Origin of the sequence: Rhizobium glycinendophyticum, assembly GCF_006443685.1 — a bacterium.
GTDB lineage: Bacteria > Pseudomonadota > Alphaproteobacteria > Rhizobiales > Rhizobiaceae > Allorhizobium > Allorhizobium glycinendophyticum.
Window position 1 is genome coordinate 340,080 of sequence record NZ_VFYP01000003.1, and the last position, 56,376, is coordinate 396,455.

A 56,376-nucleotide genomic window follows, 5' to 3' on the forward strand; every position below is an offset into this window, starting at 1 on the left:
ATCATGTCGCTCCTGACCACCGCTGGCTTCAGGGAAACCCGGGTTGGGACCACGACTAATCCTCTGATTGCGACCTTGGTCACCGCCAGCCGGTAGCAGCGCCTTGTGTCTAAGTGTAAATTTTAATTGACACTATAAATCGTAAAACTAAGATGACATGTGGAGGCAGGGGAGTCTCCGTGTCCGGGGAGGGCACATCAATGCAGACATCAGCCATCGTCTTCGAACAGCCCGGTGCACTCGCGCTGAAGCGGCTGTCGTTGCGTGCGCCTTCGCCGGCTGACGTGGTGGTTGAGTCGATGTTCAGCGGGATTTCGACCGGCACCGAGAAGATGCTGTTTCAGGGCACCATGCCCAACTTCCCCGGCATGCGTTACCCCCTGGTTCCGGGCTATGAGACGGTTGCAAGGGTTGTCGAAGCAGGCAGTGCCTCGGGCCGCGTGGTAGGTGACGCAGTCTTCGTACCGGGGGCCAGCTGTTTCGAAGAAGCGGCGGGCCTGTTTGGGGCCAATGCATCTCGGCTTGTCGTACCGGGCGCGCGCACCATTAAGCTTGACTTCGACAACGCGGAAGAAGGGGCTCTGCTGGCGCTTGCCGCAACCGCCCATCATGCTGTTCGCCGCGCCATCCAGCCGGCGTCCCTGGTCATCGGTCACGGTGTTCTCGGCCGCCTCATCGCCCGCATCATACTCGCAATCGGCAATCCGCCGCCGACGGTCTGGGAAACCGCAAACCAGCGCAGACAGGATGGTGACGGCTACGCGGTTGTTGATCCGTCTGCGGAAGGGGCAACCATGCCACCCATGGGTGCCGTCATCGACGCAAGTGGAAATGTCTCAGTCATCGACCGCGCCATATCCATGCTGCAAAAACGCGGGGAGTTGATCCTTGCCGGTTTCTATCCCGGTCGCGTCAGCTTTGATTTTGCGCCCGCTTTCATGCGCGAGGCGACGCTTGCAATCGCTGCGGAATTCAGCGCGCAAGACGTGGAAGCCGTGCTCGCCCTCATCGCCGCAGGCGCCCTGTCACTCGACGGCCTCATTACGCATCACGCCGCCCCTACAGATGCCGAGTCTGCCTACCGCACCGCGTTTGAAGACCCCGACTGCCTGAAAATGATCATAGACTGGAGGAACGCCGCATGAGCCTGGACCTTGCCCCCGACGGCCTGGAACGACTGCAGGAAAACCTGCGCGACGAAGCCGCCATCGAGCCCGATGCGCCGGCAACCGGCGAAGTCACCAAGGAAACGCAGATCATCGCGATCTACGGCAAGGGCGGCATCGGTAAGAGTTTCACGCTCGCCAATCTCTCCTACATGCTGGCGCAGCTCGGTAAAAAAGTGCTGCTCATCGGCTGCGATCCGAAGAGCGACACGACCTCCCTGCTCTTCGGCGGTCGCGCCTGCCCGACCATCATCCAGACCGCCTCGCGGCGCAAGGAAGCCGGCCAGGAAGTCTCCATCTCCGACGTCTGCTTCAAGCGTGACGGTGTCTTCGCCATGGAACTCGGCGGACCCGAAGTCGGCCGCGGCTGCGGCGGGCGCGGCATCATCCACGGCTTCGAGACACTCGAAAAGCTCGGCTTTCACGACTGGGACTTCGATTTCATCCTGCTCGACTTCCTCGGCGACGTGGTCTGCGGCGGCTTCGGCCTGCCGATTGCCCGTGACATGTGCCAGAAGGTCGTCGTCGTCGGTTCGAACGATCTGCAGTCGCTCTACGTGGCCAACAATGTTTGTTCTGCGGTGAAATACTTCCGCAATCTCGGCGGCAATGTCGGCGTCGCCGGCCTCGTCATAAACAAGGACGACGGCACGGGCGAGGCCCAGGCCTTCGCCGAAGCGGTTGGCATCCCCGTCCTGGCCTCGATCCCGCAGGACGACGATATCAGGCGCAAGAGTGCCAATTATCAGATCATCGGCACACATGACTCGCACTGGGGTCCGCTCTTCGAGGCGCTGTCGATCAATCTCGCCGAAGCCCCGCCGATCCTTCCCAAGCCGCTGGACCAGGACGGACTGCTCGGCCTCTTCGATGCCAGTGAGACAGGTGCCGACTACAAGCTTCAGCCGGCCACGCCGGAAGACATGTGTGCGGCCGGCGCTCTCAATAGGCCGTCGCTCGAAGTCGTCTACGACAACGTGTGAGATCGGAACGCCCCATGGATGACCTTCGCAAGGAATTTGAGCCGGACCAGACCAGCGAGATCAATCTCGCCGCAGCAGATCAGGCTATTCTTGCCGAAGCGGTAACGGATACCCCAACAAGCGGCATCGGCTGTCACGGCGGCACCGAACTCTCCAAGGCTGCGGCCCGTGCTGCGGGTCAAGGCGAATTGATGGACCGTTTCGAGGCCGATTATCCCAAAGGCCCGCACGACCAGCCGCAATCCATGTGCCCGGCCTTCGGCTCTCTGCGCGTCGGTCTTCGCATGCGCCGCGTCGGCACCATCCTCTCCGGTTCAGCCTGCTGCGTCTATGGACTCACCTTCACTTCGCATTTCTACGGCGCGAAGCGGTCTGTCGGCTACGTCCCCTTCAACTCCGAGACGCTGGTGACGGGAAAGCTCTACGAGGACATCGTCGAGGCCGTTCACCTGATGGCGGATCCGGACAAGTTCGACGCCTTGATCGTCACCAATCTTTGTGTGCCGACGGCCTCTGGAGTACCGCTTCGCATGTTGCCGCGCGAGATCGATGGCGTGCGCATCGTCGGCATTGATGTGCCAGGCTTCGGCATCCCAACCCATGCAGAGGCGAAGGATGTGCTTTCGGGCGCCATGCTCGCCTATGCGCGCCAGGAAGTGGCGAGCGGCCCGGTCCAGCGGCCGCGCGGCGGCCTCAAGGACAAGCCGACTGTAACCCTAGTCGGCGAAGTGTTCCCGGCGGACCCGGTAGTGATCGGCGGCATGCTCGAACCCATGGGGCTGGCCGTCGGTCCCACGGTTCCGGTTCGCGAATGGCGCGACCTCTATGCCGCTCTCGACTGCGCCGTGGTCGCTGCAATTCATCCCTTCTATACCGCAAGCGTCCGTGAGTTTTCCGCCGCAGGTCGTCCGATCGTCGGGTCAGCTCCGGTCGGGCTGGAGGGCAGCGATGCCTGGCTGAGTGCCATTGGCAACAGCTGCGGTGTTTCCCAGGCCCGCATCGACATCAGCCGCAACGCCATGCGTGGTGCCATTTCAGCCGCCCTTGCGCACAACCGCATCAACGGCCGTATTACGCTCTCGGGTTACGAAGGCTCTGAACTGCTGGTTGCCCGCCTGCTTGTCGAACTCGGCGCTGACCTCCGTTACGTCGGCACCGCCTGTCCGAAGACGCCCTACAATGCGGCCGACGCCGAATGGCTGGAAGCGCGTGGCGTGCAGTTGCGCTTCCGCGCGTCGCTCGAACAGGACCTTGCCGCCTTCGCCGAATACCGGCCCGACCTCGCCATCGGTACGACCCCTGTCGTGCAGAAGGCAAAGGAGGCTGCCACGCCGGCGCTCTATTTCACCAACCTGATCTCTGCGCGCCCGCTGATGGGACCCGCCGGCGTCGCTTCGCTGCCATCAGTCATCAATGCCGCCATTGCCAACAAGGATCGCTTCCTCGCCATGAACGCCTTCTTCGACGGCGTGGGGAAGGGCGACACGGCCGGCATCTGGGAAGAGACGCCTAAGGACCGAAGCGGCTACCGCAAGAAGTTTGCGGCCAAGGTCAAGCAGTCCCGCAACGCCGTCGACAATGGGGAGAGTGTCGGATGCTGATCCTCGACCACGACAGGGCCGGCGGTTATTGGGGCAGCGTTTATGCCTTCACCGCGATCAAGGGCCTGCAGGTGATCATCGACGGCCCGGTGGGCTGCGAAAACCTGCCCGTGACCTCTGTGCTGCACTATACAGACGCTCTTCCGCCGCATGAATTGCCGATCGTCGTCTCCGGCTTGTCGGAAGACGAACTCGGCCAACACGGCACCGAAGGCGCGATGAAACGGGCCCGCCTCGCCCTCGACCCGGACCTCCCGGCGGTCGTCGTAACGGGTTCGATCGCGGAAATGATCGGTGGCGGCGTCACGCCCGAAGGTTCGAATATCGTGCGCTTTCTGCCGCGTACCATCGACGAGGACCAGTGGCAGAGCGCTGACCGCGCGATGAAATGGCTCTGGTCCGAATTCGGACCCAAGGGTGGCAAGGTCCCGGCTCCGCGCCGTCGGCCGGAAGGCGCAAAACCCCGCGTCAACATCATCGGCCCGATCTACGGCACCTACAACATGCCATCCGACCTCGCCGAAATCCGGCGCCTCGTCGAAGGCATCGGCGCCGAGATCAACATGGTCTTCCCGCTCGGCAGCCATCTTGAAGACGTTCGCAAACTGGCCGATGCCGACGCCAATATTTGCCTCTACAGGGAATTCGGCCGCCTGCTCTGCGAGGCGCTTGACCGCCCTTACCTGCAAGCGCCGATCGGCATCCACTCGACAACGGCATTCCTGCGGCAGCTCGGCGAGATGCTCGGCCTCGACCCGGAGCCGTTCATCGTCAGAGAAAAACACACCACGCTCAAGCCGCTCTGGGATCTTTGGCGCTCAGTCACCCAGGATTTCTTCGCCACCGCAAGCTTCGCGATCGTTGCCAACGAGACCTATGTGCGTGGCATCCGTAACTTCCTCGAAGAGGAAATGGGGCTTCCCTGCACGTTCGCTGTCCCACGCAAGCCGGGTACGAAGACCGACAATATTGAGGTCTCGGAACTGACCGCGAGCAAGACACCCATGATCATGTTCGGCTCATTCAACGAGCGCATGTACATGGCCGAGTGCAACGCCCGCGGCAAATTCGTTCAGCTTTCCTACCCAGGCGCCATCGTACGCCGACATACCGGAACGCCAGTCATGGGCTATTCGGGCGCCGCCTGGCTGATCCAGGAAGTCTGCAACGCGCTGTTCGACATCCTCTTCGAAATCCTGCCCCGCGCCGGTGAATTGGACGCAATCGAGCCGACGACGGCCCGCCAGCGCGTCTCCATCGCCTGGAACGCGGATGCTCAGGCCTCGCTCGAGACCTGTCTCAACAACGAACCGATCCTAGTCCGGATTTCGGCTGCGAAGCGCCTGCGCGATGCCGCCGAACGGGAGGCCCGTAGCGCGCAAGCGCCTGAAGTCACTCGCCAGCATGTCGAAACGGCAGCCCGCCTCGCGGGAGCACGCGCATGACCAGCGAGCGAGAAGTCCCGAAGTGGGGAAACCTGGAGGTGAAGGCATGATCACTGCAACGCAACACGAACCGGACGCGCGCCGCAATCAGGCAGACCGCCAATCGGAGCGGGTCAACCTGCGCCGTCTCTATCTGCTGATGTATCCGCTCTGCCTGGTGGCGGCGGTCGCAGCCAGACTGACCGACCATTCCGGAACTGCTGCTGAAAAGCCGGTCCAGTCCATTTTCGCCGAAGCCCGTTCTTCGGCCTATGCCGCTGCCGGTTACGCCTTTCAGGCGTGACCTTCCCTTTGCCGGTGTTCTCGACACCGACAAAACCCCGGCAGTGCTGCAAGGCGGTTCGGCCGGAACCCTGCCGCGGGGGCGCCGCGGTGTTCGAGACTAGGAGGTGAATTTGATGGCTGAAACATCAAATGTTTCACTTTCGGGTCTGACCGAAAGCGAAGCGCGCGAGGTCCATGGATTCTTCATCCAAGGCTTCATGATATTCACGGCGATTGCCATCGTCGCGCATATCTTGGTCTGGATGTGGCGTCCCTGGATTCCGGGCCCCGAAGGTTACAGCTCTCTTGAGGGCATCAACCAGACGGCTCTCTCGCTTCTGTCGATGATGGCTTAGGAGGACGCGATATGTGGAGAATCTGGCTTATGTTCGATCCGCGCAAAGCGCTGGTCGCACTGTCTGTATTCCTGTTTACGCTGGCGATCCTAATCCATTTCATCCTGCTGAGCACGGAGCGCTTCAACTGGCTGGAGGGCAAACCCCTCAAGACCAGTGCGCTGGAGCACTCCCTCTCTGAAGGCGTGGATCTCAAGCTCATCGGCTGAAGAACCAAGACGGCAGCGGGCGGCACCTCGGTCTCGCCCGCCGCCAAACGGCATGACCCGACAACGCCGCCTGGCTGATCACCTCTGGAGGAAACGAACATGGCGCTGCTGAGTTTTGAACGCAAATATCGCGTACGAGGCGGAACGCTGCTCGGAGGCGATCTCTTCGATTTCTGGGTAGGTCCTTTCTACGTCGGCTTCTTCGGCGTAACGACGGCATTCTTTGCGACACTGGGCACCGCTCTCATCATCTACGGCGCGGCCATCGGCCCGACCTGGAACATCTGGCAAATCTCGATCGCCCCGCCCGATCTCTCTTACGGGCTAGCCTTGGCACCGCTGAAGGAGGGTGGCCTCTGGCAGATCATCACCGTCTGCGCGCTGGGTGCCTTCATCTCCTGGGCGCTGCGCGAGGTGGAAATCTGCCGCAAGCTCGGCATCGGCTATCACGTGCCCTTCGCCTTCTCCTTCGCCATTCTCGCCTACGCCACCCTTGTCGTCTTCAGGCCGCTGTTGCTCGGCGCCTGGGGCAACGGCTTCCCCTATGGCATCTTCAGCCATCTGGATTGGGTGTCGAACGTCGGGTACCAGTATCTGCACTTTCATTACAATCCAGCCCACATGCTCGCGGTGACCTTCTTCTTCACCACGACTTTCGCGCTCTCGCTTCACGGCGGCCTAATCCTGTCGGCCGCCAATCCGGGCAGTTCGCTCACCGAACCGGGCAAGCAGGGCGAAGTGAAGACGCCTGAATATGAAGACACGTTTTTCCGCGACATCATCGGCTACTCGATCGGCACGCTCGGCATTCACCGCCTGGGCCTGATCCTGGCGCTGAACGCCGGCTTCTGGAGCGCCGTCTGCATCATCATCAGCGGCCCCTTCTGGAACCAGGGATGGCCGCGCTGGTGGAACTGGTGGCTTGAGCTGCCAATCTGGAACTGAGGGGGACCGGATCATGTTGCTGCAATATCAAAACATCATAACGCCAGTGCAGGTGAGCGGCCCCCTCGAAGAGGGCATGCCGCTTCCGAGAGGCGACAGCCCACGCGTTGGCACACCATTCCACGTCAAGCTGTTCGGCATGATCGGCAATGCACAGATCGGTCCGATCTACCTGGGCTATCTCGGCACGCTCTCATTGGTGTTCGGCTTCATTGCCTTCGAGATCATTGGTCTGAACATGTTCGCCTCGGTTGGCTGGGATCCGATCCAGTTCGTGCGACAGCTCTTCTGGCTGGGCCTCGAGCCTCCACCGGCGAAATATGGCCTGAAGATCCTGCCGCCGCTTGCCGAAGGGGGCTGGTGGCTGATCGCCGGCTTCTTCCTGACCACGTCGGTCCTGTTGTGGTGGGTCCGTGTCTATCGCCGCGCCCGGCAACTGGAGCTCGGCATGCATGTCGCATGGGCCTTTGCCGCCGCGATCTGGCTCTTCCTGGTGCTCGGTTTCATCCGACCGCTCCTGATGGGTAACTTTTCGGAAGCGGTGCCCTTCGGCATCTTCCCGCACCTCGATTGGACCGCCGCATTCTCGATCCGCTACGGCAACCTCTATTACAATCCCTTCCACTGCCTCTCGATCGTCTTCCTCTATGGCTCGGTGCTGCTCTTTGCGATGCATGGCGCAACCATCCTGGCAGTTGGTAAATATGGCGGTGAGCGCGAGCTGGAACAGATCACCGATCGCGGCACTGCATCGGAACGGGCAGCCCTCTTCTGGCGCTGGACCATGGGCTTCAACGCCACGATGGAATCCGTCCACCGCTGGGCCTGGTGGTTCGCCATCCTGACCCCGATCACCGGCGGCATCGGCATCCTGCTCACCGGCACGGTCGTCGACAACTGGTATCTCTGGGGCATCAACCACGGGATCGTGTCCCCGCTGCCGGGTTACCCCGGCGTCGTCGACCCGGCGCTTTGAGGAGAACGACCATGAAACTCTGGATTCCCTTCGCCGTCTCCGCCGGCACGTTGCTGACGATTGCAAGTTTCGTCGGAGCAGGCTGGGATGCGCCCCCGGTCGAAACCACGCAAACCGGTTTTCGCGGCACCGGCATGTACATCCATCGGGATGTCGAGAAGCAGGAGGCGTTGAAGGTCGCCAATGTCGTGCCGCCAGCCCCCTGGCAGGCGGATCCGAGCGGTGACAAGGCGCGCGATCTCTATGAGAACGTCCAGGTCCTCGGCGATCTCTCTGACGACCAGTTCAACCAGTTCATGGCCTCGATCACCGAATGGGTGGCCCCGGAAGCCGGCTGCAACTACTGCCACAACCCCGAGAATCTGGCGTCCGACGAACTCTACCAGAAGGTCGTTGCTCGACGGATGATCCAGATGACCCAGGCAATCAATGTCGACTGGAAGGCGCATGTCGGCGCCACCGGTGCCACCTGCTACACCTGCCATCGCGGCCAGGGCATTCCGACCAATTACTGGTACGAGGACAAGGAGCCGAAGCCGGCCGGCAACATGACGCAAAACCGCCAGGGCCAGAACGTTGTTGCCAAGTTCGGCGGCGGCTCGTCGCTGCCGCAGAATGTGCTGAAGGACTATCTGCTCGACACAAAGCCTATTCGGGTGCATTCGACGACAGCACTGCCGACCGGCACCAACACGGCGACCACGAAGGAGACGGAAGCCACCTGGTCGCTGATGATGCACATGTCGGAATCGCTCGGCGTCAACTGCACCACCTGCCACAACTCCCGCGCCTTCAACGACTGGGACCAGAGCCCGCCGCAGCGCGTGACGGCATGGCACGGCATCCGTATGGTCCGCGATATAAATGCGAACTACGTCCAGGGACTCACACCCGTTTTCCCCGACCACCGCAAGGGGCCGGAAGGCGACGTCTTCAAGGTCGGATGCGCCACCTGCCATGCAGGCGTACAGAAGCCGCTCTACGGGGTCTCCATGCTGCAGGACTACGTCGATGCGCTTGCCAAAAAGGGCCCGACAGCAGTCCCGGACTATACCACCTATCAGCCGGGCACGACGCAGAAGATGGCGCCGGCCGAGCAAAGCAGCGCAATCCTGCCAAAGCCGGCAACGGCTCAGACTGCCGAAGCCGTCCTGCCGACGGCACCGGCAACCAGCGACAACTGACGGCCTCCCAAGGCAGGCCGCAATGGGAAGGGGAGCTTTCGGGCTCCCCTTTTCTGTTGCGCCAGGAAGACGCGTATGTCGCGCACCACCGGCCCTACCGCGCTGGGGATGTCTCGTTGAGATTTTAGATGAATGATGGCTTGTGGAGGAGATCCAGGAATGGCGTAGGAATAAGCCACGATTACCGGGAACAGCACTTTGCAACGCATCTTCCCACCCGGAACAGATCGAGGCGGAAGGGAGGTGCACGACTGCAGGAGAAGGATTGGCTTAAAGCTGATCGAATCCCAGATCCGGAAAGCGTTCCAGGTAGATGCGGAACCAGGGCGTGAAAGAGAAGGGTGTTTCGCGCATCTCCCGCTGCAGCTCATCTGCGCCGATCCAGCGCACTGCCTCGACCTCATCTTCATCCGGAAGGATCGCAAGCTGGCTGCGGTCTGCTTGAGCGCTGAACAGCGTCACACGCTCGTTCTCGTGCAGACCACCGCCGACATCGGCTGAGTAATCCACGGTCTGGTGGCGGGTGAGCGGAAGGGAGAAACCGAGCTCTTCCTCCAGTCGGCGTGCGGCACAGGCCTCGATCGTCTCGTCCCAGTGCGGATGGGTGCAGCAGGTATTCGCCCACAAGCCGCCGCAATGATACTTGGCCTGAGCACGCTTCTGGATGAGCAACTTGTCGCCGTCGAAGACGAAGACGGACACGGCAAGATGCTGAAGACCCTCGACATGGGCCTTCATCTTCTCGACCGGGTAAAGCGACCCATCGGCCGCGATCGCCGGAATGACAATGCTCTCTGGCATCATTGCTCCGCTCTGCTCATTCGCCCCAGAGGCGATAAGCCCTTTGCCCGTCTCAGGCAACTGCCCGCGCCAGCGCGCATTTCGACCAAAGCGAACAGAGGGCCTCGGCCAGGTGAGTGATGTCGGCGTCATTGTGCAGCGGCGTCGGCGTGATACGCAGGCGTTCCTTGCCCACCGGCACCGTCGGATAGTTGATCGGCTGGACATAGATGCCGAAGTCGTCGAGCAGCACGTCGGAGATCCATTTGCACTTGGAGGCATTGCCGACCATCACCGGAACGATATGGCTCGGATTGCGCATATGCGGGATGCCCCGGGCATCGAGCGCGGCGCGCACCTTGGCGACAGCCGCCTGGTGCCGTGCACGCTCGAACTGGCTTTCCTTGAGATGGCGGATCGACGTAGTTGCCGCAGCCGCCAGTGCCGGCGGAATGGCGGTGGTAAAGATGAAGCCCGAAGCGAACGAGCGGACGAAGTCGATGAGCACGGCCGGTCCGGTGATATAGCCCCCCATGACGCCGAAAGCCTTGCCGAGGGTCCCTTCGATCACGGTCAGACGATCCATCAGGCCCTCGCGCTCGGCAACGCCGCCCCCGCGCGGACCATACATGCCGACCGCATGGACCTCATCGAGATAGGTGAGCGCACCGAATTCGTCGGCTACGTCGCATATCTCGCGGATCGGCGAAATGTCGCCATCCATCGAATAGACGCTTTCGAACGCGACGAGCTTGGGTGCCGCCGGATCATCGGCGGCCATCAGTTCCCGGAGATGTTTCGGATCATTGTGGCGGAACTGCCGCTTGATGCAACGCGAGTGGCGGATGCCTTCGATCATGGAGGCATGGTTCAGCGAATCCGAATAGCAGATGATACCCGGGATCTTCGACAGGAGCGTGCCGAGCGCCGCCCAGTTCGACACATAGCCGGAGGTGAAGATCAGGGCGCCTTCCTTGCCATGAAGGTCGGCGAGTTCGTTCTCCAGGAGCACGTGGTAATGGTTCGTGCCCGAGATGTTGCGGGTCCCGCCGGCCCCTGCCCCACACTTGCGGATGACCTCGGTCATCCGGTCCATGACCTTCTCGTTCTGCCCCATGCCGAGATAATCATTGGAGCACCAGACCGTCACTTCGCGGACCGTCTTGTCCTCATTGTAGAAGGTTGCCTTGGGGAAGGCCGAGCAGTGACGCTCAAGCTCTGCGAATACGCGGTAATTGCCGGCCGTGCGGAGATCGGCAAGCGCTGACTCCATGTGCTGCAGAACGTCCATCAGTCTTTCCTCTTCCCGATCTGGTCTTTTCCAAGTGCGCTCCAGGAGGCAACGGGCGGTACCGCCGGGCGGACTCCCTGGAGATGTGATCCGCCATCCAGGGGATGTCCTGCGGCAAGCGGCGCCCCCGGCCGCGCCATCGCCCAGCGCCACAGCGTGGTATCCGAGACGGGCAGCACGAGGATGAGATGTTCGATGATGGCAAGCGCCATGAATGTCGCGAGCAGCGTGTGGCCGACGACCGAATGTTCCTGGGTGGCGCGATTGGCGCCGACCACCAGAATGATGAAAAGACCGGCAGCGACGGCAAGCAGCAGCGGAAAAATCGGCGTGAGCCGGTCTGTCCGGAAATAGCTTTTCAGATGCGCAATTCCCTTCGGCATCAGCTCGCTCACCGCATGCGGCGCTCCGAGGAAGATCAACAGCTTGGCCGAGATCCGCATACCCCAGAGCAGGCCGAAAGCGGCAAGACCGAACCGGTTCGGATTGCCCGAAAGCGTGAACCACAACACCACGGCGGTGATGAGAATGGCGATCTCGTGATCGCTCACGGCCTGCCAGGCGGCCTTGAAGCGGGCCGGGCCGCTCAAGCCCGGCGGGCAATCACCGCTGCGCGGGCCAGTCAGTCGCCCGGTCAGAAAAGCGGCCTCGTGCCAGGCCCAGACGAGCAGTGCCCCGAAGAAGCCGGCATAGGAACCGAGCGGCGTCTGTTCCCGCGCGCCGAAGAGCATCAGTAGGAAACCGCCTGCGCCGACGACGGTCATGACCGGCATCAGGGACAGGATGCGCCATTCCTTCGGCTCGGGTCGACTGACCATGGCCAACACCAGCCCCGTTGACACCCACCAGACGGTGATGGCGATAGCGACGACGGCGAGCGGGTGCGAGAAGCTCATGGATTCCCCTCACCAGACCGGTTGCAGCCGAGAGGTTGCCGGAATGGCATTCGACTTCGTCGGAACCAGATACATTCGGATGAAATTGACGGCAGCCGCTGCCGACCAGAAGCCCTTGGCGATCTTGCCCGACAACCCAACCTTGGCATCCGCCGCAATGGCCTTGCGATTGATCCGCTCCATGCGGCGGAAACCTTCATGCAAGGCCGGATTGTCGAGATCGAGCACCAGCGGGAAGCACTGGCGCGAGATCTCGCTGGTCAGCCGGAAGACCTTCATGTCGTAGTCGTCGATGTCGACGCCGAGCCCCTTGTGGAACGCCGGGCGCATGTGGTCGCGCACATACATCGTCGCAAAGACGGCGAGCAGGAAAAACTTGATCCAATACTTGTTCATGCCCTCCATCAACCGCTTATCCGAGCGGATGATCAGCGAGAAGGCCTCGCCATGCGAGAACTCGTCATTGCACCACTGGCGGAACCACTTGAAAATCGGATGGAAGCGTTGCTCGGGATGCTTTTCGAGGTGGCGGAAGATGGTGATGTAGCGGGCATAGCCGATCTTCTCGGAGAGATAGGTGGCGTAGTAAATGAACTTCGGCTTGAAGAAGGTGTACTTCTTCGCCTTGGCGAGAAAGCCCATGTTCACGCCGATGCCGAAATCTTTCAGCGCATCATTGATAAAGCCGGCATGGCGGGATTCGTCGCGGCTCATATAGCCGAAGAGTTCGCAGATCTCCTGGTTCTTGCCCCGGCGCTTCATCTCCTTGTAGAGGACGCAGCCCGAGAATTCGGAGGTGAGCGACGAGACGAGGAAGTCGATGAACTCCTCGCGCAGGTCGTCCGGCAGGGCATCGATGTCGATATCGTCCCAGTCTTCGTTGCGCTTGAAGTGGCCGCGGTTCGGATCGCTCTTCATCTGGGCGATCAGGACATCCCATTCGGCCCGAACCGGCTCGACATTGATCTTGTCCATCTCGTCGAAATCGGTGGTGTAGAAACGCGGTGTCAGCATGGTGGAGACGAGCGCGCTGCGGGTCGTGTCGTTGACGCCGGCCATGCGCTCCTCAACGGTCGGCTCGTGGTCGGCAAGATCAACAGGGGAAACATGATTGTTCATGACAGTGCCCTCTCGGTGAAGCTGAATTCGCACAATTCCATCATGTCGAGATCGCCGGTGGCGCGGATCCAGGCGCGTTCGAGAAAGCCCGCCCGCGTAATGGTCGCCTTGCGGCGAAAGTTTTGGCTGGAACCATAGGGGATCTGGACCGGCGCACCGTGCACGAGCACCTCGTCACCCGGATGCACCACGATGCCATTGTCGAACCTCAAATGCGCCCCCAGCGCCTCGAAGGTGTTGTTGATCTCGACGGTACAATCGACCGTCTCCTTGTGGCGCATCAGCGCGAAGACCGGGTTCATGGCAGTTTTCCTCCCTGCTCGCCCAGAAGGGCTTCGAATGCGGCCACGTTGTCGCGGCCGAAGGCTGCGAGATAGATGCGTTCTCCCGTACCGGTGTCGGACAGGCTGACGGGTCCCACCTCCCATTTGATCAGGCGGTAGGGCGCATCGAAGGGAACCTTGGCGACTTGGCGCATGCGCTCGAAGGCGCGCAGCGACCCGCGCACGAAGCCACCGGTCTCAGGGCCGTAGCTTGCAATTTCGACGCTCGTTGCGGCGTCTTGAACGACGACACGATCATCCGCAGTCCGCAGGATCACCAGATCACGCACAGCGACTGGCTCGCCAAGCTGCTGCTTGACGAGGCCAAGACCCGTGGTCTGGCCGACGACGACGGCAGTCGCTGTAAAGCCGAGAAGCCCGAGCAATCCGACGAGAAGCGCCGTCGGAAGGCGGTTCGGGGCGCGACCTTTGCGGTTCGAGAGATAGCCGAGGCTGGACGCCGATCCCATGGTTCCCTCCTATTCCGCTGCAACGGCAGCAGGTGCCGATGGCATGGATGGAGCAACGGAGATGCGAGGCTGGTTGGCATGCGAGGCGCGAAACTGCACGAAGGCGGTCGACAAGACGGTTGCGGCCTTCTCGACATCGGGCAGATAGACAAGGCTCGGCTCCGGCCGCGAAAAACGCCAGCCGCGAACATGCGGCCACTGGATCAGCCAGGACAGCCGCGTTTCCGGCGAAACGGCAATCGCGATCATGCCGCCCTTGCCGCCAAGTTTGGCGGTCGACACGGCTGTGATCTGCCGAAAAGGAAGGTTCAGCGTCATCGATAGTGCGACGCCGAAGCGCATGACGACGCGCTCGGTGGTGATGGTGTAAAGCGTGGTCTTCTCGACAGCCCAGGCGAAGAGCTCGATCATGCCGATCAGAACGGCGGCGAGCGCCGCGAGGATCGCGACGGAGAAAAGCATCCCGCCGATCTCGCGCCCGTCATGCAGACCGGACACCACGGCCCAAACCGCCAGCGCCGCAAAATAGCCACCGATCCAGCGAACCTTCAACAGATGCCGGCTGAGCAGCTTCGCACTCGGACGCCCCTGCCAGAGGATGATCTCGCCAGCCGGCGGCAGGCCGGGAAGGCCCGGCACCGGCTCGATCTCATGTTCCCGCGTGACGAACTGGCTCACAGCAGCGGCTCCTGACGGCTCTTGTCCGCATAGAGCAGGCCCGCACCGAAATAGGCGGCGATCTTGTCTTCTTCCAGAAGCGTGACGAGTTCGAGGCGCGCGGTCGCCGGCACATCGGCGAACTGGGCGGCAGAGATGGCGTGAACATAGAGATAGCGACTATTGCCACGACCCGTGCGGTAGACGACGAAGTTGTTGGGTACCAGCACCGTGCGGGCGCCCTCGCCGAGGCTCACTTCGTAATAGCGGATGAGGTGCTCGGAACGATCGACCCAGACATCCTTGACGGTGCCGGCCGTCTTGCCGTCGAAACCCTGAACCGGCAGCCCCCGCGGATCGACCTGCCCGTCCACGATCGAAAAGCCTTCGGCGACGCGGAGCGGCACGATCCGGGCATCGCCATGCGCCGTCATGTCAGGCTTGTCGGCGCGCTCGGCCCAGGAACCGGGGCCGATGCCGGCGAGAAGCGGATTGCCGACCGGCTCGCTCGGATATCCCGGCGCCGGCGCCACCCGGCGGGAAGGGAAGCTGCGCGCGTCTCGCTTGAAATCCGGAACCTGTTTCAGCCCCTGCCCGTGCGGCAGCACAAAGGTCTTCTTCGGCGGAATGAAAAGCCAGGGGCTCTTATTGTAGCGGCCGGAAACATCTTCTTCGAGCGGATATCCCTCCCGCCGGTCTTCCTGGCGCAGATACCAGATGAGGCCCGCGAAAAAGATCCAGAAGGCATAGAGCACCACCTGTGCGACGTCCAAATTGCTTGTAAGCGATCCGGTCATGGTTGACCCTCCAGTTTTAGGTTTCCTGCCGGCAATCAGCCGGGCAGTTCCGCCAATCCAAAACGCATGTCGTGATTTTCGTCCCGCCCGTACCGATGCCTCGTGAGCGGTCCGACGATCGCAAGGCAAAGGAACAGAAGAACGATTTCAGAAAGATAGACGATGACGTATCCCGAGGCGGGGGTCATCATGGTCCCGCCCAGCGAGCCGTTGAGGGCGAGCGCATTGACCGTGTTCTTGACCAGACCGCCCGCCAGCAGACTTGCCCCGATGGCTGTCGCCTGAACGGCACCCCAGGCACCGACCACCAGACCGCTGTCCGATTTCTCCGAGACGCCCATCGCCGCCAGCATGGTGCCGACGGCAAACAAACCGCCACCGAGCCCGATCCCCGCCGCTCCCGTATAGAAAAGCCCGGTCAGGCCGAGCGGCGAGGCGAAGATCACGCAGGAAAAAGCCGCGATTCCGACCAGGATTCCACGCGCGGCCACCCGGAAGACAGGCGCGCCGTGCTGCAGGCTGTGCGCCGCCCAGGCAAAGCCTGCCATGGTGCCGGCGGCCCAGATCCCGGTCAGCCGGGTCGTCTCGCCGACCGTCAGCCCCAGAATTTCCCCGCCGTAAGGCTCGAGCAGAATATCCTGCATGGAGAAAGCGGCAGACCCGATCGCGACCGCGATCAAGAGGCGCAAAACACCAGGATCGCTGCGATACTCGTCCAGAGCGTCGAAGAAGCTCACCAGATCGCGATCGGGCGCACTGCGGGCCGTATCGCGCGCTTCCTGCTTCCAGATGGCAACGAGATTGATGATCATGGTCAAAAGGGCGGTGCCCTGAATGACCTGAATCAGCAGCTTGGGGCTGAAATCGACGAGGAAGTAGCTGTAGAAGGTCGACGCGCCGATCATGCCCAGAAGCAGCATGAAATAGAGGAGCGCGACGACACGCGGCCGTTTTTCCTGCGTCACGAGATCGCTCGCGAGCGCAAGGCCCGCCGTTTGCGCCATATGCATGCCGAAGCCGGTCAGGATGAAGGCAAGACCGACGCCGGCCGCGCCCGCCCATTCGGGACCAACGGTTTGCGACTGCAGGACCAGCAGCGCGAAGGGCATGATGGCGAGCCCGCCGAACTGCAACAGGGAACCGAGCCAGATATACGGTACGCGCCGCCAACCGAGCACGGACTTGTAGGTATCGGAGCGATAGCCGAAGAACAGCCGCAGCGGCGCGACCAGCACCGGAATGGCAACGACGGCAGACACCAGCGCCACGGAGACGCCGAGTTCGACGATCAGCACGCGGTTGAGCGTGCCGGTCAGAAGCACCATGACAAACCCGGCCGAGACCTGGAACAGCGACAGCCGCAGCAGGCGCGACAGGGGCATCTCCACCGAGGCAGCATCGGCGAACGGCATGTAGCGCGTGCCCATCTTCTGCCAGAAGCCGATCAACTTGCGATTGGCGGTGGAGAGCGTGTTCACCGGATTACCTCCATGGCCTGGGAGGTATAGAAGCCGACGCCGACTTTATGGCTCCGGCCGCTCGTCCAACCCGCAAAGCCGGGATTGTGCAGCATCTCCGACACCAGCCGATCCGGCTGCACCGGATAGATGGCCGGCGCCCGATTGCCGCGCGGAAAGATCTTGCCCGTGGCCAGCATCGCCCGCAGCAGGCGGGATCCGGGAGCGAGCGTGAAGATAATGCTGCGCGATGTCCGCTCCGCCAGGCGGTGCAGAACGCGCACCGCATCGGCTGGCCGGTAATGGATCAGGACATCCATGGCGACGACCGCATCGAAATGGCCATGGCGCGGATCGAGCATGTCGCCGCTATGGAAGGTGACGGAGCCGCGGCCGCCTGGGCCGAATGTGGAGAGATCCAGCGCCCGCTGCCGAGCATGGGCGATCATCTGGGCGGAGAGGTCGACGCCGACCACCTCGGCGCCGCGCTCGACGAGTTCAAAGGATAGAACACCCGATCCGCAGCCGGCATCGAGAATGCGCCACCCGGTGAGATCCTGCGGCAGCCAGTTCACCAGCGTCCGGCGCATCTCTTCACGCCCCTTGCGCACGGTGGCCCGTATACCGCTCACCGGCTGGTCGCCGGTCAGCCGCTTCCAGGCATCAAGCGCCGTGCGATCGAAGTAGTGTTCGATCTCGCCGGTTCTGCGGATGTAATCGGCCTGGCTCATGATCCGCCCTCACTCGAACCCGAGAAATTCGAAGATGTCCCGGTCTTTCATCGGCTCGGCTTCGAGCGCCGGGGTACCTGCCCAGAGAACTTCGGCGAGCCGCAGATATTCGTTCTGGATGGCCACGATTTCCGCGCTGTCGCCCATTTCGAACAGTGTCGCCTTCTTCAGCCGGCTCAGCCGCACATGGTCGCTGTCCGGCACATGGGCGAGCCGCTTCAGCCCGATCGCTTCATTGTAGCGATCGATTTGGTCGGTCTCGCGCGAGCGATTGGCGATCACGCCACCGAGGCGAACTTCGTAATTCTTCGACTTCGCCTTGATCGCAGCGACAATGCGGTTCATCGCGAAGATGGAATCGAAGTCGTTGGCTGCGACCACCACGGCCCGTTCGGCATGTTGAAGCGGCGAGGCAAACCCGCCGCAGACGACGTCACCGAGAACATCGAAAATCACCACATCGGTATCGTCGAGCAGGTGATGTTCCTTGAGCAGCTTGACGGTCTGGCCGACGACATATCCGCCACAGCCGGTGCCGGCCGGCGGCCCTCCGGCTTCGATGCATTGCACGCCGTTATAACCCTCGACCATATAGTCCTCGGGCCGCAGTTCCTCGGTGTGGAAGTCGACCTTTTCCAGGACGTCGATGACGGTCGGGATCAGGCTCTTGGTCAGCGTGAAGGTGGAATCGTGCTTGGGATCGCAGCCGATCTGCAGGACCCGCTTGCCGATCATCGAAAAAGCCACTGAGAGGTTGGACGAGGTCGTGGATTTGCCGATCCCGCCCTTACCGTAAACTGCAAAGACCTTAGCCCCTTCGATCTCCATGGTCGGGTCGAGATGGACCTGGACGCTGCCGTCGCCATCGGCGCGCTGCCGAAGTTTTTCCGCCAGCCGCGCCTCGCGTTCCGCCGTCTTGCCGTGCGTGTAGATGTTCATTGGGCAGCCTCCCTGACCAGGCCTTCGAGCCGGTCTTCCAGCTCCTCGCCGGCTTGTTTCAACGCAGCGATGGTTTCCGCATCGGGCTGCCAGTAATTGCGCTCATGCGCTTCGATCAGCCGCGCGGTCACGCGCGCAGCGGAGGCGGGATTGAGGGTCGCCAGCCGCTCGCGCATGGCGGCGTCGAGCACGAAGGTCTCGGTGATCTGCTGATAGACCCAGGGATCGACATCGCCCGTGGTTGCCGACCAGCCGAAGGTGTTGGTCACCTGCGTCTCGATGTTGCGCACGCCTTCATAGCCATGCTTCAGCATGCCCTCGAACCACTTCGGGTTCAGCGTCCGGGTGCGCGTTTCAAGCGCCACCTGCTCCCCGAGCGTGCGGACCCGGCCTTCACCCTGGGTCTGGTCGGAGATGAAGACGGGCAGCGTGCCGCCGCCCTTGGCGCGGGTCACGGCCTTGCTGAGCCCGCCCAGCGTGTCGAAATAGTTCTCGATCGTGGTGACCCCGATCTCGACCGAATCGAGGTTCTGATAGGCCATGTCGACCTGCCCGATCATTGCGTCGAAGACATCGACCTGCTGGCTGGTCTTGCCCCGGCGATTGATCGCGAAGCTCTTCCGGTTGCTGTAGGTCTGGGCAATTTCCTCGTCATCTGTCCACGAGGAGGAGGCGACCAGCATGTTGACGTTCGCGCCATAGACGCCGTCGGCATTGGAGAAAACGCGATAGGCCGAAGCCTCGATGTCGCAGCCATGCGCTTCACAATAGGCTAGCGCATGTTTGCGGATGAAGTTCATTTCGACCGGCTCGTCCGCGATGGCGGCGAGATAGCTGGCTTCCGCCAGCATGCTGGCCTGGATCGGCAGAAGATCGCGGAAGATGCCCGACAGCGTCATCACCGCATCGATGCGCGGACGCTTCAGCTCTTCGAGCGGCACGAGAACGGCCCCGCAGACGCGGTTATAGGTGTCGAGCTTCGGACGGGCACCCATCAGGGCCATGGCCTGGGCGAGCGGCGCACCACCGGTCTTCAGGTTGTCCGTACCCCAGAGGACGACAGCCACCGTCTCGGGAAGCCGTCCATCCGTCAGCAGGTAGCGGTCGAGCACCTTGGCAGCCTGACGCTCGCCATCCTGGATCGCAAAGGCGCTCGGAATGCCGAAGGGATCGAAACCGTGAATGTTGCGGCCGGTCGGCAACAGCTCCGGCGTCCGCAAAAGGTCGCCCGAGGGTGACGGCATGACGAAGCGTGCGTCGAGCGCCTTGACCAGTCCGTCGATCTCGCCGTTCCGCGACAGTTCGAGGTTCATGGTCGAAAGTTTGGCGACGCAGGCCTGCACTTCGGCATCGGCATCCTGCACGATTGCGCTGATCGTGGAGGCATCCATCCGCGCGATCGCCGGCAGGAGACGCGCTTGGCGGCCGTCGCGGGCGATGGCAGGCATGCTTGCCGCGACATGCTCGATCATCTCGATCCGTTCGGCTTCCTCCATGCCACGTCCGGCGATGTGCAGCCCATTGGGGATGAGCGCGTATTCGACCTCGGTAATCTCGGCGACGAGATGACGGATGACGTCGGCTTCGGAGAGCCCCAGTGTATCCTTTCCGAGTTCGAGCTGCTGCGCCTGAACCTGGATCAGTTGGAACAGACGTTCGCGCTCGACCAGCGCTTCGGGGGCAGCGCTGCGATAGCGGTCGAGGCTGCCCTTCAGATCGCTCAAGCCTTTGTAGAGACCGGACTGGGTGATCGGCGGCGTCAGATAGGAGATCAGCGTGGCGGCCGAGCGCCTTTTGGCCATGGTTCCTTCGGACGGGTTATTGGCCGCGTAAAGATAGAAATTGGGCAGAGCGCCCAGAAGACGATCCGGCCAGCAGGTCGCCGAGAGCCCGACCTGTTTGCCAGGCATGAACTCAAGTGCGCCATGGGTGCCGAAATGCAGGACAGCGTCGGCCCGATAGGTCTCGCGCAGGTAGCGGTAGAAGGCCGCAAAGGCATGGTTCGGCGCAAAACCGCCTTCGAACAGCAACCGCATCGGGTCACCTTCGTAACCGAAGGGCGGCTGGATCGCGACGAGCAGCTTGCCGAACTGACGCCCGAGCACGAAGATGCCGCGCCCATTGCTGAGCACCCGCCCCGGCGCCGGGCCCCAGTGCCTCTCGATGTCGGCAAGATGTTGTTCATGCCGCACATGCTGGTCCGCCGGAATGACGGTATGCACATTCGCTTCCGTCCCGTAGAGCGGCGCGTTGCCCACGAGGATCGCATCTTTCAGAGCCTCCGCATCGACGGGCAGCTCGACATCATAACCTTCCGATTTGAGCCGGCGCATGGTCTCGAAGAGGCTCTCGAAGACCGAAAGGTAAGCGGCAGTTCCAATGCTGCCGCTGTTCGGCGGATAGTTGAACATGGCGATCGCGATCCGGCGTTCGGAGCGCATTTTGCGGCGGAGGTCAACCATGGCGGCCAGCCGGTCGGCCAGGAGGTCAACGCGCTCGGCATCGGGCTGCATGCAGGAGCGTCCTGACGGACAAGCCCCGAGCTCGCGAGAGCAGATGCAGGGCCGTGTTGTACCACCGCCATCGGAACGACCGCCGAACACCATGGAGCCTGTTGCTCCGTCGAGTTCGGGAATGGCGACCATCAGCGTGGTCTCGATCGGTGTCAGGCCCTGCGACGACGATAGCCAGGCCTCCCTCGTCTGAAACTCGGTGACGAAGGCTGAGAGATAGGGGACGTCCAGGGCCAGCAAGGTCTGGGCTGCCGCCGCCGCATCGCTGTAAGCGGGGCCGCCGACCAGCGAGAAGCCGGTGAGCGAACACAGGGCGTCGATCACGACCCCACCGTTTTCCGGCATCATGTAACGCTCGATGGCACCGCGCATGTCGAGCCCGCTGCAGAAGACCGGCACGACGTTGAAGCCGCGGATTTCGAGCTCACGGATGACCCGATCATAAGGTCCGGTATCGCCCGACAGGATATAGGTCCGCATCAACAGCACGCCGATGGTGCCACGGGCGCCGGACTTGGACGGCAAATCACCGAGCCGGGTGGTCACACGGGGCCGCAGGCCCGGGTGATACAACCCGACTTCGGGATACTCGACCGGGTCGCCGACGATCAATCGACCGGAGAGCGCCTTGCGCTCGCCTTTGGCATATTTGCTGACGAGCAACCGCACCATGTTGACGATGTTCTCGTCGGACGCGGCGATACGATATTGCAGGGTCAGGAAATAGTTGCGCACATCCTGCGCCGTCCCCGGAATGAAGCGGAGCAACTGCGGCAAGCGGCGCAGCATGGCGAGCTGCCGCTCACCCGCCGTGCGACCATTGTCCTTGCCACCGCGTGAACTCTTGCCGCGCAGCTTCTTCAAGAGCGCCAACGGACCCTTCTGCTCTTCGCTCATGCGAAAGCGGCCCATGGAAGTGTATTTCATGATCGTGCCGGCCGACATGCAGCAGACCATGGCGTCGCATTCGCGGTGCCGGGCCTCCAGGACATCGGCGATCGCCCGCACATGCTCCTCGACGAAGATCATCGACACGATGATGATGTCGCCGGACAGGATCGCCGCGCGACAGGCGTCCAGACTGGCGGGATCGTCGTTCCAGTCGGTCGCGGCATGAACGGAAAGTGTCAGCCCCGGCAGATCGGCGACAAGTTTGCGGCGGGCGTCGTCGACAGCCGCACCCATGTGGTTGTCGAGCGTCACCAGCACCACCCGAACCGGGGTGCTGTCAGCGGGCGAAATGTGCTTTCGCGTCATACAGCGTCTCCACGGTGATCGGTTGGATGCCCTTGCCGGCGGCAAAGAGCTCGGTATTGCGACGTGCCTTGCCGCGCACGAAGAAGGGGATTTTCTTCAGTTCCTTTTCGGCCTCGACGGTCCAGCCGACCGGCTGATCGACAGCGTCCGGCATGATGATCGGGGCAGCGTCGACCGGTGCCTTGGCTGTACCGGTTTCATGCAGATGCGAGGCAGCTGCCCCGTCATTGAACTCGAAATCGTCGCGGAACATCTGCAAGAGATGCTCCTCCAGACCCATCATCAACGGGTGGACCCAGGCGTCGAAGATGACGTTGGCACCTTCAAAACCCATCTGCGGCGAATAGCGAGCAGGGAAATCCTGAACATGGACCGGGGCGGAGATGACAGCGCAGGGAACCCGCATCCGCTTGGCGATATGCCGCTCCATCTGCGTGCCGAGCACGAGTTCCGGCCGTGCGGCGATGATTGCCTGCTCGACGTCGAGATGATCGTCGGTGATCAGCGCCTCGATCCCGTATTGTTCGGCCGCCTCGCGCACATCACGGGCGAATTCGCGCATATAGGTGCCGAGGCCGCAGACCTTGAAACCGAGTTCGCGGCTGGCAATGCGGGCGGCAGCAATGGCATGGGTCGCGTCGCCGAAGATGAAGACGCGCTTGTTGGTAAGGTAATTGCTGTCGACCGACTTGGCGTACCAAGTGGACCGCTCCTGCTCATTGCTCGCGTCAACCATGGCAGGAAGTCCGGCCATTGCCCGGGCTTCGGCAAGAAAGGCTCTGGTAGCCTGCACGCCGATCGGAACGGTCGAGAGGAAGGGCATGCCATGCGTCTTCTTCAGCCAGCGTGCGGTCACATCGGCGATCTCGGGATAGAGCACGATATTGAACGCGGCGTCCGGCAGACGGGCGAGATCGGCAGGTGAAGCACCGAGAGGCGCGACAACCCGGACATCTAGTCCGTGCTCCTCCAGGAGCCGCCTGATTTCCACCACGTCATCGCGATTGCGAAAGCCCAGGGCGGTCGGACCGAGAATATTGCAGCTGTTCGGCGCGATCTCGGACGGGCGCGAAACACCCCCGGCAAAGTGGCGCACGAGGCGATAGAAGGTTTCGGCAGCGCCCCAGGCCTCCTTTTTCTGATAGGACGGCAGCTCCAACGCCACCACCGGCACGTCGACATCGAGCGTCTTCGCAAGGCCGCCGGGATCATCCTGCAGCAGTTCGGCTGTACAGGATGCGCCGACCAGCAATGCCTCCGGCTGAAAGCGATCGACGGCATCACGGCAGGCGGTCTTGAAGACGTCGGCCGTCGAGCCTGCGAGATCGCGCGCCTGGAACGTCGTATAGGTGACCGGCGGTCGAGACTGCCGGCGCTCGATCATCGTGAACAGCAGGTCGGCATAGGTATCGCCCTGCGGTGCATGCAGCACGTAATGCACACCGGTCATCGAAGCGGCGATGCGCATGGCGCCGACATGCGGCGGGCCTTCATAAGTCCACATCGTGAGCTTCATGACGCAACCCTCCGTGAAGGAGACGCCGCGCCCGAAAGCAGGCCCTGCCGCATCAGCGGCCGCGCAAAAAGCTCGGCCAGATCGCCAGCCTGCTCATAGCCTTGGATCGGCGTGAAGGCGAATTCGATCGACCACTTGGTGACAAGCCCCTGCGCCTCGAACGGGTTGGCAAGGCCCATGCCGCAGACGATCAGATCGGGGCGGGCGGCGCGGCAGCGATCAATCTGCACCTCGACATCCTGGCCTTCCGAAATCGACACCCCCGGCGGCAGCATGGCGAGTTCGCCTGCAACATGTTCACGGTGCAGATAAGGACTGCCAACTTCGATGATTTCGGCATCCAGCTCGCGGTTCAGGTAACGAGCGAGCGACGGCTCCATCTGCGAATCCGGAAAGAGGAAGATCCGTTTTCCCTCGATCCACGGGCGATAATGCGCAGTGGCTTCGCGCGCCCGACGGCGCGGTGCGGCCGTCACGGCTTCGAAGCGGCTCGCAGAGACTCCGAATGTGGTCGCAATCGCCTGCAGCCAGGCGGTTGTGCCCTCTTCGCCCAGCGGGAAGATCCCATCGATCCGCCGCGCACCGGCGGATTCGAGTGCGGCAGCCGTGGCACCAAGATAGGGCTGGGCCAGAACATAACGCGTTTGCGGCCCAATCGGAGCCAGCACATCGCTGCTGCGTCCAGGCAGGAAAACGACATCCTCGATGCCGAGATCGGCGAGCAGCCGAGCCATCTGATCCTCGACGACATCGGCGAGCGATCCGGCAACGACGAGCTGTGCCGGCCGGCCCGAGCGTATGTCACCGGGCAGACCGCGCACGAGCGCTGCGAGGAAATTGTCTTCACCTTGCGTGAACGTCGTTTCGATCCCGCTGCCCGAATAGCAGAGAACGCGCGGCCGCGAGGCATAACGGGCATTGAGCCGTTCGGCGGCACGACCGAGATCAAACTTGATCACTTCGGAGGGGCAGGAGCCCACGAGCACCAGCATGCGGATCTCGGGGCGTCGCTCCAGGAGCTTTTCGACGACTTCGTCCAACTCATCATGCATGTCGGCCATACCGGCCAGATCGCGCTCGTCCATGATCGCGGTTGCGAAGCGTGGTTCGGAAAAGATCATAACTCCGGCGGCCGACTGGATGAGATGGGCACAGGTGCGCGAGCCAACCACCAGGAAAAATGCATCCGGGATTTTGCGATGCAGCCAGATGATCGAGGTCAGTCCGCAGAACACTTCGTGCTGACCACGCTGGCGAATCGTGCTTCCGGTATTGCAGGGGGTGGGGAGCGGCTGGTTCATCCGGCATGCTCCGCGCCCAGGGCAGTCAGAGGAGCAGCGGAGGTCAACTGACGTTCGGTCTGGTCGAGCCTTGCCAATCGCAGCTTCCAGAGGAATTGCCCGGCATTGATGAGATAGGTCGCATATGCGGCAAGCGCGAGCAGCATGAGCTCAAAGGCGCCAAGCGAACCGGTATAGAGCGCGGCGAGATAGGCCGTGTGCAGGGCCAGCACCAGGATCGAGAAGACGTCTTCCCAGAAGAAGGCCGGTGCGAAGAGATAGCGCCCGAAGACGTGCTTTTCCCAGATCGAACCAGTGATCATGATCGCGTAAAGCGTCAGCGTCTTCACGACAACGGAAACCTGGGCCGCAACGAGACCCTCGCCGGTCAGAAGAAAACGCAGAATGAGAACGAGGCTGATTGCGAAAACAAGGAACTGGAAGGGAGCCAGGAGACCCTGCACCAGGGTCCAGCCACTCGCATCACGCCGCTGGCGTTCTTCCTGGGTGTAGAGCGGGCGCTTCGGCGCTGTTCCGGCTGGCATGCCCATCGGTTCCCCTCCCAATGCATCCCGCGGGCTATCGGGATTACAAAAAGAGTACCTCCGCAAAAGCCGAAGTGTCAACTTTGTTTGACGTATATTTTTATTTACAGAAACTTGAACTGGAGTCATTCTGGTTCCACGCCCTTCAAGTCCATGTTGCGGACCAGCTGGGACGGGATGACCGTTTTTTCGCTGAGGGAGGCGCGGGCGCGGTATGATGGAGGGATCGCTTAGCGTCGTGGACGAGCCCGTGGCGGGCGGAGAATCCGCGAATTCTCAGGGACAGACTTGTCCACACCCCCTTGTGGCCAGCAATCGTAGGGCTTACCTACATCCCAGTGATGGCGAAGCGCTCCGGCGCATCATAAAGGGAACGGTGGCCTCGATGACGGCCGAAAGGTTTTCGGCACGCTACGACGTCGGTCTGGAGCACGACCGCCTTTATGAAAAGGCGCTCGCCGAATTCCGTTTTCTTGTCGTCGATCCGAGAACCCGGCTTGCTTCTCTGCTCGCTTACCTTGAAGAGCAGCTGCCTCGCGGCAGGCCAGACTATGTTAAGGTCCTGTTTCTGGAAGCGGTGGCCAGGCTGCTGGGCAAGGAATGGATGTCCGACACCTGCGATTTCATCGACGTGACCATCGGGACAGCGAGACTGCAGGAAATCGTGCAATGCCTTTCCCGCCCCTATCGAGATGGAAACGGGGATCTTTCCGCCCCCCACGCCTTGATTCTCACGCCCGCAGGCGAGCAGCACACCCTCATGCCGCACATGATCGGCCTGCTGTTCGACACGCTCGGCTGGAACCGGCGGATCGTCGAGCCATCGGAGCACAAGGGCCGAAACTTTGCACCCTCCGTCGATCGTGCCGACGTCGCCTGTATCGGATGGAGCAACATTCGCCTCGCCGGCGAGTTTGAGAGCTTGGTGCACGATATCCGACGGCAGCGGCAGGACCGACAGCTACCTCTGATCGTAGGAGGCGCCGGGGCCCTGAACTCCATTGATTTGCTTGTCAGTTTGGGGATTGACTGCATCTGCGACAGTGTTTACTCGGCAGTGAAGATTTGCCAGAACTACTGTGAACTTCAACGGATCGGCCAGCCGTCGCGCCAGGCCGGTGGAACGGCTTTAGTCACGCCCAGCGGAATCGATTGGCTCACTCAATGAAGCCCCTCAACGGCCTACACGGATCCCAAGGCACTCCGATCGCAGAAAGCCTGCTGAAGACGCTTGGTCCGGAGGCTGTAGGGGCCCTTGTCAGCCTCGGCGCCGATGTCGTGATGCTGATCGACAAAACGGCAATTATATCGCAAGTTTATTTCAGCAATCCGGAACTGGCGGAATACGGTCTTGCCAAGAGCGTTGGCAAGCGCCTGCAGGACTGCGTGACGATTGAATCGGTCCCTAAGATCGACTCCTTGCTCGCCAGTGACAACACCCGTGACCCCGTCCGCGGCTACCAGGTCAATCACAAATGCGGTTCCAAACCCGACCTGCCGGTGGTGTATTCCGCCTATTCCAGCAAGGATCTGCCCTATAGCATCGTGGTCGGCCGTGAACTGCGCCAGCAATTTCAGGACCAGCAGCGTCTGGTTCAGGCGCAAATGGAGCTGGAAGCCGACTATCGCGAACTGCAGGAAGCCGAAACCCGTTACCGCACGGCTTTTAAGGTCGCTGCCGCCGCCTATGTGATGATGGACGGCGAAAAGCGCACGGTTCTCGATGCCAATGCATCCGCCATGGCTCTTCTTTCGCCCAATGGCGGTCCTGTGGCCGGCAAGCCGCTGCGCGACCTGTTCCACAAGCAGGACAGGGATCGCCTCGGCGATGCGATTGGAGAGGCGCGCCACAGCCCGAATGCTGTGCATGTCGACAACCTGCGCAGCGCGCGTGGCGAGAGCGTTTCTGCCACTATTCGGTCCTATCGTGAAAACGGCGTGACAAATCTTGTCCTTGCTCTATGGCCGGCGACGGAAGAACAGGAAACCAGGCGCCAGCGCACTGAACCGGTGGCAGCCGCCGCCTCGGTCGATCTTGCAGACTTGCCGGAAGCCGCGGTGCAGACTGATACCGACGGCATTGTCATGGCTGCCAACGATCTGTTTCTCGATCTCGTTCACGCGCCGTCGCTCAATCAGGTCATCGGCCGCAACCTCGCCATCTGGTTCGCCTCGTCCGCCATCGACATCCGCGTCCTTTATACCCGCATTCAGGACGAACAGTGCATTCGCGGCTTCTCGTCGACGCTCACCGACAATTTGTCAGGCGAGCGGAGTGTCAGCCTGTCTGTCCGTTTCAGCCGCGAAACCGGCACCGTGCATTTCCTCCTGGTCCCACAGGCAGCGCCGTCTGAGCGACTCACTATCCCATCGCCGGGCGTTCCAGATCAGGCGGAGGGTTTCTCCAGTCTGGTGGGCAAGGTGCCGCTCAAGGATCTCATGCGCGAATCCCTCGATGTGATCGAAAAGATCTGCATCGAGGCAGCGCTTGACCAGACGAATAACAACCGCGCCTATGCCGCAGAAATTCTCGGCCTGTCGCGTCAGAGCCTGTACATCAAGTTGCGCCGCTACGGCCTGGAAGACTATCGACCAGGAAGCTGAGAGCCGAGATAGCACCCGGGCAGCATCTGAGAACAACGCACGCAGTGTCAATTTTAGTTGACACAACCGCGGTGCATGCCTAGCCTTCGTTCATGGCTATCACACCCACCCACGGACCGGTCGCAACCTACCCCTCGGCAGGCGCAGTGCTGGCTTTGCTCAAGCCAATTACCTGGTTTCCGCCGATGTGGGCCTACACCTGCGGGGCCATCGCCTCGGGGGCGCCGCTTTCGAGCCGTCTCGTGCCGCTGTTGCTCGGCATCGTCCTCGCGGGCCCCTTACTCTGCGGCACGAGTCAGGCGGTCAACGACTGGTTCGATCGTCACGTGGATGCCATCAACGAGCCACACCGCGTGATCCCGTCGGGACGCATGCCAGGGCGCTGGGGCCTCTATGTGGCCCTCATCATGTCGGTTCTGTCACTTTGCGTCGCCGCCATACTCGGCCCTTTGGTGTTCGCCGCCGGCACGCTCGGTCTTGTGCTCGCCTGGGGCTACAGCATGCCGCCATTGCGCTTCAAGCAGAACGGCTGGATCGGCAACGGCGTGGTCGGCCTCAGCTATGAGACGCTGCCGTGGATCACTGCGGCGGCGGCGGCCCTGGGCGCAACACCTTCGATGCCGCTTGTGCTGGTCGCCTTGCTCTATGGCATCGGTGCCCACGGAATCCTGACACTGAACGACTTCAAGGCGATCAAAGGCGACATTGAAATGGGCATCAACACGCTTCCGGTGCTCCACGGTCCGCGCAACTCCGCGGTCATCGCCTGCCTTATCATGGGATCGGCACAGGCCGGCGTGATCCTGCTTCTGCTGTATCTGCAGTTGTCGATGGGAGCGCTGCTTGTCGGTGCCCTCCTGCTGGCCCAGGTGCTGTGCATGCCACGCTTCGTAAGAGATCCTGAAGGCAAGGCGGTCTGGTACTCCGCCGCTGGCGTCGGCCTTTACGTGACCGGCATGATGGTGACCGCCGTCGCTTTCGCGTCGGCCATGTCCGCATTGCCGATCACCGGCTGAAGGGGATTGTGATGTCCCAAACCTCCGCAAGTCCAGCAGCCCGCCAGATGCGCAACCAGGGCCTGAGCTGGTTCTCCATCTTGCGCCTGGGTCTCGTACAGGCCGCACTTGGGGCGATTGTGGTGCTCACCACCTCGACCCTCAACCGCGTGATGATCGTCGAGTTGCAGCTGTCGGCCCTGATCCCCGGTCTACTTGTCGGGCTTCATTATGGCGTTCAGATCACCCGCCCGGTCTGGGGCCACAAGTCCGACATTGGCAGCTCCCGTACGCGCTGGATCCTCGGCGGCCTTGCCCTGCTCGCCCTGTCGGGAACGGCGGCGGCAGCGACCACTTTGCTGTTCGAGCAGAACTTCGTTCTTGGGCTGATCACCGCAATCGTCGCCTATATCCTGATCGGCATGGGCATCGGCGCCTGCGGGACGTCGCTTCTGGCGCTGATGGCACTCAAGACGGCGCCTGAACGACGCGCGGCAGCCGCCACGAGCACCTGGATGCTGATGATCGTCGGCATCATCCTGAGTTCTGTGATCACGGGCACCAATCTTGATCCCTACAGCCACCTGCGCCTGGTGACCGTCACCGCCATCACCGGCGCCGTTGCCTTTCTGATCGGATGGGCAGCTGTCGCTGGCATCGAGCGCAAGGCAACACCGAAAGAATACCCGCCAGCCGCACAGGGCGAGGACGTGTCTTTCCGCCAGAGCCTTGTCGATGTCTGGCGAGATCCGCAGGCGCGCCTCTTCACTCTCTTCATCTTCCTGTCGATGCTTGCTTACGCGACGCAGGACCTGATCCTGGAACCCTTTGCAGGCCTATTGTTTGGCTGGACACCCGGACAGACCACGAGCCTTTCCGGCACGCAGCATGGCGGGGTCCTGCTCGGAATGGCCCTGGTCGGCGTTCTCGGTACCTTGTTTGCAAAGCGCTATCCCGCCCTGCCCCGCATCTTCATCGTCGCCGGCTGCCTCGGCTCGGCAGCGGCACTTGCGGCCTTATGTCTTTCAACCACCTTCGCCCCTGCATGGCCGCTCGGCGCCAACGTGTTTCTGTTGGGCGCGGGCAATGGCGCATTTGCGGTCGCGGCGATAGGCATGATGATGACCCTGGCCGGCAATGGTGCTCGCGCCGATCACGGAATGCGCATGGGCATCTGGGGTGCAGCTCAGGCTATCGCCTTTGGTCTCGGAGGCGTTCTCGGTACCATCGTGCTCGACATCGGTCGGCGCATGACAGGAGATGACGCGACGGCCTTCGCCATCGTTTTTGCCATGGAAGCCGCGCTCTTCCTCGCCGCGGCGCTGCTTGCCCTTGTGCTGGCAAGGCCAGAACAGAAGACGCGACCGTATACAACTGATGGCATGGCGATACCGGCAGAGTAAATCACGCAGCCGCCCCAGGGCAGCGGCAAGGAGGCAGGCATGCAAACGGATTACGACGTGACCGTGGTCGGCGGCGGCCCCAGTGGATCGATCGCGGCCGAGCAACTGGCGCGACGGGGATACCGCGTGGCACTGGTCGATCCCCGTAACCGCATCAAGCCCTGTGGCGGGGCCATCCCTTCACGCACCCTTGCCGATTTCGACATCCCGGAAGCCGTGCTCGTCTCCCGCGCCGCCGCCGCAAGGATCATTGCGCCGTCCGGCCGCAAGGTCGAAATGCGTATCGGCGAGCTCGGTTACGTGGGTATGGTCGACCGCTCGACCTTCGACCCCTATTTGCGTGAGCGTGCAGTGTCGGCCGGCGCTCGCCTGCTGATCGGCAAGCTCCAGGACATCAGCACCCGTGACAATGGCACCCTCGACCTGACTGTCGAACCGACCTCGGGTGATCCGCAGGGCGCGCCGATCACGCTGAGAACACGCCTGGTCATCGGGGCTGATGGCGCCAACTCAGCGGTGAGGCGGCTTGCCTTTCCAGCCAGTCGGAAACCGCCATACGTCTTCGCCTACCATGAGATCGTCGAAACGCCGGCGCGGCCGGACCCTGCCCAGTTCCAGCCGGATCGATGCGACGTTATTTACGACGGCCGCATTTCACCCGACTTTTATGGCTGGGTCTTTCCCCATGGCGAACAGACGAGCATCGGCTGCGGTTCAGCCGTGAAGGGTCACAACCTGCGCCTGGCGACGGCAGACCTGCGTCACGCGGCCGGGCTGGGCGATTGCAAGATCATTCGGCGTGAAGGCGCGCCACTGCCTCTGAAGCCGATGCGCCGGTGGGACAATGGCCGCAACATCCTGCTGGCGGGCGATGCAGCCGGCACGGTCGCCCCCTCGTCCGGCGAAGGCATCTACTACGCCATGCTGTGCGGCAGACTTTCGGCAAATGCCGTCGAGCAGGTTCTCCTGACTGGAAAGAGTGCCGCTTTGCGTCAGGCGCGAGAGAGCTTCATGCGCGCCCATGGTCGAATCTTCTGGGTGCTCGGCATGATGCAGACCGTATGGTACCGCAACGACCGTTTTCGGGAAAAGTTCGTTGCCATGTGCGCCGACGCCGATGTCCAACGGCTGACCTGGGAATCCTATCTCAACAAGCAACTGGTGAGACGAGATCCCTTCGCCCATGTCAGGGTCTTCTTCAAGGACATTGGGCAGTTATTCGGCATGGTGGCCAACCAGAAATGATCCAGGCCGTCGATTATCTGTTTCATTCGGGATGGGTCACGGCACTCGCCCTGGCAGTACTCTGGCTGGGCACTACGGCAATCTGCGCGGCATCGAGCAAGCCCTGGACACTCTTCCGTAGCCTGCTTGCCAACGCCCTCTCCGGCAGCTTCCTGTTGCTTGCTGTCGGCGTGGCGCTGACAGACATGGGGGTGATATGGGTCGCCATCCTGATGGCCGGCTCCCTTGTTGCCCATGGCACGGACCTCTGGCTGCGTCTTGTCGTCAGGCCCCAGGATTGAGGCTGCGGACCGAATGATTGAGCATTGCAGCCGCACTGACCCAGACGAGATAGGGCACGAAAAGCAGCGAAGCGAGTGGCGACAGGGGCCAAGAGACAAGGATAAAGGCTGCGATCGACAGCCAGAGAACAGCGACATCTGCCAAGGCCAGATCCATTCTCCGGATACCGAAGAAGAAGAACGACCACAGCGCATTCGCCACCATCTGCACGCCCCAAAGGATCACGGGCAACGCCCAGCCCATCTCGCTCCACACCAGCCAACCGGCATAGCCGATGAACAGGTAGAGTATGGTCCAAACCACCGGAAAAGCCCATTTCGGTGGCGTCCAGCTCGGCTTTCTCAGTCCGTCATACCAGACTCCGGGCTTGAAGATGGCACCGCTCGATGCGGCGGCCAGAACAATGATGACAAAGACGACTGCGGCCATGATCCGGCTCCAACTCTGCTGCGTATTAAAATAGCTTATAAAATATCGCACGGATCAGGAAGCAAGACCGACGGCCGCAGTCATGGGCCGCCTCAAATTCCTTCGACTGGCGGTGGCCAGCCAGACAAGATGCATTTTCCAGTCTACCGTCTTCGCCATGTTATGGGAGGTTTCTTCATGTCGCGAATTCTCACTGCCGCCTGCACCACAGCCATGCTTCTGATCTGTTCCACCGCCTTCGCCCAGGAAGGCGACGTCGCAGCCGGCGAAATCGTCTTTAAGAAATGCGGTGTCTGCCACAACGTCGACAGCGACAAAGCCAAGGTCGGCCCGTCGCTTCAAGGCGTCATCGGCCGTCAGCCGGGCACCAAGGAAGGCTTCAAATACTCCAAGGCGATGACCGACTTCGGTGCCGGCAAGACCTGGGACGAAGCGCTTCTGACCACCTATCTTGCTGATCCGCGCGGCGTGGTGAAGGGCACCAAGATGGCCTTCGCCGGCCTCAAGGACCCGAAGGATATCGCCAACGTCATTGCCTATGTGAAAACCTTCAGCACAGCCCAGTAATTTGTGTCAGCGCCGCCGGATCTCCGAAGGTCCGGCGGATTTCTTTTCAGAAGTGTAAAAAAAAGTTTACAGATCGCGTGACTTCTCCGAATATGCAGTGGTGATACTGCTCCTCTGACAAACAGCTCCCGTACGGCAGCAATGCCTGCGGGCGACGCAGTCGGTAGGACAGGCTCTTGCGTGGGAGGATAGCGCAGTGGGCTTTATTTCGACGAATGCCGGCGTCACTCCCCTGCTCGACCGCATCAGGTCAACGCAGGATCTGCGCAGCCTGGAGCACTTGGAACTGGTGCGCCTGGCCGATGAACTGAGGGCCGAGACGCTCAAGGTTGTTTCGGAAACCGGCGGCCATCTCGGCTCCAGCCTCGGTGTCATCGAACTGACCATCGCCATACACGCGGTCTTCGACACACCCCATGACAAGCTGCTCTGGGACGTCGGCCACCAGTGCTACCCGCACAAGATCCTGACCGGTCGGCGTGAGCGCATGTCGAGCCTGCGCAAGAAGGGCGGAATCTCCGGCTTTACCCGCCGCAGCGAAAGCCCCTACGATCCCTTCGGTGCCGCGCACTCCTCCACATCGATCTCCGCCGGTCTCGGTTTTTCCGTCGGCTTCGATCTGGCCGGAGAAGAGGGACATGTGGTCTGCGTCATCGGCGATGGAGCGATGTCGGCAGGCATGGCCTTCGAAGCGCTGAACAATGCAGGTAGTCTCGGACGCCGTCTGATCGTCATCCTCAACGACAATGATATGTCGATTTCTCCCTCGACGGGAGCCTTGGCCCGTCATCTGTCGCGCATTCGGCAGATCACCGACGCACCCGAAGCAGCCGCAACGGGTCGGCATAATCTGTTCCAAAACTTCGGCTTGCGCTATGTCGGCCCCATTGACGGTCATGACCTCCACACGCTCCTGCCCCTGCTCCGATCTCTGAAGGAGGCCGATCCTGGCCCGATCCTTCTGCATGCAGTGACAAGAAAGGGCGCTGGCTATCATCATGCCGAGGCGGCCCCCGACAAATTCCACGGCGTCAATCCATTCGACATCCTCTCCGGCACGCAGGTAAAAACACCTGCCAAGGCACCCGTCTACACCAAGGTCTTTGCAAATGCACTGATTGCAGAAGCGCGCCGGGACAAGCGCATCATCGGCATTACGGCCGCGATGGCCGCCGGGACTGGTATCGACCTCTTCCAGAAAGAATTTCCAGATCGCTGTTTCGACGTCGGCATTGCCGAACAGCACGCCGTCACTTTCGCAGCGGGTCTTGCCGCAAGCGGAATGAAACCTTTCTGCGCGATCTATTCCTCCTTCCTGCAGCGTGCCTATGACCAGATTGTGCACGACGTGGCACTACAGAACCTGCCGGTTCGCTTCGCCATCGACCGTGCAGGACTGGTCGGCGCCGACGGTCCAACCCATGCCGGTGCCTTCGACATCGGTTACCTCGCCAATCTGCCGAACTTTACCGTGATGGCGGCGAGCGACGAGGCCGAACTTGTGCATATGGTGTCCACCGCCGCCGCCCACGACTCTGGGCCGATCGCCTTCCGCTACCCGCGCGGCGAAGGAACCGGCATATCCCTTCCGGCCGAAGGCCAGGCCCTGCAGATAGGACGAGGCCGGATCGTCGAGAGCGGGCGCCACGTGGCCCTCCTCTCCTTCGGAACAAGACTTGCAGAATGTCTCTCGGCTCGTCGGATGCTCGCTGATTACGGCATCAGCGTCACCGTCGCCGATGCACGGTTTGCCAAACCTCTGGACACCGCCCTCATTGCAGAACTCTTTGCCAATCACGAACTGCTGTTGACCGTTGAGGAGGGAGCGACGGGAGGATTCGGCGCTCTTGTGCTTCATTATCTTGCACAAAAGGGAATGCTGGACGGCCGCACGCGCATCAGAACCCTGACATTGCCCGATCACTTTATCGCTCAGGCAAGCCCTGAGGACATGTATGACGAAGCCCGGTTAACGGCACGCCATATCGCCGGCCAGGTCAGAGGCGTCCTCGCACCGCATGTGAGCGAGGTCATCAACGGCCATACACGTGCCCGAGGCGGACATCAGGACGCGACGCCCCAGGTGCATCGCGCAGAAGACCGAGGTTAACTTCTTTCGCTGGGAGAAAACCGAAACGAAGCAGGCACCGTAATGCCTGGCGAACTAAATTTTAGAATATGATTGGCGACTGATTGCGGATGCAGTAGTGTTCGAGCGGGAAGAAGAAGACCGTCAAGGCCAGGGATCGGGAGGGTGAAATGGCCAACGACAGCAGGAAAGACCCGCCACCTGGCGGGCGGGGAGACGCGTGGGACACGAGGGACGACGAAAAGCCGCCTGCAGAAGCCACAGCCGGTAATCATCTCAGTCCATTCGATTATCGAATCCTTGAGAATGCCATTCGCAAGGCTGTTCCGAAGCTCGTGGGTGCGGGGCATCCGGAGCTGATGGCCGGACGGGCTTCGCGCGCGCTACCGCAGGAAATCGACCTCCAACTGCATCCCGAACTCGATCCTGTGGCGCGCCAGCTGCCCGGCACGGAGAGGGCAATTTCTTTCCGCCAGGCGCTGATCAGCGTACTTATTGATCCTGATCCCCGCGGCCACCGCGAATTGATTGAGGAATTGCAGCGCAGCGGCTTGCCTATGCAGACGCTGGCAATCCAGCTCTTCGCCCCGGTTGCGGCCTATCTTGGCAATCTGTGGTGCACGGACGAGACGGATTTCATGCAGGTTGCCGTAGCCTCGACCCGCATCGGCATGATCATAAACCACTTGTCGCAGAGCCGAAGTGCAGCGCTCAGTGCACGCGAGACGGAGCGTCGGGTTCTCCTGGCACGAACACGAGGTGCAATGCACACCATCGGCGTCTCGATCGTTGCGTCCTGTTTTCGCGACATGGGCTGGGCCGTCGAAGGCGGCGGCGAGCTCGAGCTTGACGATCACGTCTACATGCGCCTCTCGAACGGCCCCTACGACCTTCTCGGCATTTCGGTCGGTCGCGTCGATGAGGCTCCGGAATGCGCCCAGGCGATCCGCCGGATACACTCCAATCGTTATGCGGGAAGCATGAAGATCGCGGTGGGCGGCCCAGCCGTGAAAAAGGACCCGCAGGCGTTCAACCGTATCGGCGCCGACATCGTGGCCAGATCTGCACTGGAAGTGATGCAGTTGGCCGACTAGTTCAACGCAAACGGTAGACCGTGCGTTCCCCTTGGCGCTTTTGCCCCCCAGCGGTGAAGATCTATCTTGGACAGGCCTCTCGACTGCTGAAGCCCGCAGCGGATCTGCAACATCCTCCCTCGCTCCGGCTTCCCCAACGCCTCACCTTTAGTCACATACTGAAAGACCATTGTGGCCTCCCGCTGAAATCCGCTAGAGCACTCCGACGCGTGAGCGGCAGAGTGATAAACATGATCCGGGGGAGAGATCTGATGGCAAAGGGTGCTAAGGATGGCAAAGGCCCCAGCAAGCCGCCCGCTGCCGCCTCTCTTGTTGCCGCCCTCGCCCAGGATCCGCACGCTGTGCGGGAGCCGCGGGCCAACAATCTCGAAATGGCGATCGGCCACGAGGTTCGCACCTATCGCAAAAAATTAGGCATCACGGTCGCCGATCTCGCGGCTGCAACCGGCATGTCGGTCGGCATGCTGTCAAAGATCGAAAACGGCAACATTTCGCCCTCGCTGACAACTCTCCAGGCGCTATCAAAAGCTCTCGGTATGCCGATCACCGCCTTCTTCAAGGGCTTCGAGGAGCCCAAATCCGCGAGCTTCGTCAAGGCGGGCGAAGGCGTCAATCTGGAGCGCCGCGGCACCCGTGCCGGCCACCATTACAGCCTGCTCGGCCACATCGAAAACAACACCTCGGGCGTCATGGTCGAGCCTTATCTCATCACGCTGAATGCATCGTCGGATGTCTTTCCAACCTTCCAGCATGAGGGCATGGAGTTCCTCTATATGCTCGAGGGGGAAGTTGTATACCGCCACGGCGACAGGCTCTACCGGATGGAAGCCGGCGACAGCCTGTTCTTCGATGCGGACGCACCGCATGGCCCGGAAGAACTGGTCAAATTACCCGCACGCTATCTTTCGATCATCTCCTATCCCCATCAAAGATGATTGCCCCTTAGGAAAAATAGTTTCCTGAAGGTTGATCGAGGAGCGTGCCGCTGCTACTCCTTGTTCCACTGAACAAAGGGGTTGTGGCCATGTGCGGCATCGTTGGACTGTTTCTCAAGGACAAGGCACTTGAACCGCGGCTCGGCTCGTTGCTGTCAGATATGCTGATCACCATGACCGATCGCGGACCTGACTCCGCCGGTATCGCGATTTACGGCGAAACGAGCGACGGCAAAGCCAAGGTGACCGTTCAGTCTGCCGCCCCGGGTGCGGATTTTCTGGACCTCGCAGAAGATCTCGCCAAGGCCGGCCTCACAGCCGAGCTCGCCGTAAAGAGCACTCACGCGGTGATCCTGATCGACCAGAGCGATCTGGCGAACATCCGATCCGTTCTGACCGTTGTCCGCCCAAACGTGCGCATCATGGGCTCGGGCGAAAGCGTCGAAATCTTCAAAGAAGTTGGCCTGCCCAAGGATGTCGTGCAGCGCTTTAGCGTTCGCGCCATGGGCGGTACCCACGGCATCGGCCACACCCGCATGGCGACCGAAAGTGCGGTGACCACGCTCGGAGCCCACCCCTTCTCGACCGGTGCCGACCAGTGTCTGGTGCACAACGGCTCTCTCTCGAACCACAACAACCTGCGTCGCGAGCTGATCCGTGAGGGCATGTCCTTCGAGACACAGAATGATAGCGAAGTGGCCGCAGCCTATCTCACCGCGGAGATGGCCAAGGGCAAGGATCTCGGTCAGGCGCTGACCGGCGCGCTTGATGATCTCGACGGCTTCTTCACCTTCGTCGTCGGCACGAAAACCGGCTTCGGCGTCGTCCGCGACCCGATCGCCTGCAAGCCCGCCGTCATGGCCGAGACTGAACAGTATGTCGCGTTCGGCTCCGAATACCGGGCGCTGGTCAACCTCCCGGGCATCGAGACCGCCCGCGTCTGGGAGCCCGAACCGGCGACAGTCTATTTCTGGGACCACGAAAAGACCGCCTGAACCGCGACACTCCGAGAAAGCATTGCGAATGCCAGTCTTCGACCTCTCCCATACTCCGCTTCGAGACCTGAACAGCGCGCTTCACAATCTTGGCGCCGGTTCCAACGACACCCTCTTCGAAGTGGTGAACCCGCGCGGCCATCATGCCGTGGCGGTTGGCATCGACGCGCCCGTGACTGTCGAAGTGAAGGGTTCGGTGGGCTACTATTGCGCCGGTATGAACGACGGCGGCACGGTCACCATCCATGGCTCCGCCGGCCCGGGTGTCGCGGAAAACATGATGTCCGGCACAGTGTTCATCGAAGGTGACGCCAGTCAGTATGCCGGTGCCACAGGGCGTGGCGGCTTGCTGGTCATCAAGGGCAACGCCGCCTCCCGCTGCGGCATCTCGATGAAGGGCATCGACATCGTCGTGCGTGGCTCCATCGGCCATATGTCGGCCTTCATGGGGCAATCAGGCCATCTCGTTGTCTGCGGCGATGCCGGCGAAGCGCTGGGCGACAGTCTCTACGAAGCCAAGCTCTTTGTGCGCGGCACGGTCAAAAGCCTTGGCGCAGATTGCATCGAAAAACCGATGAAGCCGAAACATCTGGCAAAGCTCGCCGAACTCCTCGCCAAGGCCGGGATCACCGATGTGAAGCCGGAAGAGTTCAGACGCTACGGTTCGGCCCGCAAGCTCTACAATTTCAACATCGACAATGCCGACGCGTATTGAGGCGAGGACAGGCCATGAGCTACCACAACCCCTTCACCCCGCCGCGCAAGTCCGCAACCTTTGACGATTATACCCTGGCCGAAATCCGCCGTGCGGCGGCCACCGGCATCTACGACATCAGAGGCGCCGGCACCAAGCGCAAGGTCCCGCATTTCGACGACCTGCTTTTCCTCGGCGCATCCATCTCCCGCTATCCGCTGGAAGGCTACCGCGAGAAGTGCGATACCTCGGTCGTGCTCGGCACGCGTTTTGCGAAGAAGCCGATCGAACTGAAGATCCCGATCACTATTGCCGGCATGAGCTTCGGCGCTCTCTCCGGCAATGCCAAGGAAGCGCTCGGCCGCGGCGCATCGCTCGCCGGCACCTCCACCACGACGGGCGACGGCGGCATGACCGACGAGGAGCGCGGCCATTCCGAAAAGCTCGTCTACCAGTACCTCCCCTCCCGCTACGGCATGAACCCCAGGGATCTTCGTCGCGCCGATGCGATAGAAGTGGTGGTTGGCCAGGGGGCGAAACCCGGCGGCGGCGGCATGCTGCTCGGCCAGAAGATCTCCGATCGCGTCGCCAACATGCGAAACCTGCCCAAGGGCATCGACCAGCGCTCCGCCTGCCGCCATCCGGACTGGACGGGCCCTGATGATCTCGAAATCAAGATCCTCGAACTGCGCGAAATCACCGATTGGGAGAAGCCGGTCTATGTGAAAGTCGGCGGCGCACGCCCCTATTACGACACGGCGCTGGCGGTAAAGGCTGGCGCCGATGTCGTGGTGCTCGACGGCATGCAGGGTGGCACGGCCGCGACCCAGGATGTCTTCATCGAACACGTTGGCATGCCCACCCTTGCCTGCATCAGGCCTGCCGTCCAGGCGCTGCAGGATCTCGGCATGCACCGCAAGGTGCAACTGGTGATCTCAGGTGGCATCCGCTCGGGCGCTGATGTGGCGAAGGCCCTTGCGCTTGGCGCCGATGCTGTTGCAATCGGCACGGCAGCGCTGGTGGCCATAGGCGACAACGACCCGAAATGGGAAGAGGATTACCAGAAGCTGGGCACGACCGCCGGGGCCTATGACGACTGGCATGAAGGCAAGGACCCGGCCGGCATCACCACCCAGGATCCGGATCTCGCCGCCCGCCTTGACCCGGTCGCGGCCGGACGAAGGCTTGCCAACTACCTGAAGGTCATGACGCTGGAGGCGCAGACCATCGCCCGCGCCTGTGGCAAGAACAAGCTACACAATCTGGAGCCGGAGGATCTTTGCGCGCTGACGATGGAAGCCGCAGCCATGGCGCAGGTGCCACTCGCCGGCACTAGCTGGTATCCCGGAAAGGGAGGTTTCTAACCACCTGAATGGCCGCATCCGACTCCCACGGATGCGGCCATTCTTCTTTCAACCGATGTGTCTCAATCCATAAAAATAGGGGAACGACGTGACACAGGATCTGGCAGGCTTCGCGAAGGAGCGAGGCATCAAATACTTCATGATCAGCTACACCGACCTCTTCGGCGCCCAGCGCGCCAAGCTGGTCCCCGCCCAGGCCATCTCCGACATGCAGAAGGACGGCGCAGGATTTGCAGGCTTCGCCACCTGGCTCGACCTCACTCCTGCCCACCCGGATCTCTTCGGCATTCCAGACGCCTCGTCCGTCATCCAGCTCCCCTGGAAGCCTGAGGTCGCCTGGGTTGCCGCCGACTGCATGATGGACGATGAACCGGTCGCGCAGGCGCCACGCGTGGTGTTGAAGAAACTGGTCGCGGAGGCAACAAAACTCGGCCTCAGGGTGAAAACCGGCGTTGAGCCCGAATTCTTCCTGATTTCCGCCGATGGCGAACAGATCTCCGATCAATACGACACGGCGGAAAAGCCTTGCTACGACCAGCAGGCGCTGATGCGCCGTTATGACGTGATCGCGGAAATCTGCGACCACATGCTGGCGCTGGGCTGGAAACCCTACCAAAACGACCATGAGGATGCGAATGGCCAGTTCGAGATGAACTGGGAATATGACGACGCACTGAAGACGGCCGACAAGCACTCCTTCTTCAAGTTCATGGTGAAGTCCATTGCGGAGAAGCACGGGCTGCGCGCTACCTTCATGCCAAAGCCCTTCAAGGGCCTCACCGGCAACGGCTGCCACGCCCACATTTCGGTCTGGGATCTCGAGGGCCAGATCAACGCCTTCGCCGACAAGGATATGCCTTTTGGCCTCTCCGCCAAGGGCAAGACATTCCTCGGCGGCATCATGAAACATGCTTCGGCCTTGGCCGCAATCACCAACCCGACGGTCAATTCCTACAAGCGCATCAACGCCCCGCGCACAGTCTCCGGCGCCACCTGGGCTCCAAACACCGTGACCTGGACCGGAAACAACCGCACCCATATGGTCCGCGTCCCCGGCCCCGGCCGCTTCGAACTGCGGTTGCCGGATGGCGCGGTGAACCCCTACCTGCTCCAGGCAATCATCATTGCAGCGGGCTTGAGCGGCCTGAAGAGCGATGCCGATCCAGGTCCGCATCACGACATCGACATGTACCGCGACGGCCACACGGTGAAAGATGCGCCGCGCCTGCCGCTGAACCTGCTCGACGCGCTGCGAGAGTTCCAAAAAGACGCCCCGCTCCGGACGGCTTTGGGCGACGAATTCTCCGACGCCTATCTCAAGCTGAAACGAAGCGAGTGGGATAGCTACTGCGGCCACTTCACCGCCTGGGAGCGCCAGACGACGCTGGACGTCTGACGCATCGGTCAGAAAGACAGGGGGCATATCCGGGATAGCCCCGGATACGGGCTCCTTGCCGTGAGCGATCTGCAGAGAGCCTGAGGCTCACAGAGGCGTCTCAAGCCACCCGACGCAGAGCCGTCGCAACCGTGTGAATGTGCTCCGCTCCAATGCCGCAGCATCCGCCGATCATCGTGGCGCCGGCATCGGCCCACTGGCAGGCGAAACGGGAATAAACATCACCCGTCAGGTCCTGACGCGTGTCGTGCAACCCCTCGTTTGCCGCCTTTTCGTCCGTATCGGTCTCGAAGGCATTGGCATAGACGCCGATCTTGAGGTCGGCGCCTCTTTCGGCGAACACCGCCGCCGCCGTCTCGACCGCATGCTTCATCACTTCCGGCTTGGCGCAGTTGAAGAGCAGCGCCGAAGCGCCCGAGCCGGCGGCCCATTCGGCAGCGGCTCTCACCGTTTCGCCAGACCGCAGCGTCGCCTCGCCGCCTGCCACCTGAGCCTCACCATCGGCAAGCGTGAATGAAATCCAGAACGGCTTCGGATGCGCCTTGATGGCTTCGCTCACAGCCTCACCTTCCGCGATTAGGCTGAGCGTCTCGCCAAGCCAGACATCGATATGCGGCGCCAGATGCTCGACCAGCACCTGGAGATAATCCTGTACGCGCGACGGGTCGAAATTCTCCGGCTCATAGGAGCCGAAGATCGGCGGCAGCGAACCGGCAACCAAGACCTTGCGGTCACTGGCGTCCGCAGCCTCGCGGGCTAGCCGTCCGGAGAGCGCGATCAGATCTGCCCCGTTCTTGGCAAAACGCTCTTCGCCGATGTGGAAAGGCACAAGTGCATAGGAATTGGTGGTGACGACATCGGCACCGGCGGCAATAAATTCCGCATGCACCTGGCGGACGATTTCGGGGCTGTTCATCAGCGCCAGGGCCGACCATTCCGGCTGCTTGAGTTCGGCACCAAGCCGCAACAATTCGCGGCTCATGCCGCCGTCGAGAATAAGGGTGTCTGCCATGGGAATGTCTCCGTCGGATGCGGTCAGGGGGTAAGCGCCTGGTCGAGGTCGGCGATGATATCGGCCGGGGTCTCGAGGCCGATCGACAGGCGGAAGAGCCCGTCGCCGGCATAGGCGCGGTAATCTGCAAGCGGCTCGCCGGTGAGCCGGTAGGTTGAATCCATCATCTCGTCGGTATCCATGAGAACGACGAGGCTGCGCTGATGGCCGAGTGAGAAGGCGTAGTGAGCGACCCGCAGTCGCTCGGCCAGTCGGCACGCCGTGGCTTTCGGATCGCGCGTCCGAAAACCGATCATGCCGCCGAACACGTCCATCTGGCGCTTCGCAAGGTCATGCTGAGGGTGGGAGTCCAGGCCGGGATAGATAACCCGCTCCACCTGCGGGTGGCTCTCCAGAAAGCGTGCGACCGAGAGCGCCGTCTCCGAGGCCATGCGCAGGCGCGGATAAAGCGTGTCGATGCCGCGCATGATCAGCCAGGCGGCGTGGGCCGAGAGGGCCGCCCCCAGATAAACGCCCGCACGACCCCGGATCTGAGCAACCAGTTCCCTGCGGCCGGCTACGGCGCCGCCGAGCGCATCCCCATGGCCGTTGATGAACTTGGTCAGCGAATGGACGACCAGATCGACGCCGAGCGAGAGCGGTCGTGTCGCGACAGGCGTGGCGAAGGTGGAATCCACCGAGGTCAGCACGCCATGGCGTGCGGCAATGGCCGCCAGCGCCTTGAGATCCACGAGGCGCAGGATAGGATTAACAGGGCTTTCGCAATGAATGAGCTGCGTGTTCGGCCGGATCGCCGCCTCGACAAGATCGAGCCGCGCCATGTTGACGGGGGTGACCTCAATGCCCAAATCCGGCAGCACGCGCTGGGTGAGCTCGGCAGCGCCTGCATAACAGACGTCGGAGACAATCAAGTGGTCGCCAGCCTTGAGCAGCGTCAGCAACATGCCGGCAATCGCGGCCATGCCCGTGGCGCTGGCAAGCGCATCCTCAGCATCTTCCAGCGCGGCCAAACGTTGTTCAAGCTGGCGGACAGTCGGATTGGTCCAGCGCGCGTAGAGATAAGGAAGCGATGCCAGATCCTCGACGCCATCGGCGGAAAACGCCCCATCTCCCGGCATCAGCACATTGTTCACCGACATCGAAATGTTCGGCGCGATCGCGCCCGTCCCCGGATCGATCACAAGACCCGCGTCGAGCGACCGGGTCTCGGGTCCCGCAGTGGACGGCAAAGGATGCGTGACGAAGGTTTTGGACATGATTGGTCTTTCAGAGCCGCTCAGCGGCGGATCGGCACCTGGGCCTCAATGAAACCGAAGGCTCGGGTAATCAGGACGGTGAGCACGACATAGAAGAGGGTGACAACGAGCAGCGGCTCGTAAACGAGAAGCGTATCCTGCCGGACCTTGAAAGCGACGGCATAGAGATCCATGACGGTCACCGTGAAGGCGAGCGGTGTCGCCTTCAACTGCAGCACCACCTCGCCGGCGATTGTCGGAAGCGCCGTGCGGATGGCGCGCGGCAGCCAGATGCGACACACCAGCGTGAACCGGCTCATGCCGAGTGCACGCCCCGCCTCCAGCTCACCCTTGGGCACGGAGAGGAGCGCACCACGCAGGACCTCTGCCTCATAGGCCGCATAGTTGAGCGTGAAGGATAAGGCAGCGAAGAAGAAGCCTTCGCGCAAGATCGGCCAGAGAAAGCTGTGGCGCAGCCCGGGCACCATCGGCAAAAGCGATCCGACGCCGTAATAAAGCAGCCAGAGCTGGATCAGCAGCGGCGTTCCCCGAAACACGGTCGAATAACCGCGCGCGAGACTGCGCGTCACTGGTCCGCCGCTCACCATCGCAAAGGCGAGACCGATCGCCAGGATGAAGCCGAAGCCGACCGAGATCACGAGCAGCGCTACCGTCTGGAAGGCACCGTCGAGGAGAAGCGGCCAGTATTTGGAAAGCCAGTCGAAATCCATTGTCTCCTCCCCCGTCAGGCCGTCAACCGCTGGCCCCGGCGCACACGACGCTCGAGCCAGTGGAAGACGAGATTGGAGAGAAGCGTGATCGCCAAATAGAGAATGGCGGCCGCCAGAAAGAACAGGAAATACTGTTTGGTATTGGCGCCAGCGAGCCGCGTGGTGAGCGCCAGTTCCTGATAACCGACGACGGCAACCAGCGCACTGTCCTTGGTCACGGACATCCAGAGATTGGCCATGCCGGGCAGCGCATTGGGCAACAGCGCCGGCAAGGTCACCCGACGGAAGCGGAGAAATGGCGACATGCCGAAGGCGCGGGCTGCCTCGATTTGGCCGGCCGGGATCGCAAGGATCGCCCCGCGCAGCACCTCGGTCATATAGGCGCCCTGAACGAAGCCGAGCACGGCAACGGCTGCGACGAACCCATTGACCTCTACCGGCGGCATGCCGAAAGACTGCAGCAGCCGGTTTAACCCGTCGGTGCCGGCATAGTAGAGGCCGACGATCAGGATGAGTTCCGGCACCGCACGGATGGTGCCGGTATAGAGCTTCAACAGCAGCCCCACCGGCCGGTTGCCGGAGAGCTTGCCCATCGCGCCGAAGAGCCCGAAGACGAGCCCGATGGCGAAGGCGGTTGCCGAGATGGCGACGGTCGTAACGGCACCCGTCAGCAGCGCACCGCCCCAGCCGGGAGGCTCGAGCGCCAGCAATTGCCATGCCGTCATCGGGGTTGTCGCCATCGTCTGTGCGGCCGCTTACTTGCCGTAGATGTCGAAGGAGAAGTACTTCTTCGAAATCTCGTCATACTTGCCAGACGCCCTGACGGCAGCGATCGCGTCGTTCAGCTTGGCCTTGAGTTCGGTATCCTCCTTGCGCAACCCGCCGCCGACGCCGATACCAAGAACAGCAGGATCATCCGCGACATCACCCATATCGGCGCAGCAATCTTTGCCGAAATCCGACTTGAGGAATGCGTCGAGCACGATCGAATCGCCGAAGACGTAGTCAATGCGACCTGCAGCGAGGTCCTGGAAAGCTTCGTCGAGCGTCTGGTAGGTCTGTTCCTCGGCCTTGTCGGCGAAATATTTCTTGTAATATTCCGACTGCACCGTCGACACCTGAATACCGATCGTCTTGCCCTCGACAGCTTCCGGCGTAGCGCCCGGCTCCTGGTCCTTCGGGCCGATGAGCTTGCTCGGTGTGTTGTAGTATTTATTGGTGAAGTCGATGGTCTTCAGACGTTCGTCGGTGATCGACATCGACGACCAGATGACGTCGAACTTCTTCGACTGCAGCGCCGGGATCAGGCCATCCCAGGACAAGTCGACGACCGAGCAGGTCTCCTTCATCTCGGCACAGACCGCATTCATCATGTCGATTTCCCAACCCTGCCAGACTCCCGATGCATCCTTGGCGAAGAAGGGCGGATAGGCCTCATTCATGATGCCGAAGCGCACTTCCGCCTGGGCGGTGACGGCGGTTACGGTAAGTGCTGCACCGGCGAGAAGGAGGGAGATAAGTTTCATGGCGGATGGTCCCCTTAAGTGGATGGAATGCGAATGGATCGGTCAGCCAGCGGCGCGACCGGAAAGACTGCGGGTGAAGTCGCGGCAGCGGGCACTGGTCGGATCGCCGAATACGCGCTCCGGCGGCCCCTCTTCCTCGACGCGACCACGATCGAGGAACATCACATGGGTGGACACGTCGCGGGCAAAGGCCATTTCATGGGTGACGAGCAGCATGGTGCGCCCCTCTTCGGCGAGATCGCGGATGACCTTCAGCACTTCGCCGACCAGTTCCGGATCGAGCGCCGATGTTGGCTCGTCGAACAGCATGACGGCCGGATCGACGCAGAGCGCACGCGCAATGGCGGCGCGTTGCTGCTGGCCGCCTGAGAGAAAGGCCGGATAGGCATCTCGCTTGTCGTAGAGCCCGACCTTGGCGAGCAGGCCCTCCGCCTTCTCGATCGCCTCGCGACGCGGCACCTTCAGGACATGTACCGGCGCTTCAATGACGTTTTCCAGAACCGTGCGATGAGCCCAGAGATTGAAGCTCTGGAAAACCATGCCAAGCCCGGTGCGCAACCGCTCCAACTGCTTGCGATCGGCGGCTTCCAGGCCGCCTTTATTGGAAGGCCTCAAGCGCAACTCTTCGCCACCGACGATGATGCGTCCCTGATCGGGTGTTTCAAGCAGGTTGATGCAGCGCAGGAAGGTGCTTTTGCCCGAGCCTGACGAGCCGATCAGCGAGATTACGTCACCACGCTTGGCCGTGGCGGAGACGCCCTTCAAAACCTCCAGAGGGCCGAAGCTCTTGTGGAGATCAGTTACGTCAAGGGCAGCGCTGGCGGCTATCGTCATCGGGATCCTGAGACATTCGGAGGTGCAAGACCATAGATGGCGATCCGCGCCTCTTTTCCGCGCATTTCTTGCATTCGTTGCAGAATTCCCGCAGAAAGCACCAGAGAACGCTCATGATCAGCACTGATCCCGATCAGCGCACCCGACTGGTCAGGTGAGGCGCAACGCCAGCGAAGGAGACGACGGCCATGGTCGAACAACTGGACCAATTCGATCGCAGCATTCTCGATCTTCTGCAGCGCGATTGCCAGATGAAGGCGGAGGCCATTGCGGACAAGGTGGGCCTTTCTCCCTCAGCGGTCCAACGCCGTTTGAAGCGCTTGCGCACGGACGGCATCATCACCGCCGAGATCGCGGTCGTCTCCCGCAAGGCGACCGATTATCCGATGACCTTCATCACCGGCATGGAGATCGAGCGGGACAATTATGATGCGCTCGCCCGCTTCCGCGCCTGGGCGGACAAGCAGGACAACATCCAGCAGGTCTACTATGTGACGGGCCAGGTCGATCTGGTCGCCATCATCACTGCCCGCGATGTCGAGCATTACGATGACATCAGCGCGCAACTGATGTCCGAAAATCCGCAGATCAAGCGCATGAACACCAACGTCGTGTTGCGCGACATCAAGATCGGGCTGCAGATCCCCATTAAACCCTGAGGCGATGAACTGCCTCTTGGTCCGTCAGCGATCCCGCTCCGGCAGAAACGGCCCCTGCCCCCAGACGATCGACTTTTCGTGGCGCTCGATGATCGTCTTGAGGTCCTTGAAGGCCCCGACGATATGATCGCGGAACTTCCGCCCCGCCGGATTGGGATAGGTCTTGCGCCGCGTGATAATGCCCAGCGTTCGCTCCGGCTGCGGGATGTCGACCGGCACGATCGAGATCTTGTCCTGTCCCTTGAACGAAAAGACCACCGAATGGGGCAGGATGGCGAGCGCATCGGTGGAAGCGACATAGTTGACCACGGAGAGCAGGGAGCCGCCGGAATAACGGATCGCAAGCTCCGAAATCCCAAGAGTAATCAGAATGTTGTGGAGGTCGAGCACAAGCGGCGAGCCCGGCAGCGGCGCCACCCAGGGATAGGTGACGATATCTTCAATTCGCAGCGTGCGCTTGCGCAACAGCGGATGGCCGACCGCACAGGTCAGTACGTTTCGTCCCGGCAAAAGCGGCTGGAACTCGAAATCAGCGCCCAGTTCGGCACTGCCGATCGGCGTGATCGCCATGTCGATCTGGCTCGATTCCAGCTCATTCAAAAGGTCAGGCATATTGCCATAGGATTGCTCGACAAGAATGTCGCGTTCCTTCAACTGAAAGGATGCGATCATCTGCGAGATGACCGCATCCATGAAGAAGGGAACACCACCGACCTTGATCCGTCCCGACGTGCCTGACTGGAAGCTGCGCACAATGTCCACGGCCTTGCGCGAGGCAAGCAGGATCGAACGGCCCTGGATCGCGAGTTGTTGACCGAGTGGCGTAAGCTGCATCGGCCGCTTGCCCGGAATGAACAGCGGCTCGCCGACACGCCGTTCCAGCATCGAGAGCGTGCGCGACACGGCGGGCTGCGTCATGCCGAGCATGGCAGCCCCTTCGGTGACCCCTCCGGTCTCCGCCACGGCCGCCAGTTGTACAAGGTGTCTTTCGTCGATTTTCATAGCAATTTGCTATACCGAACATAAGCAATTTTATCAACAGACACGGGCTTCCGCTGTATGGTCGCACCTGCATGGGGAGGATCCTGCACGAATGACGGGCTGGAGAGATGCGCAAGGCGGACTTTGCGTTTGGGAGACGATCGCAGCCCGTCTTCAGTTTCGGGATGGTTCCTGGTGTTTCGTGTCTGCGGATCCCGCTTGTCCGCATGACGGCATTTGGAGGAGGAACGCATGTCATACATTTCGGGCTATCATCACCTTACGCTCAGCACAGACGGGGCGCAGGAGGACTATGACTTTTACACCAAGACGCTGGGCCTGCATTCGATCAAGCGAACGGTCCTCTTCGACGGCGTGATCCCCGTCTATCATCTCTATTATGGCGCCAAGAATGGCGACCCCTCAACCATCGTCACCACTTTCCCCTTCCGCAAGCCCGGCATTTACGGCAAGCGGGGCACCAACCAGTCGAAGATCATCCAGCTCTCGATTCCCCTCGGCTCCTCGGAATTCTGGGTCAATCGCTTGAACGAGCGTGGCATCAAGGCTTCGATGAGCAGCCGCTTCGGCATTACCCGCGTTTCGCTCGCCCATCCCTGCGGCATCGATCACGAACTGGTCGAAAGTCCGGCCGATACACGTGAGCCGATCACCAACGAACGCCAGGGCATCGGCCCCCATCACGGCATCCGGGGGATTTATGGTGCCGCTGTTGCCGTATTTGACCGCACCTCGATGGATGACTTCCTGACCATTGCCCTCGGCATGAAGAAGGAAGCGGACAGCGAGGAAGGACTTATGTTCTCGGTGCCGAATGCCGGCGGCCCTTCCAGCATGGTCGAAGTCCTGCACGAGCCAACGGGCCCCCAGGGCACCTGGACGCTTTCGGGTGGCACCATCCACCACCTTGCGCTCAACACAGGCAACGAGGAGAACCAGCTGAAGCTGAAAGCTCACATCGAAGGGCTGGGCTTTACCGACGTCTCCGACCAGAAAGACCGCAACTACTTCAAGTCCTGTTATGTGCGCTCGCCGGGCGGGGCACTCTTCGAGATCGCATGGTCTGTCGAGGGCGGTTGGGCCAAGGACGAACCGGCCGATGCGATCGGCTCGACACTGGTTTTCCCGCCTTGGTTCGAAGATCGCAGGGAAGAACTGATCGCCGGCCTCGAACCTGCAAACTTCTAAGAGGGGGAGATGCCGGCATGGCAAAACATGGCGAGCCGCATCGCTTCGGGGTTTCACCGGCCGAGGCTGAGGTCCTCTGCGTCTTCGTGCATGGGCGCACCCAGTCGCCCGAAGACATGCTGGAACAGGTAATCGGACGGCTGTCGGCAGGTCGTATTGCCTATTGCCTGCCTCGGGCGGAGGGCAACAGCTGGTATGCAGCCCGCGCAACCGATGCCCTCAACGACGGCACAAGGGAGGCGCTCGGCGCCTCTCTCGACCACCTGCATGGACTGGTCGAGGACCTGCGCCATGCCGGCGGCCGTGAGAAGCCGCTGGTGATCGGCGGCTTTAGCCAGGGCGCCTGCCTGTCGCTGGAATATGCGATGAAGTTCGGCCCGTGGAACGGGGCGATGGTCAACCTCACCGGCTGCCGCGTGGGCCACTCCACCGACGATCGACCGTGTGCCGATCTCGACGGCATGCCCGTCTATCTGACCGGCTCGGACCTGGATCCATGGATCCCGGTCTCGGCATTCGCCGAAGCTTCGGAAGCGCTTGGGAGGGCGCGTGCGAGGCTGAGATGCGAGCTCTTTCCCGGACGCACCCATCAGGCATCCGAGATGGAGGTTGCAGCCCTCGACGCCATCCTGACGGACCTTGCAGTCGGCAGCCGGCCATTTCGCCGGGTCGCCGCCTGAAACCAGACAACAATGGGGAGGACAGCATGATCACGCGCAGAACGCTATTGAAGACGACCGCCGCAGGAAGCCTTGCTTATGGCTTCGGTGGTCTCGCGGCCCCGGCCATCGCCCAAGGAGCCAAGATCAAGATCGGTTACGTCAGTCCGCAGACGGGGCCGCTGGCGAGCTTCGGGGAGAGCGATGCCTATAACATCGCCTCTTTCCTTGCGACCGAGGCGGGCAAGAACTTCGAGGTCATCGTCAAGGACAGCCAGTCTAATCCGAACCGCGCAGCGGATGTCGCCAAGGAACTGATCCTGTCGGACGAGATAAACCTGATGCTGGTGGCATCCACACCGGAGACCACCAATCCCGTAGCCACCACCTGCGAGGCGGAAGGTATGCCCTGCATCTCGACCAAGGCGCCGTGGCAGCCGTGGTTCATCGGCCAGCAGGGTAATCCCGGAGATCCCACCAGCTGGAAACCCTTCAACTTCGCCTATCACTACTTCTGGGGTCTCGAAGATGTCATCGCTGTCTTCACCAACATGTGGAGCCAGCTCGACACAAATAAGAAGGTCGGCGGCCTGTTCCCCAACGATGCCGACGGCAATGCCTGGGGCGATCCCAATGTCGGGCTGAAGCCGGGGCTCGCGCAGGCTGGCTACGACCTGCTCGATCCCGGCCGCTACCAGAACCTCTCGGATGATTTCACCGCCCAGGTCAACGCCTTCAAGGCGGGCGGCTGCGACATCATCACCGGTGTCGTCATCCCGCCCGACTTCACCACCTTTTGGAACCAGGCCAAGCAGCAGGGTTTTGCACCCAAGGCGCTCACAGTTGCGAAGGCAATCCTCTTCCCGCAATCGGTCGAGACGCTCGGTCCGGCAGGCCACAATCTGTCGTCCGAAGTCTGGTGGTCGGCCCAGCATCCGTTCAAATCGTCGCTGACAGGCCAGAGTGCTGCGGAGCTTGCCGCCGACTTCACGGCCAAGACCGGCCGCCCCTGGACACAACCGATCGGCTTTATCCATTCGCTGTTCGAGATGGCGACCAATGTCATGGGCCGCGTCAATGATGTGACAGATGCCGATGCCATCGCCGCCGCCATCGCCGCCTCCAAAGTCGACACCATCGTCGGCCACGTCGAATGGAATGGCCAGGGTGTGCCGCCCTTCGCCGCCAAGAACGTCACGAAGACGCCGCTGGTCGGCGGCCAGTGGCGCCGCAAGGACGACGGAAAATTCGACCTCGTCATCGTTGACAATAAGACGGCACCAAACATCCCGGCAGCCGGCAAGATGGAAGCACTGAGCTGACGTGATGCCCCTGGAGCGAAACTGTGGTGCCGGGCGAGCCCGGCATCTTCGCGTGATCCGGTCGACTCAAGCGACATGACTGCAACACCCGGCCAATACGGTATGTGTGCCATGCGTCATAGTCCTTGCCCGGCGCGGTGAGACTGCCCTATATGGCCCGATGACGACTGATTCAAAGATATTTGTCGGCCTGCGGTCGACCAAGAAGAAGCCTGTAGCACATCGCGTCGAAACCGGCCCGAAATGTCAGTGGGACGGATGTGAGAAGCATGGCGCTCACCGCGCACCCGTTGGTTGTGATGCCGATGGCCTTTACCTGCTCTTCTGCCAGGAGCATGTGAAGGAATACAACAAGGGCTACAACTACCAGACCACCCTCTCCGATCCGGTGACGGCCCGCTACCAGCGCGAGGCCGCAAGCGGAGCCCGCGCGACCGTTGGCACCGCGACGACACAGTCGAAGGAAATACCCCTGCCGCTGAAGACTCGCTCCGGTACGGCCAAGGCGATCAACGCCCGAAAGAGCGCCGCCCAGCGTCAAGCAGCGGCAGCCGATCTGCAGCGCCGCAAGCTGAAGGTTCTCGAAGCCAAGGCCTTCGAGACGCTGGACCTCTCACCCGATGCGACACCGGAGGAGATCAGGCGTCGCTACAAGGAACGGCTGAAGATGCACCATCCGGACGTCAATCAGGGCGATCGGGATTCGGAAGACAAGCTGCGCGCCTCCATCGACGCCCACAAGATCCTGAAGCTGAACGGCTTCTGTTGACCCTGCTACCGCAGGGCCGTCAAGGCCTTGGCCGCAACCGGCTAGATTATGACGAATAAGCTTACCCGCGCTGTTTGAGGGCAGATCGCGCGGCCGCTTGTCGCCGCCTGTCGCGATAGGCGACAAATTGCGTGTCGGCGATGACCCCGGCAAGGATGACTGCGCCCATCACCGCGAAGTTGAGTGACGACGGGATCCCGAGCAGATTCACGAGGTTCTGCAGCTCCTGCAACAGCACGACACCGAGAACCACACCGACTATCGACCCCTCGCCGCCTCTGAGCGAAAACCCGCCGAGAACTGCGGCCGCGATGCCGTAGAGCTCGTAGAAATTCCCATGCGAGGATGGCTGGACGGACTTGGTATACATGGCGAAGAACACCGCAGAAACGCCGGTGAGGAACATGCAGAGCATGTAGGCATGGAGAATGACCCGCCGCGTATCGATGCCGGAATAGCGCGCAGCTTCCTCGTTCTTTCCCACCGCCATCAGATGGCGCCCGAAGACGGTTCGGTGCAGCAGTGCCCAGGCGAGGACGGCGAAGACAGCAAAGGCGATGACGGAGTGCGGTACGCCAGCCGTGCGTCCGACAAACAGAAATTCGAGTGCGGGCATATCGGTGCCAAAGGTGAACCCGGCAGTTCCGTCCTTCGTGTAGAAGCGGGCAACCCCGCGATAAATCAGGAGCCCGCACAGGGTCACGACGAATGGCTGCAGTTTCAGCCGGGTGATCAGCCAGCCATGCAGGAGCCCGATGACCACAGACAGCAAGAGGACCACGACCAGCGCCACCGGCCAGGCAACACCATAGGAGGCGATGAGATCGATGAAGATGACGCCGAGGAGCGCGATGACAGAGCCGATCGACAGCTCGATCCCAGCCGTGACGATGACGAAAGCCTCAGCGATTGAAAACAATCCGAACAGCCCAATCAGGTTGGCGGTGTTCGCCAGATTGATCGGCGACAGGAATCGCGGATTGACCAGCGCGACCACTGCCCCAACTGTGAGGACGAGAACCCCAAGCCCGATGTCTTTTTTGTGCATCTGCTCTTTCCTCTATTCGACGGCGAGCCGCAATATGGCTTCCTCGCTGACATCTTCCCGATCAAGCACGCCGGCAATGACGCCACGGCGCATGATCGCGACACGCGTCGAGACACCGATGACTTCTTCCATGTCTGAGGAGATCATCAGGATGGCGGCCCCCTCCGCCGCCAGCGTCCGCATCAAGCGATAAACTTCGGCCTTGGCGCCGACGTCGATACCCCGTGTGGGTTCATCAAGAATGACTAGCCGGGGTTTGAGCCCGAGCCATTTGGCCAGCACCACCTTCTGCTGGTTGCCGCCCGACAATTCACCAACGGGTCGGTCGAGCCGCCGGGCCTTGATCGACAAGCGTTCCCGAAAGTCCTCCGCTACCCGCAGCTCCGCGCCCTCATCGATGAAGCCGTGCCGGGTGACGGCGTCCAACCTTGGCATGATGATGTTGCCGGCGATGGAGAAGTCGAGAAACAAGCCTTCCGTCTTCCGGTCCTCCGGCACAAGGCAGATCCCTGCCGCGATTGCGGCCCCAACGGAGCCAGGCTCCACCAACCGCCCGTCAATCTCCACCTGTCCCGAGAGAACCGGATCGATCCCGAACAGTGCACGGGCAAGCTCGGTGCGCCCTGCCCCGACCAATCCGGCAAGTCCCATAATTTCGCCGCTGCGAACTTGAAGATCGACAGAGGCATCGGGATAGGTCTGTGTCCGCAACCCGACCGTCTTGAGGACGACCGGCCCCTCTTGCCGATCCGGCGGCACGTAGAACTGCTTTACATCGCGACCAATCATCAGGCGCATCATGGCGTCCTTGTTGATGGCCTCCCGCGGCAGTTCGCCGGCGTTGCACCCGTCCCTCAGACCGACAACCCGATCCGCCACCTCCTCCACCTCGCCCAGACGGTGGGTGATGAACAAGACGGCGACCCCTTCGTCGCGAAGCCGGCGGATGACCGCGAGCAGCCGCTGTGTCTCCGACAATGTCAGGCTGGAAGTCGGCTCATCGAGGATCAAGAGGCGAACGTTGATCGACAACGCCTTGGCAATTTCCAGCAATTGCTGGTCGGCGAGCGACAGCTCGGAGACGGGTGTCGATGCGGTAAAACGGGTTCCGAGCAGTTCGAGCAGCGGGCGGACACGGCTTTCCATCGCCTTGCGGTCGAGAAAGCCAAAGGGACCGCTCCGGATTTCGCGCCCCAGAAGCACATTGCCCGCCACGTCGAGATTGACGAAAGGGTTGAGTTCCTGATGAACAAAAGCAATGCCATACGCGACGGCCGCTGCCGGCGTCATTTGCATGAGAGGCAAACCGTCGATAATGATCTCGCCCTCGTCGGGCGCGATCGTTCCACCCAGCACCTTCATCAGCGTCGATTTGCCGGCCCCGTTCTCGCCGATTAGACCGACGACCTCGCCGCCGCGGATCGACAGCGACACACCGTTGAGCGCAACGGTACTCGCATAGACCTTGGTGATACCAAGGAGATCGAGGCAGATAGGGGTGTCTGGGGACATGCAGAAACGCTCCTCGGCAGCGGGCGACAGGTCTGCGCGGATGACATCAATCCGCGCAGACCGGCAGTATCAGCGGCACCGGATCAGCCCCCAATACGTTCCTTCAGCTGTTTCTCGAAGGCATCGACATTGGCCTTGTCGATCACCTGCGTCGGCACGATGATCAGCCCATCGGCAGGGACCTGCGACTTGTCACCCTTCACATAGGCCGCCATCAGCTTCATGCCCTGATAGCCCCACTGATAGGGATCCTGGACGACCGTTCCGGCAAAGCTGCCTTCACGGACTGCACCCAGCGTGATCGGGTCCTCGTCGAAGGCGATGACGGTGATGGCACCGAGCTTCCCGGCAGCCTGCAGGGCCTCGTAGATTTTCGGCGGGTTGTAGGAATAGAAGCCGACCATGCAGTCGATTTCAGGATTTGCCGCCAGCACGTCATCGACATTCGAGCGGGCGCGGGCAAAGTCTACGTCATCGCCACGCACGTCGACCAGCTCAATACCCTTGCCGTCGACAGCCTGACGAAAACCGTCGATGCGTTCCTTCGCATTGTCGGCTCCGAGGAAGCCGACAAAACCCATACATTTTCCACCCTTGGGCAGCGCCTTCACCGCGATCTCACCCGCCTGAATGCCGGCCTTTGTGTTGGATGAGCCGAGATAGGCGATACGCTTCGACTGCGGCGCGTCGCTATCGGTGGTGAACAGCGGAACTTGCCCGGCAATCTTGTTGAAAGCGTCAACCGAGTTCTTCGGGTCGACCGACGAGATCATGATCGCATCCGTGCCGGCGGCGACAAGATCGTCCATCAGTGCGTTCTGCAGAGCTGCGGTCCCCTGGGCCGGATAACGGAACTGCAGGTCGAAATCCGGAAGCTCGGCTTGCGCTGCCTTGACGCCGGCTTCCGCCAGTTTCCAGAAGTCGGAAGCGGCATTGACGACGAAAGCGAGTGACTGTTTCTCCTCGGCCAGCACCGGCGAAGCCGCGAGCGTGAGTGCGGCCGCAAGGGCTGTGATCGATAGTTTCTTCATCTTATCCTCCCGCAACCCTATCCTTGGGCTGCCATTAAATTGAGCGGCAGCACGCA

Annotated in this window: 56 protein-coding genes (1 of these 56 cut by a window edge); 30 read left to right on the forward strand and 26 right to left on the reverse strand. The window is 61.7% G+C overall.

Annotated elements, in window-relative coordinates; genetic code table 11:
• The 11 genes from FJQ55_RS18720 to pufC form a co-directional block, all read left to right on the forward strand.
• Positions 1-96, forward strand: partial view of a methyltransferase gene (locus FJQ55_RS18720; RefSeq protein WP_140830744.1) — the 3' end only. 1,098 nt of this gene lie to the left of the window's left edge; only the last 96 of its 1,194 coding nucleotides appear in the window; the start codon falls outside the window, past its left edge; the stop codon is at positions 94-96.
• A gap of 104 nt (positions 97-200) precedes the next feature.
• The gene (gene bchC / locus FJQ55_RS18725; protein ID WP_140830746.1) at positions 201-1,145 is read left to right on the forward strand and encodes a chlorophyll synthesis pathway protein BchC; all 945 of its coding nucleotides are present in this window, start codon (positions 201-203) and stop codon (positions 1,143-1,145) included.
• Complete coding sequence (locus FJQ55_RS18730; RefSeq protein ID WP_140830748.1) at positions 1,142-2,149, forward strand: chlorophyllide a reductase iron protein subunit X; 1,008 nt, start codon at positions 1,142-1,144, stop codon at positions 2,147-2,149. The genes bchC and FJQ55_RS18730 overlap by 4 nt, the downstream gene beginning before the upstream one ends.
• 14 nt (positions 2,150-2,163) lie before the next feature.
• Positions 2,164-3,750 carry a chlorophyllide a reductase subunit Y gene (gene bchY / locus FJQ55_RS18735; protein WP_140830751.1) on the forward strand — a complete coding sequence of 529 codons (1,587 nt, stop codon included), beginning with the start codon at positions 2,164-2,166 and terminating at the stop codon, positions 3,748-3,750.
• Positions 3,744-5,195, forward strand: coding sequence for a chlorophyllide a reductase subunit Z (bchZ, locus tag FJQ55_RS18740; RefSeq protein WP_140830753.1), 1,452 nt, complete (start codon positions 3,744-3,746; stop codon positions 5,193-5,195). Before bchY ends, bchZ begins: the two co-directional genes overlap by 7 nt.
• A 46-nt stretch (positions 5,196-5,241) precedes the next feature.
• Positions 5,242-5,478 carry a hypothetical protein gene (locus FJQ55_RS18745; protein WP_140830755.1) on the forward strand — a complete coding sequence of 79 codons (237 nt, stop codon included), beginning with the start codon at positions 5,242-5,244 and terminating at the stop codon, positions 5,476-5,478.
• 115 nt (positions 5,479-5,593) lie between these two features.
• Positions 5,594-5,815, forward strand: a complete 222-nt coding sequence (gene pufB / locus FJQ55_RS18750) for a light-harvesting antenna LH1, beta subunit (protein ID WP_062280929.1) — start codon at positions 5,594-5,596, stop codon at positions 5,813-5,815.
• A gap of 11 nt (positions 5,816-5,826) precedes the next feature.
• Entirely contained in the window at positions 5,827-6,024 is a 198-nt protein-coding gene (gene pufA / locus FJQ55_RS18755; protein ID WP_062280933.1) for a light-harvesting antenna LH1, alpha subunit, read from the forward strand.
• A 99-nt stretch (positions 6,025-6,123) separates the two neighbouring features.
• Entirely contained in the window at positions 6,124-6,969 is an 846-nt protein-coding gene (gene pufL, locus FJQ55_RS18760; protein ID WP_062280936.1) for a photosynthetic reaction center subunit L, read from the forward strand.
• Positions 6,970-6,985: 16 nt separating this feature from the next.
• Complete coding sequence (gene pufM / locus FJQ55_RS18765; RefSeq protein WP_208758230.1) at positions 6,986-7,945, forward strand: photosynthetic reaction center subunit M; 960 nt, start codon at positions 6,986-6,988, stop codon at positions 7,943-7,945.
• Between the two features lie 11 nt (positions 7,946-7,956).
• The gene (gene pufC / locus FJQ55_RS18770; protein WP_140830760.1) at positions 7,957-9,129 is read left to right on the forward strand and encodes a photosynthetic reaction center cytochrome PufC; all 1,173 of its coding nucleotides are present in this window, start codon (positions 7,957-7,959) and stop codon (positions 9,127-9,129) included.
• A gap of 270 nt (positions 9,130-9,399) precedes the next feature.
• Here the strand turns inward: pufC and idi are convergent, their stop codons facing one another.
• The 15 genes from idi to bchF are packed head-to-tail and all read right to left on the reverse strand — an operon-like array spanning position 9,400 to position 25,700.
• Positions 9,400-9,930, reverse strand: a complete 531-nt coding sequence (idi, locus tag FJQ55_RS18775; protein ID WP_140830762.1) for an isopentenyl-diphosphate delta-isomerase — start codon at positions 9,928-9,930, stop codon at positions 9,400-9,402.
• Between the two features lie 52 nt (positions 9,931-9,982).
• Positions 9,983-11,200 (reverse strand): 5-aminolevulinate synthase, encoded by a 1,218-nt coding sequence (gene hemA, locus FJQ55_RS18780; protein ID WP_140830764.1) that lies wholly within the window; start codon positions 11,198-11,200, stop codon positions 9,983-9,985.
• Positions 11,200-12,096, reverse strand: coding sequence for a putative photosynthetic complex assembly protein PuhE (gene puhE, locus FJQ55_RS18785; protein ID WP_140830766.1), 897 nt, complete (start codon positions 12,094-12,096; stop codon positions 11,200-11,202). The genes hemA and puhE overlap by 1 nt, the downstream gene beginning before the upstream one ends.
• Positions 12,097-12,105: 9 nt before the next feature.
• A complete protein-coding gene (acsF, locus tag FJQ55_RS18790; RefSeq protein ID WP_140830935.1) occupies positions 12,106-13,155 on the reverse strand; it encodes a magnesium-protoporphyrin IX monomethyl ester (oxidative) cyclase in 1,050 nt (349 codons plus the stop codon).
• Positions 13,156-13,211: 56 nt separating this feature from the next.
• Positions 13,212-13,517 carry a hypothetical protein gene (locus FJQ55_RS18795; RefSeq protein WP_140830768.1) on the reverse strand — a complete coding sequence of 102 codons (306 nt, stop codon included), beginning with the start codon at positions 13,515-13,517 and terminating at the stop codon, positions 13,212-13,214.
• Complete coding sequence (gene puhC / locus FJQ55_RS18800; RefSeq protein ID WP_140830770.1) at positions 13,514-14,008, reverse strand: photosynthetic complex assembly protein PuhC; 495 nt, start codon at positions 14,006-14,008, stop codon at positions 13,514-13,516. Before puhC ends, FJQ55_RS18795 begins: the two co-directional genes overlap by 4 nt.
• A 9-nt stretch (positions 14,009-14,017) precedes the next feature.
• Positions 14,018-14,686, reverse strand: coding sequence for a photosynthetic complex putative assembly protein PuhB (gene puhB, locus FJQ55_RS18805; RefSeq protein ID WP_140830773.1), 669 nt, complete (start codon positions 14,684-14,686; stop codon positions 14,018-14,020).
• Positions 14,683-15,462, reverse strand: a complete 780-nt coding sequence (gene puhA / locus FJQ55_RS18810) for a photosynthetic reaction center subunit H (RefSeq protein WP_140830775.1) — start codon at positions 15,460-15,462, stop codon at positions 14,683-14,685. Before puhA ends, puhB begins: the two co-directional genes overlap by 4 nt.
• 35 nt (positions 15,463-15,497) lie before the next feature.
• A complete protein-coding gene (locus tag FJQ55_RS18815) occupies positions 15,498-16,889 on the reverse strand; it encodes a BCD family MFS transporter (RefSeq protein ID WP_140830938.1) in 1,392 nt (463 codons plus the stop codon).
• Positions 16,890-16,936: 47 nt separating this feature from the next.
• Positions 16,937-17,650, reverse strand: a complete 714-nt coding sequence (gene bchM / locus FJQ55_RS18820) for a magnesium protoporphyrin IX methyltransferase (RefSeq protein ID WP_140830778.1) — start codon at positions 17,648-17,650, stop codon at positions 16,937-16,939.
• A 9-nt stretch (positions 17,651-17,659) separates the two neighbouring features.
• Positions 17,660-18,589, reverse strand: coding sequence for a ferredoxin:protochlorophyllide reductase (ATP-dependent) iron-sulfur ATP-binding protein (gene bchL / locus FJQ55_RS18825; RefSeq protein WP_140830780.1), 930 nt, complete (start codon positions 18,587-18,589; stop codon positions 17,660-17,662).
• The gene (locus tag FJQ55_RS18830) at positions 18,586-22,359 is read right to left on the reverse strand and encodes a magnesium chelatase subunit H (RefSeq protein ID WP_140830783.1); all 3,774 of its coding nucleotides are present in this window, start codon (positions 22,357-22,359) and stop codon (positions 18,586-18,588) included. Before FJQ55_RS18830 ends, bchL begins: the two co-directional genes overlap by 4 nt.
• The gene (bchB, locus tag FJQ55_RS18835; RefSeq protein WP_140830785.1) at positions 22,331-23,875 is read right to left on the reverse strand and encodes a ferredoxin:protochlorophyllide reductase (ATP-dependent) subunit B; all 1,545 of its coding nucleotides are present in this window, start codon (positions 23,873-23,875) and stop codon (positions 22,331-22,333) included. The genes FJQ55_RS18830 and bchB overlap by 29 nt, the downstream gene beginning before the upstream one ends.
• Positions 23,872-25,176: a ferredoxin:protochlorophyllide reductase (ATP-dependent) subunit N gene (locus FJQ55_RS18840; protein WP_140830787.1), complete on the reverse strand. Its 1,305-nt coding sequence runs from the start codon at positions 25,174-25,176 to the stop codon at positions 23,872-23,874. Before FJQ55_RS18840 ends, bchB begins: the two co-directional genes overlap by 4 nt.
• Positions 25,173-25,700: a 2-vinyl bacteriochlorophyllide hydratase gene (gene bchF, locus FJQ55_RS18845; RefSeq protein WP_140830940.1), complete on the reverse strand. Its 528-nt coding sequence runs from the start codon at positions 25,698-25,700 to the stop codon at positions 25,173-25,175. Before bchF ends, FJQ55_RS18840 begins: the two co-directional genes overlap by 4 nt.
• 385 nt (positions 25,701-26,085) lie before the next feature.
• Between bchF and FJQ55_RS18850 the strand changes: the two genes are divergently transcribed.
• The 6 genes from FJQ55_RS18850 (at position 26,086) to FJQ55_RS18875 (ending at position 32,228) form a co-directional block, all read left to right on the forward strand.
• Positions 26,086-26,868 (forward strand): cobalamin-binding protein, encoded by a 783-nt coding sequence (locus FJQ55_RS18850; RefSeq protein ID WP_140830790.1) that lies wholly within the window; start codon positions 26,086-26,088, stop codon positions 26,866-26,868.
• Positions 26,865-28,304: a transcriptional regulator PpsR gene (ppsR, locus tag FJQ55_RS18855; RefSeq protein ID WP_140830792.1), complete on the forward strand. Its 1,440-nt coding sequence runs from the start codon at positions 26,865-26,867 to the stop codon at positions 28,302-28,304. The genes FJQ55_RS18850 and ppsR overlap by 4 nt, the downstream gene beginning before the upstream one ends.
• A gap of 92 nt (positions 28,305-28,396) precedes the next feature.
• Entirely contained in the window at positions 28,397-29,320 is a 924-nt protein-coding gene (chlG, locus tag FJQ55_RS18860) for a chlorophyll synthase ChlG (protein WP_140830795.1), read from the forward strand.
• An 11-nt stretch (positions 29,321-29,331) separates the two neighbouring features.
• The gene (locus FJQ55_RS18865; RefSeq protein ID WP_246085193.1) at positions 29,332-30,702 is read left to right on the forward strand and encodes a BCD family MFS transporter; all 1,371 of its coding nucleotides are present in this window, start codon (positions 29,332-29,334) and stop codon (positions 30,700-30,702) included.
• A gap of 39 nt (positions 30,703-30,741) precedes the next feature.
• Complete coding sequence (locus FJQ55_RS18870; protein WP_140830797.1) at positions 30,742-31,947, forward strand: geranylgeranyl diphosphate reductase; 1,206 nt, start codon at positions 30,742-30,744, stop codon at positions 31,945-31,947.
• A complete protein-coding gene (locus tag FJQ55_RS18875) occupies positions 31,944-32,228 on the forward strand; it encodes a hypothetical protein (RefSeq protein ID WP_140830800.1) in 285 nt (94 codons plus the stop codon). Before FJQ55_RS18870 ends, FJQ55_RS18875 begins: the two co-directional genes overlap by 4 nt.
• Here FJQ55_RS18875 and FJQ55_RS18880 read toward each other — a convergent pair.
• A complete protein-coding gene (locus FJQ55_RS18880; RefSeq protein ID WP_140830802.1) occupies positions 32,212-32,658 on the reverse strand; it encodes a TspO/MBR family protein in 447 nt (148 codons plus the stop codon). The two genes, FJQ55_RS18875 and FJQ55_RS18880, sit on opposite strands and share 17 nt — an antisense overlap.
• 177 nt (positions 32,659-32,835) lie before the next feature.
• Between FJQ55_RS18880 and FJQ55_RS18885 the strand changes: the two genes are divergently transcribed.
• From FJQ55_RS18885 to glnT, 8 genes are all read left to right on the forward strand, one after another.
• Positions 32,836-33,225: a c-type cytochrome gene (locus FJQ55_RS18885; protein ID WP_140830805.1), complete on the forward strand. Its 390-nt coding sequence runs from the start codon at positions 32,836-32,838 to the stop codon at positions 33,223-33,225.
• Positions 33,226-33,421: 196 nt separating this feature from the next.
• On the forward strand, positions 33,422-35,335 hold the full coding sequence (locus FJQ55_RS18890; RefSeq protein WP_246085194.1) for a 1-deoxy-D-xylulose-5-phosphate synthase: 1,914 nt from the start codon (positions 33,422-33,424) through the stop codon (positions 35,333-35,335).
• Between the two features lie 149 nt (positions 35,336-35,484).
• A complete protein-coding gene (locus tag FJQ55_RS18895) occupies positions 35,485-36,408 on the forward strand; it encodes a cobalamin B12-binding domain-containing protein (protein WP_246085195.1) in 924 nt (307 codons plus the stop codon).
• Between the two features lie 251 nt (positions 36,409-36,659).
• Positions 36,660-37,343, forward strand: a complete 684-nt coding sequence (locus FJQ55_RS18900) for a helix-turn-helix domain-containing protein (protein WP_425467552.1) — start codon at positions 36,660-36,662, stop codon at positions 37,341-37,343.
• Positions 37,344-37,432: 89 nt separating this feature from the next.
• Positions 37,433-38,338 carry a class II glutamine amidotransferase gene (locus tag FJQ55_RS18905; protein WP_140830807.1) on the forward strand — a complete coding sequence of 302 codons (906 nt, stop codon included), beginning with the start codon at positions 37,433-37,435 and terminating at the stop codon, positions 38,336-38,338.
• A 28-nt stretch (positions 38,339-38,366) separates the two neighbouring features.
• Positions 38,367-39,053 (forward strand): GltB/FmdC/FwdC-like GXGXG domain-containing protein, encoded by a 687-nt coding sequence (locus FJQ55_RS18910; protein ID WP_140830810.1) that lies wholly within the window; start codon positions 38,367-38,369, stop codon positions 39,051-39,053.
• 14 nt (positions 39,054-39,067) lie between these two features.
• Positions 39,068-40,396 carry an FMN-binding glutamate synthase family protein gene (locus FJQ55_RS18915; protein WP_140830812.1) on the forward strand — a complete coding sequence of 443 codons (1,329 nt, stop codon included), beginning with the start codon at positions 39,068-39,070 and terminating at the stop codon, positions 40,394-40,396.
• A gap of 88 nt (positions 40,397-40,484) precedes the next feature.
• Positions 40,485-41,792, forward strand: a complete 1,308-nt coding sequence (gene glnT, locus FJQ55_RS18920; RefSeq protein ID WP_140830815.1) for a type III glutamate--ammonia ligase — start codon at positions 40,485-40,487, stop codon at positions 41,790-41,792.
• Between the two features lie 100 nt (positions 41,793-41,892).
• Here glnT and FJQ55_RS18925 read toward each other — a convergent pair whose 3' ends face one another.
• Genes FJQ55_RS18925 through FJQ55_RS18950 form a run of 6 tightly spaced genes read right to left on the reverse strand, consistent with a single transcriptional unit; the run spans position 41,893 to position 47,130 of the window.
• Positions 41,893-42,804, reverse strand: a complete 912-nt coding sequence (locus tag FJQ55_RS18925) for a homocysteine S-methyltransferase family protein (protein WP_140830817.1) — start codon at positions 42,802-42,804, stop codon at positions 41,893-41,895.
• 23 nt (positions 42,805-42,827) lie between these two features.
• Complete coding sequence (locus tag FJQ55_RS18930; protein ID WP_140830819.1) at positions 42,828-44,060, reverse strand: trans-sulfuration enzyme family protein; 1,233 nt, start codon at positions 44,058-44,060, stop codon at positions 42,828-42,830.
• Positions 44,061-44,080: 20 nt separating this feature from the next.
• Positions 44,081-44,770 carry an ABC transporter permease gene (locus tag FJQ55_RS18935; protein WP_140830822.1) on the reverse strand — a complete coding sequence of 230 codons (690 nt, stop codon included), beginning with the start codon at positions 44,768-44,770 and terminating at the stop codon, positions 44,081-44,083.
• Between the two features lie 14 nt (positions 44,771-44,784).
• Entirely contained in the window at positions 44,785-45,510 is a 726-nt protein-coding gene (locus FJQ55_RS18940; protein ID WP_140830824.1) for an ABC transporter permease, read from the reverse strand.
• A 15-nt stretch (positions 45,511-45,525) separates the two neighbouring features.
• On the reverse strand, positions 45,526-46,296 hold the full coding sequence (locus tag FJQ55_RS18945) for a transporter substrate-binding domain-containing protein (RefSeq protein ID WP_140830827.1): 771 nt from the start codon (positions 46,294-46,296) through the stop codon (positions 45,526-45,528).
• 42 nt (positions 46,297-46,338) lie between these two features.
• Complete coding sequence (locus FJQ55_RS18950) at positions 46,339-47,130, reverse strand: ABC transporter ATP-binding protein (RefSeq protein WP_140830829.1); 792 nt, start codon at positions 47,128-47,130, stop codon at positions 46,339-46,341.
• A gap of 188 nt (positions 47,131-47,318) precedes the next feature.
• Here FJQ55_RS18950 and FJQ55_RS18955 point away from each other — a divergent pair, with 188 nt between their 5' ends.
• Positions 47,319-47,789 (forward strand): Lrp/AsnC family transcriptional regulator, encoded by a 471-nt coding sequence (locus FJQ55_RS18955; RefSeq protein ID WP_062281037.1) that lies wholly within the window; start codon positions 47,319-47,321, stop codon positions 47,787-47,789.
• 24 nt (positions 47,790-47,813) lie between these two features.
• Here the strand turns inward: FJQ55_RS18955 and FJQ55_RS18960 are convergent, their stop codons facing one another.
• On the reverse strand, positions 47,814-48,791 hold the full coding sequence (locus FJQ55_RS18960) for a LysR family transcriptional regulator (protein ID WP_140830832.1): 978 nt from the start codon (positions 48,789-48,791) through the stop codon (positions 47,814-47,816).
• Between the two features lie 231 nt (positions 48,792-49,022).
• Here FJQ55_RS18960 and FJQ55_RS18965 point away from each other — a divergent pair, with 231 nt between their 5' ends.
• The 4 genes from FJQ55_RS18965 to FJQ55_RS18980 all read left to right on the forward strand — a co-directional run bounded on the left by FJQ55_RS18965 (position 49,023) and on the right by FJQ55_RS18980 (position 52,729).
• Positions 49,023-49,979 carry a VOC family protein gene (locus FJQ55_RS18965; RefSeq protein ID WP_140830835.1) on the forward strand — a complete coding sequence of 319 codons (957 nt, stop codon included), beginning with the start codon at positions 49,023-49,025 and terminating at the stop codon, positions 49,977-49,979.
• A gap of 17 nt (positions 49,980-49,996) precedes the next feature.
• Positions 49,997-50,659 (forward strand): alpha/beta hydrolase, encoded by a 663-nt coding sequence (locus FJQ55_RS18970; protein ID WP_167507755.1) that lies wholly within the window; start codon positions 49,997-49,999, stop codon positions 50,657-50,659.
• A 26-nt stretch (positions 50,660-50,685) separates the two neighbouring features.
• The gene (locus tag FJQ55_RS18975) at positions 50,686-51,960 is read left to right on the forward strand and encodes an ABC transporter substrate-binding protein (protein ID WP_140830837.1); all 1,275 of its coding nucleotides are present in this window, start codon (positions 50,686-50,688) and stop codon (positions 51,958-51,960) included.
• 160 nt (positions 51,961-52,120) lie between these two features.
• Entirely contained in the window at positions 52,121-52,729 is a 609-nt protein-coding gene (locus FJQ55_RS18980) for a J domain-containing protein (RefSeq protein ID WP_140830840.1), read from the forward strand.
• Between the two features lie 61 nt (positions 52,730-52,790).
• Here the strand turns inward: FJQ55_RS18980 and FJQ55_RS18985 are convergent, their stop codons facing one another.
• From FJQ55_RS18985 to FJQ55_RS18995, 3 genes are all read right to left on the reverse strand, one after another.
• Complete coding sequence (locus FJQ55_RS18985; RefSeq protein WP_140830842.1) at positions 52,791-53,777, reverse strand: ABC transporter permease; 987 nt, start codon at positions 53,775-53,777, stop codon at positions 52,791-52,793.
• A 12-nt stretch (positions 53,778-53,789) separates the two neighbouring features.
• The gene (locus FJQ55_RS18990) at positions 53,790-55,289 is read right to left on the reverse strand and encodes a sugar ABC transporter ATP-binding protein (protein WP_140830845.1); all 1,500 of its coding nucleotides are present in this window, start codon (positions 55,287-55,289) and stop codon (positions 53,790-53,792) included.
• Between the two features lie 83 nt (positions 55,290-55,372).
• Entirely contained in the window at positions 55,373-56,320 is a 948-nt protein-coding gene (locus FJQ55_RS18995) for a sugar-binding protein (RefSeq protein WP_140830847.1), read from the reverse strand.
• Positions 56,321-56,376: the final 56 nt, after the last annotated feature.

Excerpts from the sequence above, each read along its gene's own strand:
- idi (WP_140830762.1), bottom strand. The coding sequence starts at position 9,930 with ATGCCAGAGAGCATTGTCATTCCGGCGATCGCGGCCGATGGGTCGCTT.
- FJQ55_RS18995 (WP_140830847.1), bottom strand. The coding sequence starts at position 56,320 with ATGAAGAAACTATCGATCACAGCCCTTGCGGCCGCACTCACGCTCGCG.
- pufA (WP_062280933.1), top strand. The coding sequence starts at position 5,827 with ATGTGGAGAATCTGGCTTATGTTCGATCCGCGCAAAGCGCTGGTCGCA.
- puhA (WP_140830775.1), bottom strand. The coding sequence starts at position 15,462 with ATGACCGGATCGCTTACAAGCAATTTGGACGTCGCACAGGTGGTGCTC.
- bchF (WP_140830940.1), bottom strand. The coding sequence starts at position 25,700 with ATGCCAGCCGGAACAGCGCCGAAGCGCCCGCTCTACACCCAGGAAGAA.
- FJQ55_RS18850 (WP_140830790.1), top strand. The coding sequence starts at position 26,086 with ATGACGGCCGAAAGGTTTTCGGCACGCTACGACGTCGGTCTGGAGCAC.
- FJQ55_RS18815 (WP_140830938.1), bottom strand. The coding sequence starts at position 16,889 with ATGGGCACGCGCTACATGCCGTTCGCCGATGCTGCCTCGGTGGAGATG.
- FJQ55_RS18875 (WP_140830800.1), top strand. The coding sequence starts at position 31,944 with ATGATCCAGGCCGTCGATTATCTGTTTCATTCGGGATGGGTCACGGCA.
- bchY (WP_140830751.1), top strand. The coding sequence starts at position 2,164 with ATGGATGACCTTCGCAAGGAATTTGAGCCGGACCAGACCAGCGAGATC.
- FJQ55_RS18900 (WP_425467552.1), top strand. The coding sequence starts at position 36,660 with ATGGCAAAGGGTGCTAAGGATGGCAAAGGCCCCAGCAAGCCGCCCGCT.
- FJQ55_RS18955 (WP_062281037.1), top strand. The coding sequence starts at position 47,319 with ATGGTCGAACAACTGGACCAATTCGATCGCAGCATTCTCGATCTTCTG.
- FJQ55_RS18905 (WP_140830807.1), top strand. The coding sequence starts at position 37,433 with ATGTGCGGCATCGTTGGACTGTTTCTCAAGGACAAGGCACTTGAACCG.
- bchZ (WP_140830753.1), top strand. The coding sequence starts at position 3,744 with ATGCTGATCCTCGACCACGACAGGGCCGGCGGTTATTGGGGCAGCGTT.
- FJQ55_RS18930 (WP_140830819.1), bottom strand. The coding sequence starts at position 44,060 with ATGTCCAAAACCTTCGTCACGCATCCTTTGCCGTCCACTGCGGGACCC.
- FJQ55_RS18945 (WP_140830827.1), bottom strand. The coding sequence starts at position 46,296 with ATGAAACTTATCTCCCTCCTTCTCGCCGGTGCAGCACTTACCGTAACC.
- FJQ55_RS18895 (WP_246085195.1), top strand. The coding sequence starts at position 35,485 with ATGGCCAACGACAGCAGGAAAGACCCGCCACCTGGCGGGCGGGGAGAC.
- FJQ55_RS18970 (WP_167507755.1), top strand. The coding sequence starts at position 49,997 with ATGGCAAAACATGGCGAGCCGCATCGCTTCGGGGTTTCACCGGCCGAG.
- pufC (WP_140830760.1), top strand. The coding sequence starts at position 7,957 with ATGAAACTCTGGATTCCCTTCGCCGTCTCCGCCGGCACGTTGCTGACG.
- bchM (WP_140830778.1), bottom strand. The coding sequence starts at position 17,650 with ATGAGCCAGGCCGATTACATCCGCAGAACCGGCGAGATCGAACACTAC.
- FJQ55_RS18915 (WP_140830812.1), top strand. The coding sequence starts at position 39,068 with ATGAGCTACCACAACCCCTTCACCCCGCCGCGCAAGTCCGCAACCTTT.
- FJQ55_RS18865 (WP_246085193.1), top strand. The coding sequence starts at position 29,332 with ATGTCCCAAACCTCCGCAAGTCCAGCAGCCCGCCAGATGCGCAACCAG.
- FJQ55_RS18980 (WP_140830840.1), top strand. The coding sequence starts at position 52,121 with ATGACGACTGATTCAAAGATATTTGTCGGCCTGCGGTCGACCAAGAAG.
- puhE (WP_140830766.1), bottom strand. The coding sequence starts at position 12,096 with ATGAGCTTCTCGCACCCGCTCGCCGTCGTCGCTATCGCCATCACCGTC.
- FJQ55_RS18960 (WP_140830832.1), bottom strand. The coding sequence starts at position 48,791 with ATGAAAATCGACGAAAGACACCTTGTACAACTGGCGGCCGTGGCGGAG.
- FJQ55_RS18940 (WP_140830824.1), bottom strand. The coding sequence starts at position 45,510 with ATGGCGACAACCCCGATGACGGCATGGCAATTGCTGGCGCTCGAGCCT.
- FJQ55_RS18870 (WP_140830797.1), top strand. The coding sequence starts at position 30,742 with ATGCAAACGGATTACGACGTGACCGTGGTCGGCGGCGGCCCCAGTGGA.
- FJQ55_RS18880 (WP_140830802.1), bottom strand. The coding sequence starts at position 32,658 with ATGGCCGCAGTCGTCTTTGTCATCATTGTTCTGGCCGCCGCATCGAGC.
- bchC (WP_140830746.1), top strand. The coding sequence starts at position 201 with ATGCAGACATCAGCCATCGTCTTCGAACAGCCCGGTGCACTCGCGCTG.
- hemA (WP_140830764.1), bottom strand. The coding sequence starts at position 11,200 with ATGGACGTTCTGCAGCACATGGAGTCAGCGCTTGCCGATCTCCGCACG.
- FJQ55_RS18965 (WP_140830835.1), top strand. The coding sequence starts at position 49,023 with ATGTCATACATTTCGGGCTATCATCACCTTACGCTCAGCACAGACGGG.
- FJQ55_RS18795 (WP_140830768.1), bottom strand. The coding sequence starts at position 13,517 with ATGAACCCGGTCTTCGCGCTGATGCGCCACAAGGAGACGGTCGATTGT.
- ppsR (WP_140830792.1), top strand. The coding sequence starts at position 26,865 with ATGAAGCCCCTCAACGGCCTACACGGATCCCAAGGCACTCCGATCGCA.
- FJQ55_RS18985 (WP_140830842.1), bottom strand. The coding sequence starts at position 53,777 with ATGCACAAAAAAGACATCGGGCTTGGGGTTCTCGTCCTCACAGTTGGG.
- pufL (WP_062280936.1), top strand. The coding sequence starts at position 6,124 with ATGGCGCTGCTGAGTTTTGAACGCAAATATCGCGTACGAGGCGGAACG.
- FJQ55_RS18990 (WP_140830845.1), bottom strand. The coding sequence starts at position 55,289 with ATGTCCCCAGACACCCCTATCTGCCTCGATCTCCTTGGTATCACCAAG.
- bchL (WP_140830780.1), bottom strand. The coding sequence starts at position 18,589 with ATGAACATCTACACGCACGGCAAGACGGCGGAACGCGAGGCGCGGCTG.
- FJQ55_RS18830 (WP_140830783.1), bottom strand. The coding sequence starts at position 22,359 with ATGACGCGAAAGCACATTTCGCCCGCTGACAGCACCCCGGTTCGGGTG.
- FJQ55_RS18840 (WP_140830787.1), bottom strand. The coding sequence starts at position 25,176 with ATGAACCAGCCGCTCCCCACCCCCTGCAATACCGGAAGCACGATTCGC.
- acsF (WP_140830935.1), bottom strand. The coding sequence starts at position 13,155 with ATGGCCGGCGTCAACGACACGACCCGCAGCGCGCTCGTCTCCACCATG.
- FJQ55_RS18925 (WP_140830817.1), bottom strand. The coding sequence starts at position 42,804 with ATGGCAGACACCCTTATTCTCGACGGCGGCATGAGCCGCGAATTGTTG.
- FJQ55_RS18935 (WP_140830822.1), bottom strand. The coding sequence starts at position 44,770 with ATGGATTTCGACTGGCTTTCCAAATACTGGCCGCTTCTCCTCGACGGT.
- FJQ55_RS18885 (WP_140830805.1), top strand. The coding sequence starts at position 32,836 with ATGTCGCGAATTCTCACTGCCGCCTGCACCACAGCCATGCTTCTGATC.
- FJQ55_RS18910 (WP_140830810.1), top strand. The coding sequence starts at position 38,367 with ATGCCAGTCTTCGACCTCTCCCATACTCCGCTTCGAGACCTGAACAGC.
- chlG (WP_140830795.1), top strand. The coding sequence starts at position 28,397 with ATGGCTATCACACCCACCCACGGACCGGTCGCAACCTACCCCTCGGCA.
- bchB (WP_140830785.1), bottom strand. The coding sequence starts at position 23,875 with ATGAAGCTCACGATGTGGACTTATGAAGGCCCGCCGCATGTCGGCGCC.
- FJQ55_RS18730 (WP_140830748.1), top strand. The coding sequence starts at position 1,142 with ATGAGCCTGGACCTTGCCCCCGACGGCCTGGAACGACTGCAGGAAAAC.
- pufB (WP_062280929.1), top strand. The coding sequence starts at position 5,594 with ATGGCTGAAACATCAAATGTTTCACTTTCGGGTCTGACCGAAAGCGAA.
- FJQ55_RS18975 (WP_140830837.1), top strand. The coding sequence starts at position 50,686 with ATGATCACGCGCAGAACGCTATTGAAGACGACCGCCGCAGGAAGCCTT.
- FJQ55_RS18950 (WP_140830829.1), bottom strand. The coding sequence starts at position 47,130 with ATGACGATAGCCGCCAGCGCTGCCCTTGACGTAACTGATCTCCACAAG.
- puhC (WP_140830770.1), bottom strand. The coding sequence starts at position 14,008 with ATGGGATCGGCGTCCAGCCTCGGCTATCTCTCGAACCGCAAAGGTCGC.
- FJQ55_RS18745 (WP_140830755.1), top strand. The coding sequence starts at position 5,242 with ATGATCACTGCAACGCAACACGAACCGGACGCGCGCCGCAATCAGGCA.